Source organism: Shewanella sp. 0m-8 (assembly GCF_052977265.1).
On sequence record NZ_JBRIMB010000025.1, the window covers coordinates 1 to 57,671 of the forward strand.

At 43.4% G+C, this 57,671-nt stretch carries 52 protein-coding genes (1 of these 52 running past the window's edge); 20 read left to right on the forward strand and 32 right to left on the reverse strand.

Going from position 1 to position 57,671, the window contains the following annotated elements; translation table 11 throughout:
• Positions 1–254: 254 nt before the first annotated feature.
• Complete coding sequence (gene ccoG / locus ACVBIO_RS12740; protein WP_447172763.1) at positions 255–1,676, reverse strand: cytochrome c oxidase accessory protein CcoG; 1,422 nt, start codon at positions 1,674–1,676, stop codon at positions 255–257.
• 88 nt (positions 1,677–1,764) lie between these two features.
• Between ccoG and ACVBIO_RS12745 the strand changes: the two genes are divergently transcribed.
• From ACVBIO_RS12745 to ACVBIO_RS12755, 3 genes are all read left to right on the forward strand, one after another.
• Entirely contained in the window at positions 1,765–2,118 is a 354-nt protein-coding gene (locus ACVBIO_RS12745) for a hypothetical protein (RefSeq protein ID WP_447161601.1), read from the forward strand.
• Positions 2,119–2,256: 138 nt separating this feature from the next.
• Positions 2,257–3,159, forward strand: a complete 903-nt coding sequence (locus tag ACVBIO_RS12750) for a 1,4-dihydroxy-2-naphthoyl-CoA synthase (RefSeq protein WP_447161602.1) — start codon at positions 2,257–2,259, stop codon at positions 3,157–3,159.
• 182 nt (positions 3,160–3,341) lie between these two features.
• On the forward strand, positions 3,342–3,539 hold the full coding sequence (locus ACVBIO_RS12755) for a DUF2061 domain-containing protein (protein ID WP_447161603.1): 198 nt from the start codon (positions 3,342–3,344) through the stop codon (positions 3,537–3,539).
• Here the strand turns inward: ACVBIO_RS12755 and ACVBIO_RS12760 are convergent.
• Entirely contained in the window at positions 3,536–4,732 is a 1,197-nt protein-coding gene (locus ACVBIO_RS12760; RefSeq protein WP_447161604.1) for a potassium/proton antiporter, read from the reverse strand. The genes ACVBIO_RS12755 and ACVBIO_RS12760 overlap by 4 nt on opposite strands.
• A 564-nt stretch (positions 4,733–5,296) precedes the next feature.
• Here ACVBIO_RS12760 and ACVBIO_RS12765 point away from each other — a divergent pair.
• The 7 genes from ACVBIO_RS12765 (at position 5,297) to ACVBIO_RS12795 (ending at position 11,660) form a co-directional block, all read left to right on the forward strand.
• Complete coding sequence (locus tag ACVBIO_RS12765; protein WP_447161605.1) at positions 5,297–6,106, forward strand: phosphate ABC transporter substrate-binding protein; 810 nt, start codon at positions 5,297–5,299, stop codon at positions 6,104–6,106.
• A gap of 78 nt (positions 6,107–6,184) precedes the next feature.
• Positions 6,185–7,090 (forward strand): phosphate ABC transporter permease subunit PstC, encoded by a 906-nt coding sequence (gene pstC, locus ACVBIO_RS12770; RefSeq protein ID WP_447161606.1) that lies wholly within the window; start codon positions 6,185–6,187, stop codon positions 7,088–7,090.
• Positions 7,090–7,941, forward strand: a complete 852-nt coding sequence (gene pstA, locus ACVBIO_RS12775) for a phosphate ABC transporter permease PstA (RefSeq protein ID WP_447161607.1) — start codon at positions 7,090–7,092, stop codon at positions 7,939–7,941. The genes pstC and pstA overlap by 1 nt, the downstream gene beginning before the upstream one ends.
• A 10-nt stretch (positions 7,942–7,951) precedes the next feature.
• Positions 7,952–8,701 carry a phosphate ABC transporter ATP-binding protein PstB gene (pstB, locus tag ACVBIO_RS12780; protein ID WP_447161608.1) on the forward strand — a complete coding sequence of 250 codons (750 nt, stop codon included), beginning with the start codon at positions 7,952–7,954 and terminating at the stop codon, positions 8,699–8,701.
• A gap of 262 nt (positions 8,702–8,963) precedes the next feature.
• A complete protein-coding gene (locus tag ACVBIO_RS12785; protein ID WP_447161609.1) occupies positions 8,964–9,257 on the forward strand; it encodes a hypothetical protein in 294 nt (97 codons plus the stop codon).
• Positions 9,258–9,507: 250 nt separating this feature from the next.
• Positions 9,508–10,551, forward strand: coding sequence for a GMP reductase (locus ACVBIO_RS12790; protein ID WP_447161610.1), 1,044 nt, complete (start codon positions 9,508–9,510; stop codon positions 10,549–10,551).
• Positions 10,552–10,868: 317 nt separating this feature from the next.
• Complete coding sequence (locus tag ACVBIO_RS12795) at positions 10,869–11,660, forward strand: helix-turn-helix transcriptional regulator (protein WP_447172764.1); 792 nt, start codon at positions 10,869–10,871, stop codon at positions 11,658–11,660.
• A 74-nt stretch (positions 11,661–11,734) separates the two neighbouring features.
• On the opposite strand, the gene ACVBIO_RS12800 is transcribed toward ACVBIO_RS12795, so the two are convergent.
• From ACVBIO_RS12800 to mioC, 20 genes are all read right to left on the reverse strand, one after another.
• Positions 11,735–13,306, reverse strand: coding sequence for a hypothetical protein (locus tag ACVBIO_RS12800; protein WP_447172765.1), 1,572 nt, complete (start codon positions 13,304–13,306; stop codon positions 11,735–11,737).
• Positions 13,307–13,468: 162 nt separating this feature from the next.
• Entirely contained in the window at positions 13,469–15,298 is a 1,830-nt protein-coding gene (gene glmS / locus ACVBIO_RS12805) for a glutamine--fructose-6-phosphate transaminase (isomerizing) (RefSeq protein ID WP_447164298.1), read from the reverse strand.
• 101 nt (positions 15,299–15,399) lie between these two features.
• Positions 15,400–16,170 (reverse strand): DeoR/GlpR family DNA-binding transcription regulator, encoded by a 771-nt coding sequence (locus ACVBIO_RS12810; RefSeq protein WP_447161614.1) that lies wholly within the window; start codon positions 16,168–16,170, stop codon positions 15,400–15,402.
• A gap of 162 nt (positions 16,171–16,332) precedes the next feature.
• Positions 16,333–18,465: a TonB-dependent siderophore receptor gene (locus tag ACVBIO_RS12815; RefSeq protein WP_447172766.1), complete on the reverse strand. Its 2,133-nt coding sequence runs from the start codon at positions 18,463–18,465 to the stop codon at positions 16,333–16,335.
• Between the two features lie 319 nt (positions 18,466–18,784).
• Positions 18,785–20,146 (reverse strand): bifunctional UDP-N-acetylglucosamine diphosphorylase/glucosamine-1-phosphate N-acetyltransferase GlmU, encoded by a 1,362-nt coding sequence (glmU, locus tag ACVBIO_RS12820; RefSeq protein ID WP_447172767.1) that lies wholly within the window; start codon positions 20,144–20,146, stop codon positions 18,785–18,787.
• Positions 20,147–20,274: 128 nt separating this feature from the next.
• On the reverse strand, positions 20,275–20,649 hold the full coding sequence (locus ACVBIO_RS12825) for a DsrE/DsrF/TusD sulfur relay family protein (protein ID WP_447161617.1): 375 nt from the start codon (positions 20,647–20,649) through the stop codon (positions 20,275–20,277).
• A gap of 580 nt (positions 20,650–21,229) precedes the next feature.
• On the reverse strand, positions 21,230–21,658 hold the full coding sequence (locus ACVBIO_RS12830) for a F0F1 ATP synthase subunit epsilon (protein WP_447161618.1): 429 nt from the start codon (positions 21,656–21,658) through the stop codon (positions 21,230–21,232).
• Between the two features lie 31 nt (positions 21,659–21,689).
• Entirely contained in the window at positions 21,690–23,066 is a 1,377-nt protein-coding gene (gene atpD / locus ACVBIO_RS12835; protein WP_447161619.1) for a F0F1 ATP synthase subunit beta, read from the reverse strand.
• 35 nt (positions 23,067–23,101) lie between these two features.
• Complete coding sequence (gene atpG / locus ACVBIO_RS12840; protein ID WP_447161620.1) at positions 23,102–23,962, reverse strand: F0F1 ATP synthase subunit gamma; 861 nt, start codon at positions 23,960–23,962, stop codon at positions 23,102–23,104.
• A gap of 48 nt (positions 23,963–24,010) precedes the next feature.
• Positions 24,011–25,552 carry a F0F1 ATP synthase subunit alpha gene (atpA, locus tag ACVBIO_RS12845; RefSeq protein WP_220764212.1) on the reverse strand — a complete coding sequence of 514 codons (1,542 nt, stop codon included), beginning with the start codon at positions 25,550–25,552 and terminating at the stop codon, positions 24,011–24,013.
• 14 nt (positions 25,553–25,566) lie between these two features.
• Entirely contained in the window at positions 25,567–26,100 is a 534-nt protein-coding gene (gene atpH / locus ACVBIO_RS12850) for a F0F1 ATP synthase subunit delta (RefSeq protein WP_447161621.1), read from the reverse strand.
• A gap of 16 nt (positions 26,101–26,116) precedes the next feature.
• Positions 26,117–26,587: a F0F1 ATP synthase subunit B gene (atpF, locus tag ACVBIO_RS12855; RefSeq protein WP_110458822.1), complete on the reverse strand. Its 471-nt coding sequence runs from the start codon at positions 26,585–26,587 to the stop codon at positions 26,117–26,119.
• A 27-nt stretch (positions 26,588–26,614) separates the two neighbouring features.
• Positions 26,615–26,872: a F0F1 ATP synthase subunit C gene (gene atpE, locus ACVBIO_RS12860; protein ID WP_012157432.1), complete on the reverse strand. Its 258-nt coding sequence runs from the start codon at positions 26,870–26,872 to the stop codon at positions 26,615–26,617.
• 32 nt (positions 26,873–26,904) lie between these two features.
• A complete protein-coding gene (gene atpB, locus ACVBIO_RS12865) occupies positions 26,905–27,735 on the reverse strand; it encodes a F0F1 ATP synthase subunit A (RefSeq protein ID WP_447161623.1) in 831 nt (276 codons plus the stop codon).
• 12 nt (positions 27,736–27,747) lie between these two features.
• On the reverse strand, positions 27,748–28,131 hold the full coding sequence (locus ACVBIO_RS12870; RefSeq protein WP_447161624.1) for an ATP synthase subunit I: 384 nt from the start codon (positions 28,129–28,131) through the stop codon (positions 27,748–27,750).
• Between the two features lie 223 nt (positions 28,132–28,354).
• A complete protein-coding gene (locus ACVBIO_RS12875; protein ID WP_447161625.1) occupies positions 28,355–29,245 on the reverse strand; it encodes a ParB/RepB/Spo0J family partition protein in 891 nt (296 codons plus the stop codon).
• Between the two features lie 9 nt (positions 29,246–29,254).
• Entirely contained in the window at positions 29,255–30,043 is a 789-nt protein-coding gene (locus tag ACVBIO_RS12880) for a ParA family protein (protein ID WP_447172768.1), read from the reverse strand.
• A 229-nt stretch (positions 30,044–30,272) separates the two neighbouring features.
• Complete coding sequence (gene rsmG, locus ACVBIO_RS12885; protein ID WP_447161627.1) at positions 30,273–30,896, reverse strand: 16S rRNA (guanine(527)-N(7))-methyltransferase RsmG; 624 nt, start codon at positions 30,894–30,896, stop codon at positions 30,273–30,275.
• Positions 30,897–31,015: 119 nt separating this feature from the next.
• Positions 31,016–32,905, reverse strand: a complete 1,890-nt coding sequence (mnmG, locus tag ACVBIO_RS12890) for a tRNA uridine-5-carboxymethylaminomethyl(34) synthesis enzyme MnmG (RefSeq protein WP_447161628.1) — start codon at positions 32,903–32,905, stop codon at positions 31,016–31,018.
• Positions 32,906–33,362: 457 nt separating this feature from the next.
• Entirely contained in the window at positions 33,363–33,803 is a 441-nt protein-coding gene (gene mioC / locus ACVBIO_RS12895; RefSeq protein WP_447161629.1) for an FMN-binding protein MioC, read from the reverse strand.
• Positions 33,804–34,234: 431 nt separating this feature from the next.
• Between mioC and ACVBIO_RS12900 the strand changes: the two genes are divergently transcribed.
• From ACVBIO_RS12900 to ACVBIO_RS12910, 3 genes are all read left to right on the forward strand, one after another.
• On the forward strand, positions 34,235–35,206 hold the full coding sequence (locus ACVBIO_RS12900; RefSeq protein ID WP_447161630.1) for a nucleoside hydrolase: 972 nt from the start codon (positions 34,235–34,237) through the stop codon (positions 35,204–35,206).
• Between the two features lie 270 nt (positions 35,207–35,476).
• Positions 35,477–36,406 carry an SEC-C metal-binding domain-containing protein gene (locus tag ACVBIO_RS12905; RefSeq protein ID WP_447161631.1) on the forward strand — a complete coding sequence of 310 codons (930 nt, stop codon included), beginning with the start codon at positions 35,477–35,479 and terminating at the stop codon, positions 36,404–36,406.
• Positions 36,407–36,444: 38 nt separating this feature from the next.
• Positions 36,445–36,738 (forward strand): SemiSWEET transporter, encoded by a 294-nt coding sequence (locus tag ACVBIO_RS12910; RefSeq protein WP_447161632.1) that lies wholly within the window; start codon positions 36,445–36,447, stop codon positions 36,736–36,738.
• Between the two features lie 136 nt (positions 36,739–36,874).
• On the opposite strand, the gene ACVBIO_RS12915 is transcribed toward ACVBIO_RS12910, so the two are convergent.
• On the reverse strand, positions 36,875–37,519 hold the full coding sequence (locus ACVBIO_RS12915; RefSeq protein ID WP_447161633.1) for a LysE family translocator: 645 nt from the start codon (positions 37,517–37,519) through the stop codon (positions 36,875–36,877).
• A gap of 346 nt (positions 37,520–37,865) precedes the next feature.
• Between ACVBIO_RS12915 and ACVBIO_RS12920 the strand changes: the two genes are divergently transcribed.
• Positions 37,866–38,141, forward strand: coding sequence for a type II secretion system protein (locus ACVBIO_RS12920; protein ID WP_447172769.1), 276 nt, complete (start codon positions 37,866–37,868; stop codon positions 38,139–38,141).
• Positions 38,142–39,187: 1,046 nt separating this feature from the next.
• Here ACVBIO_RS12920 and mnmE read toward each other — a convergent pair.
• From mnmE to rpmH, 5 genes are all read right to left on the reverse strand, one after another.
• Positions 39,188–40,549: a tRNA uridine-5-carboxymethylaminomethyl(34) synthesis GTPase MnmE gene (gene mnmE, locus ACVBIO_RS12925; protein WP_447161635.1), complete on the reverse strand. Its 1,362-nt coding sequence runs from the start codon at positions 40,547–40,549 to the stop codon at positions 39,188–39,190.
• A 118-nt stretch (positions 40,550–40,667) separates the two neighbouring features.
• A complete protein-coding gene (yidC, locus tag ACVBIO_RS12930; protein WP_447161636.1) occupies positions 40,668–42,302 on the reverse strand; it encodes a membrane protein insertase YidC in 1,635 nt (544 codons plus the stop codon).
• Positions 42,303–42,305: 3 nt separating this feature from the next.
• On the reverse strand, positions 42,306–42,560 hold the full coding sequence (gene yidD / locus ACVBIO_RS12935; protein WP_249000586.1) for a membrane protein insertion efficiency factor YidD: 255 nt from the start codon (positions 42,558–42,560) through the stop codon (positions 42,306–42,308).
• Complete coding sequence (gene rnpA / locus ACVBIO_RS12940) at positions 42,527–42,883, reverse strand: ribonuclease P protein component (protein WP_086020069.1); 357 nt, start codon at positions 42,881–42,883, stop codon at positions 42,527–42,529. Before rnpA ends, yidD begins: the two co-directional genes overlap by 34 nt.
• 14 nt (positions 42,884–42,897) lie before the next feature.
• The gene (rpmH, locus tag ACVBIO_RS12945; RefSeq protein ID WP_011867659.1) at positions 42,898–43,035 is read right to left on the reverse strand and encodes a 50S ribosomal protein L34; all 138 of its coding nucleotides are present in this window, start codon (positions 43,033–43,035) and stop codon (positions 42,898–42,900) included.
• A gap of 444 nt (positions 43,036–43,479) precedes the next feature.
• Between rpmH and dnaA the strand changes: the two genes are divergently transcribed.
• The 5 genes from dnaA (at position 43,480) to ACVBIO_RS12970 (ending at position 50,758) form a co-directional block, all read left to right on the forward strand.
• Positions 43,480–44,865, forward strand: a complete 1,386-nt coding sequence (gene dnaA / locus ACVBIO_RS12950) for a chromosomal replication initiator protein DnaA (RefSeq protein WP_447161637.1) — start codon at positions 43,480–43,482, stop codon at positions 44,863–44,865.
• Between the two features lie 19 nt (positions 44,866–44,884).
• Complete coding sequence (gene dnaN / locus ACVBIO_RS12955) at positions 44,885–45,985, forward strand: DNA polymerase III subunit beta (RefSeq protein ID WP_447161638.1); 1,101 nt, start codon at positions 44,885–44,887, stop codon at positions 45,983–45,985.
• A 119-nt stretch (positions 45,986–46,104) separates the two neighbouring features.
• Positions 46,105–47,187, forward strand: coding sequence for a DNA replication/repair protein RecF (gene recF, locus ACVBIO_RS12960; protein ID WP_447161639.1), 1,083 nt, complete (start codon positions 46,105–46,107; stop codon positions 47,185–47,187).
• Between the two features lie 16 nt (positions 47,188–47,203).
• Complete coding sequence (gyrB, locus tag ACVBIO_RS12965) at positions 47,204–49,621, forward strand: DNA topoisomerase (ATP-hydrolyzing) subunit B (RefSeq protein WP_447172770.1); 2,418 nt, start codon at positions 47,204–47,206, stop codon at positions 49,619–49,621.
• A 93-nt stretch (positions 49,622–49,714) separates the two neighbouring features.
• Positions 49,715–50,758 (forward strand): HDOD domain-containing protein, encoded by a 1,044-nt coding sequence (locus tag ACVBIO_RS12970; RefSeq protein ID WP_447172771.1) that lies wholly within the window; start codon positions 49,715–49,717, stop codon positions 50,756–50,758.
• 70 nt (positions 50,759–50,828) lie between these two features.
• Here the strand turns inward: ACVBIO_RS12970 and glyS are convergent, their stop codons facing one another.
• Both glyS and glyQ read right to left on the reverse strand, forming a co-directional pair.
• Positions 50,829–52,898 carry a glycine--tRNA ligase subunit beta gene (gene glyS, locus ACVBIO_RS12975; protein WP_447161642.1) on the reverse strand — a complete coding sequence of 690 codons (2,070 nt, stop codon included), beginning with the start codon at positions 52,896–52,898 and terminating at the stop codon, positions 50,829–50,831.
• Positions 52,899–52,909: 11 nt separating this feature from the next.
• On the reverse strand, positions 52,910–53,815 hold the full coding sequence (gene glyQ / locus ACVBIO_RS12980; protein ID WP_447161643.1) for a glycine--tRNA ligase subunit alpha: 906 nt from the start codon (positions 53,813–53,815) through the stop codon (positions 52,910–52,912).
• A gap of 117 nt (positions 53,816–53,932) precedes the next feature.
• Between glyQ and ACVBIO_RS12985 the strand changes: the two genes are divergently transcribed.
• The gene (locus ACVBIO_RS12985) at positions 53,933–54,493 is read left to right on the forward strand and encodes a DNA-3-methyladenine glycosylase I (protein ID WP_447164289.1); all 561 of its coding nucleotides are present in this window, start codon (positions 53,933–53,935) and stop codon (positions 54,491–54,493) included.
• Between the two features lie 18 nt (positions 54,494–54,511).
• On the opposite strand, the gene ACVBIO_RS12990 is transcribed toward ACVBIO_RS12985, so the two are convergent.
• Entirely contained in the window at positions 54,512–55,177 is a 666-nt protein-coding gene (locus ACVBIO_RS12990; protein WP_447161645.1) for a hypothetical protein, read from the reverse strand.
• A gap of 223 nt (positions 55,178–55,400) precedes the next feature.
• Positions 55,401–57,671, reverse strand: the 3' portion of a protein-coding gene (locus tag ACVBIO_RS12995; protein WP_447164288.1) for an amidohydrolase family protein. Its footprint extends 924 nt past the window's final position; only the last 2,271 of its 3,195 coding nucleotides appear in the window; its start codon lies beyond the right edge, outside the window; its stop codon occupies positions 55,401–55,403.

Here is a 57,671-nt window from a genome sequence, read left to right on the forward strand (position 1 = left end):
GCTCTTAAAGCGTTTGTCACCTGAATCAAATCTCCTAGGAGTTTTAACTCTCTAACACCGCTGCAAGTCCCGTTCTACCTGAGTAGTTGGCCTGCTGTGCCGTGTCAGTGGATGCGCATTATAGGGAAATTTGAGATCAGCGCAAGGGGGGTTTTCAATTAAATTAGAATAATCGAATCAAATGCATAGTTAACAAACGATACGTACAAAAAAGGGGCTAAAAGCCCCCTTTTTACATGTTTCACAGTAAAGGATCAGTTACCAAAGAAGCGAGATTCTTGCTTTGCTTCAATTTCACCATCATCAGTAGTCACTTTAAAGTTGATATGAGTCATTGTTCGGCTCAGGTCTACAGGGTCAACAGCAACACTAATAGGTAAGGTTAAGACTTCCCCTCCTTTAATGCTCACTTGTTGAGGTCCAATCCAATCATAATTGGCTAGCCCTTCAACACCCATATTGTAAAGGTGGGCCTCTTCTGTCTTATTCAAAATCTTCAACGTAAAGGTGTTCTCTATCAAACCGTCATCGGTTTCTCTATAGAGCTGGTTTCTGTCTCTGATAATGTCGATACGAATGGGGGCTATCGTAGCAGTTGCATAAACAAGAACTAAAATCATCACTGACAGTACTACGCCATAACCCACAAGCTTTGGCCTAAGCACTTTTTCCTTTACGCCCTCTAACTTATTTTCAGTGGTGTAGCTAATCAGTCCTTTATCGTAGCCCATACGTGTCATAGTCGTATCGCATGCATCAATACATGCACCACAGTTTATACACTCATATTGCAAGCCATTACGGATATCGATGCCAGTAGGACAAACTTGCACGCATAAGTCGCAGTCTATGCAGTCTCCTAAGCCTAGTGCTTTAGGATCGGCTTTTCTCGACCTTGGCCCTCTGGTTTCACCGCGCTTGGTATCATAACCCACTATATAAGTGTTCTTATCAAACATGGCGGCTTGGAATCGTGCGTAGGGGCACATGTGAAGACACATAATTTCGCGCATCCACCCTGCGTTACCGTAAGTCGCAAAGGTGAAGAAGATAACCCAGAAGTAAACACCGCCACTGGCTGTTAGGGTGAACACTTCTTTATAGACTTCACTGGTCGGCACAAAGTAAGACACGAATGTCATTGCTGTAAGTAAAGAGATTAGCAACCAAGATGCGTGTTTAGCGGTTTTGCGCCACAGTTTGTTGAAACTCCATGGCATCTGGTCGAGCTTAATACGCTTATTACGCGACCCTTCTAGCTTTTCTTCAAACCATATAAAGATAAAAGTCCACACGGTTTGCGGGCATGTGTAGCCACACCACACTCGACCGAGATATGTTGTGATAAAAAACAACCCAAATGCCGCGATCATTAATAATGCTGCGAGTAAGGTAAAATCCTGCGGCCAGATGGTTAAACCAAAGACATGAAACTTTTGCTCGGCAAGATTAAACCACACCGCTTGGCGGTCTCCCCAGGGGATCCAAGGCAGAATTAAAAAGAACAACATTGCCACCCAACCTAGACGGCGACGCAGAGTGCTCCACAAGCCCTCAACAGCACGGACATAAATACGATTACGCGGATTAAAGCGGTCGGCTTTACTGGCATCGGGTTGATGAATTTTGATTCTTTCAGCTTTAGAGAAGTCTTTATTATTTTGTTCTGCGCTCATTTTGCAGCCTTACAGCTTTAATTTTTCTGGAAAACTAGCTTATTATAACGCTTATACTACAAGTTATTCACCTACATAGGACTAAAAGATGAAGGGTTGGATCATATTGGCAATCATCGGTGGCATTCTTTACTACCTTTATACAGAAACCGATACCTTAGACGAGCCAATCGCTGAGATTGAAGGAATATTTCAACAGGCAGAGGACAAGCTTGATAGCATGACAGGCACTCAGATCCAGCGTGTAGATAATACACTCGATTTGTTAAAAACTGATATTGCAGACCGCCTTTCTGCTACGGAGCAACAAGCGTTAACTGTAATTACGCAATCACAGGCCAAACTCAATGAGTTTAAAGCTGATTTCTGTGGTAGTGGCGCCAATAAACATTCAGCTTTTAGTAAGGAAAATCAAACTTACATTTGCGACAAGCTTAATTAAAGGCCTAAAGTCTTTAGTCAAATAACGCAACAGATCTCAGTTAATCGATTAGCATGCAAACTAGATTGACCTGAGATCTGATTAGGCCTAGCCTTTAGCTATTATCGTATTTCTATGAAGAAAAAAGGCTAAAGGCTCATGACACTACCAGTATCTGACATTTTTGATCCCGAATTATGGGATCTTGTTCCAGGATTTGATTTCGAAGATGTTACCTACCACAGAGCCAAAGATCAGGGCACTGTACGTATCGCAATTAACCGCCCTGATTGCTTAAACTCGTTCCGCCCTAAAACCGTTGATGAACTTTACACCGCACTCAATCATGCGCGTCAGTGGTCTGATGTTGGTTGTGTATTACTAACAGGTAATGGCCCTTCAGCTAAAGGTCAATGGTCTTTCAGTGCCGGTGGCGATCAACGTATTCGCGGCAAAGATGGCTACAAGTATGAAGGTGCTGAAGAAGGCACGCCAGATGTGGCTCGTATGGGGCGTTTACATATTTTAGAAGTACAGCGTTTAATCCGCTTTATGCCTAAGGTGGTTATTGCTGTTGTACCAGGCTGGGCTGTTGGCGGTGGCCATAGTCTACATGTGGTATGTGACTTAACCCTTGCTTCAAAAGAGCACGCGGTATTTAAGCAAACTGACCCTGATGTAGGTAGTTTTGACTCAGGTTATGGCAGCGCTTACCTTGCTAAGATGATAGGCCAAAAGCGCGCTCGAGAAATCTTCTTCCTTGGCTTTAATTACTCTGCAGAAGAAGCCTTTGACATGGGAATGGTTAACCGCGCTATCCCTCACCAAGAATTAGAAACAGAAGCATTAAAGTGGGCTAAAGAGATCAACTCTAAGTCTCCTACCGCGATGCGTATGTTGAAATACGGCTTTAACTTACCCGATGACGGCTTAGTTGGTCAGCAGTTATTCGCCGGAGAAGCGACTCGCCTAGCTTATGGCACCGAAGAAGCCAGAGAGGGTCGTGATGCCTTCTTAGAAAAGCGTGATCAGGACTTCTCTTCATTCCCTTGGCACTACTAATTTACAGTTAATCTGTTAATGAAAGCCTAACGTAAACCCATCAGTACACGAACTATATTGATGGGTTTATACCCAAAGTGCATTTCCAATCGACAAAGCCTATCAAACTAATCTATGTAAACCCCTTTTAATTACAAATGATAACCATTACCATTTAGGTAATTCAAATAGAGGCACTCATTATGATTAAAACCATGACATTCGCAATTCTACACTTTGGCGTCGCCTTCACCATTACTTACCTGTTAACAGGAAGCGTTGTCATTGGTGGTGCCGTCGCGTTAATAGAACCTGCTGTTAATACCGTTGTTTTCTACTTTCACGAAAAGGTGTGGAAAAACATCGAGTCTAAAAACGCACTGCAAACTGCGCCAGCTTAATCTTTATCAGTATTATTTAAACCCAGTTTGTTCGCGAGCGGTCCAATAGCCCCCCCTTGAATAAACACTGAGAACAATACGATAAAGAACACCATGTGCACGATATCTAACGATCCCGGTACACCTGCCGCCGCGGGGATCAATGCGAATACAATGGGGGTCGCCCCTTTTAGACCAATAGAGGAAATAAACAGCCGCTTCTTCCAACTCGCCTTAGTAAAAGGCAAGTAACAAAGCTGCACAGCTAAAGGTCTAGCAACAAAGATCAACAGTAGTGCCGGTAGTAATGAGCTAATAAACACGGCAGCTAATGATTGCGGGAATATTTGTAAGCCCAACACGATAAACATTAAGGCCTGTGCTAACCAAGATAAACTATTAAAGAAGTGCAGATTAACAAGCTGGCCTCGCTTAATACCATTACCTATTACCACCCCCGCTATATATGAAGCCAATAAAATATTGCCACCCAGTACGTCGGCACCATAGGTCGCAATCACAAAGCTTGCGAGTACAAATACAGGGATGAGACCAAACTCTGATAGGTGAATTCGATTTAATAACCAGACCGCGATGCTAGCCACCAGCCAACCGACAATCATAGCGACACCAATTTGCGTGACCAATTCTATAGCGATCTCAGATGCCACTACGGTCTTACTGCTTGAAAGCGCCATATCAGTTAAAAAGATAACCAGTAGCATAGCGACGGGATCGTTAGTGGCCGATTCAAACTCTAATACCGTGTCGGTCTGTTCTTTTAGCTTAAGCTTTTTAGATTCAAGAATTGAAAACACTGCTGCAGCATCTGTCGATGACACAATAGCAGCAAACAATAGGCAAGTAATAAAGTTGAAATCCAACAGCCAGTATAAAATAAAGCCAAAAATAAGCGTGGTAAATAACACCCCAAAAGATGCGAGGATCCCGCCTTCTTTATAGGCGACTTTAATTTTGTCCGTTGAGGTATTAATGCCACCAACGAATACAATCATGTTCAACGCCAAGCCACCTATCCATGCGGTTTTATCTAGGTCGTCATAGACAAAGTTAAACTCGCCATTGCCTAGCATCAAGCCAACACCCATAAAAATAAGCAACGACGGAATACCAAGTGTTCTTGAAGGGTGGTGCAGTAATATGCCAACTAAAATTAACGCCGACATACCAATCATGATCATTTCAGTGGTCATTTATGCACCTTTAATGTGGTTATATAATGTAATTACGAAACAAGTGTCGAGTAATGAAGATAGGCTCAATAGAATCACTCGGCATTGCTATTTGCGAACAGGCGCTATTTGGCTATGGTTTTACAGATAAAAATGCGGTTTTGACTGGCTGTCATAAAAGTTTAATAATAAATTTATCTTACTAACTCACAACAGAAACATAGCATAAATCGGCACTCTTATTGTTAAAATAGTCTTAAGACTAAGTTAATTCCGACCGGAGTTTATTGCAACCATTTAACGCCAATCTCTTCAAGCCTCCCCAGCCTCTAGCTTAAGACGTTATATTATCAATTAAGAAAACTCCCCCTTAATTTTTATTCATTTAACAAAAACCGCCATTTTGTTTTCTACGCATTGACCATAACGCTTTGCTTAATCCCATTTAAACCTGTCGCACTAAAGGTGTTGTCACCTAACTGTCATATTCCTCTGTCTTAATGCGCTTGCCTGCAACGAGGCAACTAACTTGGTTTTGTAAAATAACTGGTATCTAAGCGACCAAACAATAGAGTGGAAATCGTAATGAAAAAAGTATTTGGCTTGTTAACCGCAGTAAGTCTAATGGCTGCACCACTAGCTCAAGCAAGCACTGTTACAGTATCAGGTTCGACATCTGTAGCCCATGTAATGGAAGTGCTGGCAGAAAACTATCAAAACAACACCAACAGCAGTGTAGAAGTACAAAGCACAGGCTCATCAGCGGGGATCCGAGCAGCCAAAGATGGCACCAGTATGATAGGTATGTCTTCTCGCAATATAAAAGATAATGAGCTTAGCAGTGACACCAAAGAGATCGTTATTGCTCGTGACGGAATTGCTGCCGCGGTCAATAAAACAAACCCAGTAACAAACTTAACTCAAGAACAGATTTCAAAAATTTATCGAGGCGAAATTAAAAACTGGAACGAAGTCGGCGGTGAATCACGCCCAATCGTTGTCGTCACTCGTGAGAATGGATCCGGTACTCGCGGTGCATTTGAAGAGATAATGAAACTTCAACGCACGATTAACGGCCACAAGGTCACCGCAATTTCTCCGACCGCTCAAGTAGGTAATGGTAACGGTATGATCAAAACCATCGTCGCCAATAACCCTTATGCAATCGGTTACATCTCTTTAGGCAGTGTCGATGCAAGCCTTCGTGCTGTCGACGTCAACGGTGTTGCAGCAACTGATGACAACATCATAGCCGGTGACTATCAAATCGCACGCCCCTTCATTGTATTGATAGATAAAAATGCACCAAGCAATGCTAACAACTTCATTGAATACATCCTGTCTGAAGATGGCCAAAACATAGTGGCTGAAGAAGGCTACATTCCTGTTAAGTAAACGATAACGAACAGAGGAATAAATATTCTTCTGTTCTCATTCAATCATTTTTCATCAGTTCGATGTCGAGGATAAGTGATGACGACAGCCAGTAAAGCTGGGTTGCAAGGGCTTCAGCTCGCCCCAGCAAAATCATACGACTTGAAAGAGATGGGGTTTCACCTTCTTTTCTTATGCAGCGCAATGGTCGGCGTACTTTCAGTTGCGACTATAGGTTGGTTTGTCTTTAGCGAAGGCTTACCTGCTTTTAAAGAAGCCGGTGTTTCACAAATGCTATTAGGTAAAGAGTGGCTGCCACCAGCACTATTTGGCTTGCTACCTATGATGGTTGCATCGCTAATATCAACAGCTGGCGCCGTAATGATTGGTGTACCTATTGCGCTACTTACCGCGGTATTTCTTGCAGAGCTCGCACCAAATTGGTTGGCCAATATTATTCGCCCTGCCGTTGAGCTGCTTGCTGGTATCCCCTCTGTGGTTTATGGCTTCTTTGGCTTGGTGATTATCGTCCCCGCCATAGAAACGATATTTAACATCCCTGCGGGTAACACCATACTCGCGGGCGTCATCGTTTTAGCCATTATGATTTTACCGACCGTCATTACGATTTCAGAAACCTCCCTACGCGCCTTACCACCAATCTATAAAGAGGGAGCGCTCGCACTCGGTGCTTCGCATATCTACAGTATTTTTAAGGTACTAATACCGGCTGCACGAAGCGGTATTTACACTGGTATTGCGCTAGGTGTCGCCCGCGCGATAGGCGAAACCATGGCAATCATTATGGTGATGGGCAATGCCCCAGCAATGCCTGGCTCAATTTTAGAGCCCGCTAGAACCTTAACCGCCAATATCGCGATGGAGATGTCATACGCTACAGGCATTCATGCCAGCGCACTCTACTCTACGGGCATAGTGTTACTGGTATTTATCGTAATACTTAACGGTTCACTGCTTTATCTCAACAGAAAGCGAGCGCACTAATGTTAAAACTTTCACGAGACAACCAAGACAAATTGATGATGCTAGCCATCTGGTCTGCTGCGGCTACAACTCTGCTGTTTTTACTTTGGGTGGTATGGCACATATTAAGTAATGGCCTCGCTCACGTTAGCTGGGAATTCATTACTGGCGCTTACACTCGTATTGGTGAAGCATCTGGAATTTGGGCCATGATAGTATCCACCGTGTATATGGTCGGCCTATCACTCGCCTTTGCCGCCCCGATTGGCATTATGACAGCTATTTACCTAACGGAATATGCCGCTCCAGGCAGCCAAGTGGTTAAGGTGATCCGCTTTTGTACCGAATCATTAGCGGGCATCCCATCGATTGTTTATGGTCTATTTGGTATGACCTTCTTTGTCACCACACTTGGACTAGGCTTTTCTATTTTATCAGGAGCATTAACCCTAGCCATGCTAATTCTCCCCGTGATAATCCGTACAACTGAAGAAGCGCTGCTGTCAGTGCCTATGAGCTATCGTGAAGGCGGCTATGCCTTAGGTAGCTCAAAAATCTACACCATTTTTCGCTTAGTCCTGCCCAGCGCCCTACCAGGTATTGTAACTTCAATAATTTTAAGCACTGGACGAGTGATAGGTGAGTCAGCCCCCGTATTTTTAACCGCTGGTATGGTGACACAAATTCCAGAATCGGTGCTTGAATCAGGCCGCACCTTGACTGTACACCTTTATAAATTAACCCAAGAGCTATTTACCCAACATGAGTGGGATCAAGCTTATGCCACCGCGACGGTTTTGATTGTGCTGGTTCTCATCTTAAATATGGCGACGAAAGTGATTGCCTCACGTTTAAATAAATCATCCAAATAAGGTTATCTCCATGAATAAGCTAGAAGTGAACAACTTAAACCTATTTTACGGCGACAACCACGCGCTCAAAGATATCTCTTTAGCCATTCCAGCTCGCCAAGTAACCGCGTTAATTGGCCCGTCAGGTTGTGGTAAATCAACCTTACTTCGCACGTTAAACCGCATGAATGACTTAGTTGCGGGGGTAAAGATTAACGGTGACGTGATGTTTGAGGGCAGCAATATTTATCAAGATGTGGATGTTAAACACTTAAGAATGCGAGTTGGCATGGTGTTCCAAAAGCCAAATCCCTTTCCAATGAGTATCTACGAAAATGTGGCTTTCGGCCTCAAAGCACAAGGCATTAAAGATAAAAAAGTCTTAGATAATGCGGTGGAGGAGTCGTTGCGGAGTGCAGCGCTATGGGAAGAAGTTAAAGATAGACTTAATACTCCCGCGTTTGGTCTATCTGGCGGCCAGCAACAACGATTATGTATTGCCCGAGCCATAGCCATGAAGCCGGAGGTGATTTTAATGGACGAGCCCACGAGCGCATTAGACCCCATTGCAACCCATAAAATTGAAGAGTTAATGGATGAACTGCGTAAACAATTCACTATCGTCATCGTGACTCACTCTATGAACCAGGCAAAGCGGATCTCAGACAAAACAGCATTTTTCTGGATGGGTGAGCTAGTTGAGCATGGTGACACGAGCCAAATTTTTAACCGTCCATTAGATCAACGGACTCAAGGTTACGTTAGTGGCAAGTTTGGTTAGGTTATACATAGCAATGCGCTCACGCCACAGTTGAGCGCATTGCTATCATTCATAGAAATAGAATTAGTGGTCCAGCGTACTAACATCGTTGAAGTTTTTGTTAATTATTAAGTGAATTTTCACGACAATAAACTAGTACCTAAGATGGAAATAGCTAATAAACCTAAAAAAACAAGGCTAACCAAAAAACGTAAGCTTGTTAAAGGCGCATTATTAAGATAGCTTCGGTATATAGGTATATTGAACAAAGAGGCTATCTTACATGAATATGGAAAGAACTAGAGAAGCTCAAGAACACCTGCAAAGAGAATTCGAAATCTACAACAATGCATGCATCAAGAAATTGCCCCCACTAGATATCGATAGTCCAGAGAATCTCGAGACAATGTTAGAGTTTGTCACTCGCCGAGAATCTTTAAAACAAGCCAAGAACCTCAATTCACCACCAGCTGCAAAACTTAAATCAGCCATCGCAGATACATTGTTACTATTAGATAACTTCGACATAAAGCAGTCTAAAGCGAAAGGCGCAGCAGAAAGACAAGAACAAACATAGGCGCAACACTAATACAGGCAAGAATGTACATATACAACAGCATAGCAACCTTCCTTCATTAGGGAATGATAGTTTTAATTTAAGAACTTGCTAACTGAAAATCTGTTCCTATAATACCTAAAACCGGAGCGCCCCAAAACGCTGCGGTTTTTTTGTGCCTGAAATAAGCTCAGGAATTAATTTAATGCCCGATAAAAAATCTTTTTATCGGCGGTTTTGCTGCGCGCAAAATCCATGAGAGGAATAAACTATGCGTATTGAACAAGATATAAAGTTAGGTTTTAAAGATGTACTTATCCGACCTAAGCGTTCAACGTTAAAGAGTCGTTCTCAAGTAGATCTAAACCGTCAATTTACTTTTAAGCACAGTGGTAAAACTTGGTCTGGTGTACCAATTATTGCCGCGAACATGGATTCTGTAGCCAGCTTTAAGATGGCAGCTAGCCTAGCTACACACAATGTTATGACAGCGGTTCATAAGCATTACACTGTTGAGCAGTGGGGCGAGTTTGTTGCCAGCCAACCTGCTGATGTACTTCAACATGTGATGGTTTCAAGCGGTACCTCAGATGCTGACTTCATTAAGTTAAGTGAAATTTTAGCGCTTTCTGATGCGCTTAACTTTATCTGTATCGACATCGCTAACGGCTATTCAGAACATCTAGTCGATTACGTACGCAAAGTAAGACAAGCTCATCCACAAACTGTCATTAGCGCGGGGAACGTGGTCACTGGTGATATGGTTGAAGAACTGATTATTGCCGGTGCAGATATCGTTAAAGTCGGTATTGGCCCTGGCTCAGTATGCACAACGCGTGTTAAAACTGGCGTTGGCTACCCACAACTTTCAGCCATTATCGAATGTGCTGATGCAGCCCACGGCTTAGGTGGACAGATTATTGGTGATGGCGGCTGTAGTTGTGCTGGTGATGTCGCTAAAGCCTTTGGTGGCGGTGCAGACTTTGTGATGCTTGGCGGTATGTTAGCTGGCCATGAAGAAAGCGGCGGCGAAGTTATTGAGCAAGATGGCAAAACCATGGTTAAGTTCTACGGCATGTCATCACAGTCAGCAATGGATAAACACTCTGGTGGCGTTGCTAAGTACCGCGCAGCAGAAGGTAAAACGGTATTACTGCCATTTAGAGGCAGCGTAGATAACACCATTAATGACATTATGGGTGGCGTACGATCTACTTGTACTTATGTTGGTGCTGCATCACTCAAAGAACTCACTAAACGCACCACGTTTATTCGTGTTCAAGAGCAGGAAAATAACGTTTACGGTAAAGAGTAAACTATAAAACAACTCATTTAATAGGGGCTTTAACAGAGCTCCTATTACGTGGTTAACGCCAAGTTATAAAGATAATGTTCATACTCGATTTTTTGTCATTTGTATTACTTCCTCTAATCCCAACCGCCTTTTATAAATATATTATCTACCCGATTTAAATAAAGCCCTCCCTCTAGTCACAACACTCCAGATAATACATGACGATTAGCGGTGCTTACTTAAGCATATTTTTGATCTATATCAATTCCAAAACAGCTACCTTTGTTAAGTTAAGGTTAATGGCGGCATGTTCGCCCATGTTTTCGCTAGGAGGGCTTGTGAACTGGGACGATTTTTCCAAGTGGCAGTACTTATTAATAGAAAATATGTCGACGAGAGAGATTAAAGGTGAAGACTTTAGCTATCTATCGAATATTTTGCAGGCTGATGCGACGAGCATTACTGTTATCGATACTTGCCTAGAGAGACAACACACCTGGTCACCAGAGATCTCAACAAAAGATATCCCGCTTTACCAACAACACTGGCGGCATGATATTTTCTTTAATACTTACTTACGCAAAGGCCTGATAAATACTTCGCAAATAATGGAGAGCCTACTTGATCCCGAGTTGATTTCGGACCAAATCTACAGTGAAAACTTACTGCCTTATGTTCGCTATCGTTCAAGCCTAATTCTACTTTTAGGCGTCAACCAGCACCTGTACCTGTTATTTACGGCTCACTCGCTTAACAAGGTATTTAGTCGTAGCGCACGACGATTACATGAGAAGCTAGGCCATTCAATGCAACCATGGGTTAGTGCTTTTCACGCTAAACAATTAGCAAGTATGGAGCAAGATAAAGCCCTTTGTCGCTGCCAAGAACATTTTCCACTGACGATCAGGCATAGACCGATCAAGTTAACGCCTGCTGAATACCAGGTGCTGAGCTTATTAATCAGTGGTCATTCGGGCTCTGATATCGCAGATATTCGAAACGTCAGCAAGGAAACCATAAAGAGCCAGATAAAAAGCGTACTACACAAAACGGGCTCTAAGCATCAAAATCAATTGTTGTGGCGCTATAACCATGATGAGCTGGTGGTGACTATCGGCCTTAATAGTTAGGTCTCGTCAATTGGCTATTACAAAAAAAGCCTGCCGATATCTGCAGGCTTTACTCATTAAAGCACTAAAGAGAGTTATGGCTTAACTTGCTTAATTGCAATAGCAAAGGCCGAGAACTCATCAGCCCCATCTTGCCATTGAGATACCACCACCATTAGGTCTTTATCTTGGTTCATAGCCCACTTATCTTCGTCACCAACAAATAACCCATCCACTAGACTCATCTGCATAGATTGGTCAGTTAACGTCTGATTTTCGGACGTTGCCACATGGCTCCATACTGCAAGACCATCAGCATTAATATTCAGTTCGACAATCCAATAGCCAAAACCATCGGTGTTCATGCTGCCATCGTCTGGCATCTGTAAGTTATATAGGCGCCAACTTCCCTCTAGATCCGCAATAGTTGGATTTTCATTGGCACGCAATAGTACCGACATATTCTGTCGAGTTGCTTTAAAGCTATGGCGCAAAATGACATCTTTACCGCGAGAAAGGTAAGTCACCGCAGACTCATCGTCATCTTCGATGGTGATCTTACCCATCTCATTCATAGCAAATTGAACCGTTTCTACCTCATTACTCGCTTGCTGATTACCAACTGTTAGCTCTATAATGTCAGCCTTACCCTGGTCATCAATCACAAGCTTATCGATCCACACACCAAACTCGTTCTGATTAAAGTTAGCGCTAACAGGGGTTTCAACTCCTGTACCCCACCACTGTCCTTCGAGATCGCTAAGCTGTTGGCCACCAGATAACTTTATCGAAAAGCCAAGTTCCTGCTCACCCTCTTCACTAAAGTAATTGGCAATCTTGTCTTTATTACTGCTTAAACCCATATCGAGATTGTCTATCTCAGTAAAGCTCAGCATGCCGCTTTCACTTAAGTTAACTTTAAATGTGTCAGTATCTAGATCCCCAGCACTCTTTACCTTAGCCGCCATAGTGACATTACCCGCGGCGTCGATAGTCCACTCTTCAACCACATAATTAAAGGCATCCGGTGAGTATGTGCCGGCAACGGGGATAGAAAAGAAGACCGTATGCCACTGCCCAGTCAAATCCGTTAATTGATATTCCCGACTCTGACCGAAGTGGGCTAACGCATCATCAGCATCGACCAGATCTTCAGCCTCCAATCCTGATGCGACAAGTGCTTGCCCAGCCTGCTCATCAAAATTATCTGCTGTAGGGTCCACCTGATGGCCCGCTAGCGTTTCATGGATATCATCCGCTAATTGAATTCCTGTATCGGGGTCATTATCTGTATCGAGCGACTGCAGTAAGCGCAAGGTGTTAATCACTCCTGTATTATCAGCCGAATCTGTTTGGTACAAATCCATCGGTGTCACTTCTTCCTGACCCGCGACAATTGGAAAACGCGTAGCGCCTATGTAGAATTCTACAGACTCACCCTCGTTATAATTAAACTGTCCCTGAGCGTTCGTGACACCACTATGATCCGCAGTTTCATAGCCCATTCCCGCTACTGGACTATCCGAAAATATTCCCGTCAATACTGTTGGCTGTGGCTCTGGAGCCGGCGGTTGGGTGGCGTTATCGCTGTCGCTACCGCAGCCAGTAAGGGCTAGTATACTACTCACAGCCAAGGCCGATACGCTAAGCCTTATTAGTTTTTTCATTATTTCTCTCCTTGATATTGGCCTATGGATAGCATGTGATAAGCCTGTCATTACAGCATCCCCCTTTAGGGGGATAACATAGGAGAAAGTAAGATCTCTAAAACAAAGAAACCTCCACAAGGGAGGTTTCTAATCATTAAATGATAAATTTAATTCTATCTGTTACTCAACCGTCACTGACTTAGCCAAATTACGTGGCTGATCGACATCGGTACCTTTAATCAAGGCTACGTGATAAGACAGTAACTGTAGTGGAATGGTGTAGATTAACGGTGCCATAAACTCATCACAGTGTGGAACCGGAATCACCTTCATGGTGTCATCCGACTCGAACTCTGCGTCTTTATCGGCGAATACATACATCAAGCCACCGCGAGCACGTACCTCTTCAACGTTAGACTTTAGTTTCTCTAATAGCTCATTGTTTGGTGCAACTACGATAACCGGCATATCAGCGTCAATCAGTGCTAATGGACCATGCTTAAGCTCACCTGAAGCGTAAGCCTCGGCGTGGATATAAGAGATCTCTTTAAGCTTAAGCGCACCTTCCATTGCGATGGGGTACTGATCACCACGCCCTAAAAATAGTGCATTGTGCTTATCGGCAAAATCTTCAGCAAGTTCGGCAATCGCATCGTCTAAACCTAGTGCTTGCTCTACTTTAGCTGGCATAGAAAGCAAGCTTTGGCTGATCTGAGCTTGCATCTCATCAGACATACCATTGTAACGGCCAATAGCAGATGTCAGCATTAATAGACCCGCTAACTGCACAGTGAAGGCTTTAGTTGACGCTACGCCAATCTCGGCGCCTGCTTTCATCATGTAAGCCATATCAGATTCACGAACAAGTGATGACCCTGGCGCATTACAAATCGTCAATGTTGCCTTATAACCCATCTCTTTAGCCAAGCGCATTGCCGCTAAGGTATCTGCGGTTTCACCAGACTGTGAAATAGTAACGAGTAAGCTGTTAGGGAATAGATGAGATTTACGGTAACGGAACTCAGAAGCGATTTCGACGTTACACGATACACCCGCCCAATCTTCTAACCAGTAACGTGCTGCCATACCGGCATGGTAACTGGTACCACAAGCAATAATCTGTACGTGCTTAATGTCTTTTAGGAATTCAGCTGCGTTGTCACCAAATGCAGTATCTAATACTTTACCACCCGCAATACGGCCTTCAAGTGTACGAGCGATAGCTGTTGGCTGCTCGTAGATCTCTTTTAGCATGTAATGACGGTATTCACCTTTGTCGCCGGCGTCATGAGTTACTTCAGACTCTTTAACTTCACGCTCAACCGCATTGCCATCTACATCATAAATACTCACGGTCCGACGCGTCACTTCAGCCACATCGCCTTCTTCTAAGAAAGCAAAAGAGCGTGTCACAGGTAAAAGTGCTAGCTGATCAGAAGCAACGAAGTTTTCACCTAGGCCATAACCGATAACCAGTGGGCTGCCAGAGCGAGCCACGATCATACGCTCACTGTCACGACGGTCGATAACCACAGTGCCGTAGGCACCTTCTAGTTGCTTAACGCTTGCTTGAACCGCTGCAAGTAGCGTGTCATGTGCCTTTAACTCATGATGCACTAAGTGACAAATCACCTCGGTATCAGTGTCTGATGCAAAGGTATAGCCTAAGCCTTTTAGCATCTCACGCAGTTTATTGTGGTTTTCGATAATACCGTTGTGAACGACTGCTATATCACCTTCAGATAAATGAGGGTGTGCATTACGCTCACTCGGCTCACCATGAGTTGCCCAGCGTGTATGCGCAATACCTGTACCACCAGCAAGTGGTGCAATATCGAGTGCAGCCGATAACTCTTGTACCTTGCCCACACGGCGAGTTCTATTGAGCTCACCATTATTTAATACCGCAACACCCGCAGAGTCATATCCACGGTATTCAAGGCGTCTTAGCCCTTCCACAAGAATTTCAGCTACATCTCTTTGTGCTACAGCACCAACGATTCCACACATATTATTTACCTAGACTCTCTTTGTGAGAGATAAATTTAAAGTTAAAAATTGAATTTTAAAATGGATAACGCGATTAATCAGAGATGATGACTCTGAATACGTTACCCTGCATAAGGTGCTAGAATAACTCGCACACCATGCTTAGAAATGATGTCTAGCGCTTCACTCGGTAACCTATCATCGGTGACTAACACGCTGATTTTGCTCCAGGGTAGTTCAAGGTTTGGAATGCGTCTACCCAGCTTTTCTGACTCGAGCATCACCACCACTTCTCGTGACACTTCCGCCATCACCTTGCTTAAACCAGTCAGTTCATTAAAGGTTGTCGTGCCACGCTCAAGATCGATACCGTCAGCACCGATAAACAGCTGATCAAAGTTATATGAACGCAACACTTGTTCGGCAATCTGTCCTTGGAAAGACTCAGAATGCGGATCCCAAGTACCGCCCGTCATTAATAGCGTCGGCTCATTTTCTAGCTCATGAATCGAATTAGCCAGAGCAAGGGAGTTAGTCATCACTAATAAACCACGCTTAGCATTAAGCTCACCAATCAAACCTGACGTAGTACTGCCGCTATCGATAATAATGCGATTATGGTCGTTAATCAGCTGAGCAGCCGCCTTTGCGATAGATAACTTATTCGGTGCTATTTTAGCTGTAAACTGCTGGGTAACTTCATCAGGCACGGCGACGGCGCCACCATAACGACGCAGTAAAAGTCCGGTTTTTTCTAATGTGGCTAAGTCTTTGCGAATGGTGACTTCAGAAGTTTCAAAACGTAGGGACAACTCTTCAACACTCACCTCTCCTTGCTGGTTAAGCAGGCTAATAATGCTGTGACGTCGTTGTTGAGTGTTTCGTTTGTTCATAAAACCTTTCGCTAAGTTTCGATTCGAAAGGCATATTATAGTGAAACGAAACTTATTTGCCAGTTTTTGATGATAATGAGTGTTTCAGTAAAAAATCATCAATACAAAAAAGCCCCAACCCTAAGGTTGAGGCTTTAGCACTCATTAGACTTGCAGCTTTCGTTAGAACTTAGCTTCTAGCGCTAGGCTAAAGTGACGCCCTTCACCTACAGTCACATCGGTATTAGTACCGCCCGCTAGGTAATCTGCATCGAATAGGTTTTTCACGTTTACACGAACGCTGACATCACTCCCCATTACGTCCATAGTGTATGCAGCGCCCATATCGAAGCGTACATAACCATCTTTACTAATCGTATTGCTGGTATTAGCAAAACGCTCACCCACATAGAGAGCACCAAAGTTTAATGCTAAATCATCGGTCATCTCATAACGCGTCCATACGTTTGCAGACCACTCAGGCGCATCAACAGGAGTCTTACCGTTCAAGCTATCCGTTTCAGGGCGATGATACTCAGCATCGAGATACATCATAGAACCCGTCATAAACCAGCTATCGCTCACTTGACCTTGAGCGCCCACCTCAAAACCTTTATGGCGCTGCTCACCTGACTGAGTCGTAATAGTTTCAGAACTACCTTCAATCTCTTCAGTTACCGTCACATTTGATACTGTGATATCAAATACGGCACCGGTTAACAGTAGGCTACCGTCAAACAGTTCCCACTTAGTGCCCACTTCATACTGCTCGCCGTATTCAGGATCGAGATTCTTACCATCATTAACGTCATCAATGTTGTTTACTATCCCTTGAGGGGTAAAACTCTTAGAGTAGTTAACGTAGATGCTGCCGTTATCCGCAGGTGAGTAGATCACACCAAATTTAGGCGATACCGCATAACTATTATTACCCAAACCTTCTTTCTTCTGTTCGTCGTAACGTACACCAGCAAGCACCTGCCACTCATCGGTAATCGTCACTAAGTCTTGAACATAGAAACCGTAGTGCTTGTATTCACTTTCGTATTTGGTTGCATCACGGTTGTAATCAAGATCTGGCCTAGGGACAGCCTGACCAGGCATGACTAATTGGTTTTTCTCACCCGACTCTTTGAGCTGACCATAGTAGTAATCAAGCATGTTAGCGCCAACAAGCAACTGGTGTTCTATATCACCGGTGTAGATATTACCAGTGAAATCAACAAAGCCGGTTTTGTGCTGCCAGTCGTCATAACGGTCAAATGGACTAATATAATAACCATCTGTAAATGGATCTTCAGAGCCACTGATAAGTGATGGCGAAGAATCTAAACGTTGACGATTAAACTGCTGATCGTTATAACCCGCTTTAACTTGCCAGTCATCGGTTAGGTTATAAAGCAGCTCAGCACCTAAGTTAGAAATCGTGTTATCGGTAAATGCCCATGGCTGATCCCAAATAATGTCACGGCCACCAATCAAGTCACCGCTACTGTTTAACCAACCACCTCGATCGATACCCGTTTTGTCTTGAGTATGATCATATTTAAGTGAGAGTAGTAAGTCATCGGTAATATCAAACTCTAGGTTAAGATAGCCTAACCAGCGATCACGCTCTTGATGACTACCGTCTTGATACTCTCTCCAGTAAGTAGTGTCTTGCTTAACCAATACCGTACGGTAACGAATGGTCTCAGCATCATTTAAGCTACCACCCGCATCAAGTTGGAAACGGGTAGAACCATGCTCATCGGTATCAAAGCCAATATCTAGCATCGTCTCGTAAGCAGGCTTCTTGGTAACCATGTTGATCAAGCCGCCAGGGCCTGACTGGCCATAAAGCATACTTGACGGACCTTTAAGCACTTCAACTTGCTGTAGTGTTTCAATAGGCTGTACGTAGTGAGACCACTGCTGCTGACCATTGATCAAGAAGCCTGAACCAGATGAAAGCTCAAAACCACGAATATTAAATACTTGGCGGTTCCACTTTTCAGATCCGCCTGTCACGCTCGAATCATTAACCAACACTTCAGAAAGGTTGGTTGCTAGCTGTTCATCAGTGACAAAGTCAGGGATAACGGTGACAGATTGAGGCGTGTCTAAGATGTCGATATTGCCGCGCATAGCGCCTGAAGATGAGCCTACGTTGTAATCGTTAAAACTACGACCTGTAACGCTAATACGCTCAATATTGCTATTAGCGACAATGGTATTTTCAGCTGCAGCTTCTTCAGCAAAAACTGATGATGAAGCCAATGCGGTAACGATTGCGAGCCCTAAACGAGAAAACTTAAATGACGTCCCAACAGACATATCCAACCCCAAAATGACACATGAATGTAATAATTGAGTCGCAATATAAATGAGAATCGTTTTTATTTAAGCTTCTTTACACATATTTACAATAGAGAGTGACGCAGTTCAAATATGTCCTCAGTATCGGGCATTTACCAGTCTAAAATGTATGCGCAACAACCCTGTGCAATACATTAATTTAGAGGTAAGACATAGGCAAGCCTCGCGATTAAAGCCGTTACTGGCAGGAGTACTATTTAGTCAAAGATTTAGTCAAAACTAGTCCAGAAAACAAAAAAGCGACCCAAAGGTCGCCTCTTCAATGGCATAAGCCTACTTATTTTTGCTTAACAGGTCGCACCCAGCCCGTTAAATGCCGTTGCTTAACGCGCGTGATCACTAACTCATCGGCTGCAACATCTTTAGTAATGGTAGAACCTGCACCTAAGGTGGCCCCTTTACCAATAGTCACGGGGGCAACAAGCTGGGTATCGCTACCAACAAATACATTGTCTTCAATGATTGTCTGGAACTTATTGGCACCGTCATAGTTACAAGTAATGGTACCTGCACCAATATTAACGCCGCTACCTATGGTTGCATCACCAATATAAGCCAAGTGCCCCGCTTTGGAACCCTTGCCTAATACCGCTTTTTTCATCTCAACAAAGTTGCCAATATGAGCATCTTCTTTAAGTTCAGCGCCGGGACGTAAACGAGCAAAAGGCCCAGCACTTGCAGCGACTCCCACTTTAGCGCTTTCGATAATCGAATAGGGTTTAATTACCGCGTTGTCACTAATCTCGCAATCAATAAGAATCGTGCCAGCACCAATGGTGACGTTATTACCAATCGTCACTTTACCTTCGATAATCACGTTAACATCAATCATCACATCCATGCCGACAGTTACATCGCCACGAATATCAATACGTGCAGGGTCGCGCAGGTTAGCGCCCTCAAGCATCAGCTTTTCTGCCGCACGCGCTTGATAAGCTCGCTCAAGTTGCGCTAGTTGTACGCGGTTATTTGCACCTTCAACTTCCACAGCAGACTCCGGCTGTGCGGTGGTAATAGCAACGCCATCATTGTGCGCCATAGCAACGATGTCGGTAAGGTAATATTCACCTTGAGCATTGTCTGATGACAACTGACTAAGCCAGGCTTTAAGTTGCTTACCCGGTGCAGCCATGATGCCAGTGTTGATCTCATTGATAGCAAGCTGCTCGGCATTAGCATCTTTCTGCTCGATGATACCCACGACGTTACCGTTCTCTCTAACAATACGGCCGTAACCCGTTGGGTTTGGTAGATTAACAGTAAGAATAGCCAAACCATTAGCGTCACGTGCAGCCAATAATCCATCAAGCGTCGATGCCTGAATCAACGGCACGTCACCATAAAGAATAAGCACCGTATCATCGTCGCTAATATTGTCATTCGCCTGCGCTACCGCGTGGCCAGTGCCCAATTGCTCAGCTTGTAGTACCCAATTAAGTTGCTGTTCACCTAAGCTTGCCTGCAGTTTATCAGCGCCATAGCCATAAACTAGCTGGATAGCATCACTGCCCACTTGATGTGCAGTATCGATAACATGCTGAACCATGCTCTTATGAGCGATAGGGTGAAGAACTTTTGGAAGATCTGAGCGCATGCGGGTTCCCTTGCCTGCGGCCAAAATCACTACATTCAGTGCCATTGGTTTATATCCTTGAGCTAATGCTTAAGCTAGTATTTGAGCTAATGTTAGAAAATGAGGTATTTATCAGATTACGATTTTAAGCGATACCAGTATTAAAAGCGACTCGACTTGCTGCAGGATCTAGATTAAAAGCTAATGGTTTTATCTGCCACCAGTACCCATTGAGCAAGATCATCCATAGTAGCTTCCTCGCAACCTTCAATGACTTTCAGATCTGCCAGTCCACGAGCTTGCATGCAAGAACCGCAAAACTTAATTTGTGTTTTTTGTGCGGCAACAATCTCTAGCATCTGTTGAATGTTATAGCCTTCAGTAGGTTTCTGATTAGGTAGAACTGCAGTAACTGCATCAGACAGTAAAAATAGGCTTACTCGAACGGGTGAATAGTCTTGCTCGTTGAGCTGTATAGCCAATCGAAGGGCATTAAACAACTTTTCTGTACCATAGGGGGCATCATTAACAATTATCAGTACGTGCTGCATGGAAGAACTCTCAAGCATAAAATTAATCCATGAGGGTAACACTCAAATTAGCCAAGGGTTCTTACTTAGATCACGTTCTGACGTTATGCCGATTGCGGAAAAGAGTTCTTCAGACAGTTAAATAACCAGCCGCTAGGACGTGAGCTGGTCACGGCTAGAGCGTCACTACGTTCCTGCTAGATCCTATAAGAGCAGCATCGGCAGTCCTAAGGTGGCTAATACCAAAGCTGGTGGGCAAAACAACCTAGAGTAGATTGATGAGAAGGGTCACAGAAGCTCTCGCTAAACTTAGCTTTTATCTTTTCCGTGAGTGAGCTTGCGAACGTTCCGTTATCCGTCAGCGAAGCGTTTGCTTTTCCTATCATCTAGAACCCTCTTTTCCCATATTTTCCGTAAGTGACGTAGTCACGTTCCCTAGGCCGCAGGCCGTTCGTCTTTGTCTTTCCTAGCACCTAGGACCTTTCTTCGCTTTTCCTAGGACCTGCTTTTAGACACAAATACCAAAACTAACCATCCATGGGTTTTGGCATAAGTGTTCCAGACACAAAAAAGGCGCCCATCCGTTAAGAAGGGCGCCTTTTTTCTTCAAACAATAACCTTATCTGGCAATGTTCTTCTTGATGGTCTCGACAACACGCAACTGGGCAATAGCTTGAGCTAACTCAACTGCTGCCGCAGCATAGTTAAAGTCAGCACCAGCATCAGCCATATGAGCTTCTGCACGATGCTTGGCTTCTATAGCTGCCTGCTCATCAATCTCATCGGCACGCATAACGACGTCAGCCAATACTGAAATTGAAGAAGGTTGTACTTCCAGGATACCACCTGAAAGGTAAAACACCTCTTCGCTTCCATCTTGTTTGACGATGCGCGCCATGCCAGGTTTGATACTTGTCAACAGAGCTGCGTGACCAGGCATAATACCTAGTTCACCTTCTGTTCCTGATACTTGTAGCTGAGCTACTCGACCAGAAAAGATATGACTCTCTGCGCTTACCATATCAAGCTGTACTGTCATGGCTGCCATCCGTTCTCCTTAAACTAAGTCAAAGACTTAGTTATTTTTTGTTAGCTTTCTCAACAGCTTCGTCGATTGAACCAACCATGTAGAACGCTTGCTCTGGAAGGTGATCGAACTCACCCTCTAGAATGCCCTTGAAGCCACGGATTGTGTCTTTAAGAGAAACGTACTTACCTGGAGAACCGGTGAATACTTCTGCTACGAAGAAAGGCTGTGAAAGATATTTTTCAATCTTACGAGCACGGAATACAGTTGTCTTATCTTCATCAGATAATTCATCCATACCTAGGATCGCAATGATATCTTTCAGCTCTTTATAGCGCTGAAGTACGGTTTGAACACCGTTAGCAACATCATAATGCTCTTGGCCAACAACCTGTGGATCTAGCTGACGTGAAGTCGAATCCAATGGGTCAACCGCTGGGTAAATACCCAGTGAAGCAATGTTACGTGACAATACAACAGTCGCATCTAAGTGAGCGAAGGTTGTTGCTGGTGATGGATCCGTTAAGTCATCCGCAGGTACGTAAACGGCTTGAACAGAGGTAATAGACCCTGTCTTAGTCGATGTAATACGCTCCTGAAGTACACCCATCTCTTCAGCCAATGTTGGCTGGTAACCTACTGCTGATGGCATACGGCCTAGCAGTGCAGATACTTCAGTACCTGCCAAGGTGTAGCGATAGATGTTATCAACGAAGAAAAGAACATCTTTACCTTCGTCACGGAACTTCTCAGCCATTGTTAGACCAGTCAGTGCCACACGTAGACGGTTTCCTGGAGGCTCGTTCATCTGACCATATACCATGGCCACTTTATCTAGAACGCCAGAATCTTCCATCTCGTAGTAGAAATCGTTACCCTCACGAGTACGCTCACCTACACCGGCAAATACTGATAAACCAGAGTGTGCTTTAGCGATGTTGTTAATAAGTTCCATCATGTTGACGGTCTTACCAACACCAGCACCACCAAACAGACCTACTTTACCACCTTTAGCGAATGGACATACAAGGTCGATAACCTTGATACCCGTCTCTAAAAGCTCAGTAGTGCTTGATTGATCTTCATATGAAGGTGCTTCACGGTGGATCACATAACGATCTTCTTCACCGATAGGGCCCGCTTCATCAATAGGCTCGCCCAATACGTTCATGATACGGCCTAGAGTCGCAGACCCAACCGGAACTGAAATAGGTGAATCTGTGTTTGTCACCTCAAGACCACGACGCAGACCATCTGAAGAACCCATAGCGATGGTACGAACTACACCACCACCTAGTTGCTGCTGAACTTCCAGCACCAAGCCTTCACTTTTGATCTCTAGAGCGTCATATATCTGAGGTACGGCATCATGTGGAAACTCAACGTCCACAACCGCGCCAATTACTTGGACAACAGTACCTGTGCTCATGATTAATCCTCTAAAACTTGTATTCGTTACCTAGCCTAAACAGCAGCAGCACCAGAAACAATTTCCGACAATTCCTGCGTAATCGCAGCCTGACGGGCCTTGTTATAGACTAACTGCAAGTCACCGATAAGTTCACCAGCATTGTCAGTTGCAGCCTTCATAGCAACCATACGGGCCGCTTGCTCAGATGCAATATTTTCAACAACGCCTTGATAAACTTGAGATTCAACAAAACGAACTAGCAAAGTATCTAACAATAACTTTGGATCCGGCTCGTAGATATAATCCCACTGATGAGTAAACTCATCTTCTTCTGACTTAGGCAAAGGTAGCAGCTGCTCGATCACCGGCGTTTGCGTCATAGTATTTACAAACTTGTTGAATACTACGTACAAACGGTCCAGCTTGCCTTCGTTGTATGCTTCTAGCATCACACGTACTGTTCCGATCAGGTCAGCTAGCTTTGGAGCATCGCCTAAACCTGAAGCAGAAGCAGAAACAGATCCGCCAAAGCTATTGAAGAATTGCGCACTACGTGCACCAATTGTACAGAATTCAACTTCTGCACCAGCTTCACGCTGCTTCTTCACGTCTGCGACAACCTTCTTGAAAAGGTTGACGTTCAGACCACCACAAAGACCACGGTCGGTTGACACAACAATGTAACCAACACGCTTAGCTTCTCGCACTTCCAAATAAGGATGCTTATATTCGAGAGAACCTTGCGCCACGTGACCGATCACCTTACGCATATTTTCTGCATATGGACGACTAGCAGCCATGCGATCTTGTGCTCTACGCATTTTGCTCGCGGCAACCATTTCCATTGCAGACGTGATCTTCTGAGTGTTTTGAACACTCGCGATCTTGGTTTTAATCTCTTTAGCGTTGGCCATCTTTACTCTCCAATTCTGGACCTGAGGTGCCAGAGGCACCTCTAAATTTTACCAGGTTTGGGTTTCTACGAACTTGTCCAAGCTAGCCTTCAGCTCACCTTCGATATCAGCGTTATAATCGCCAGTATCGTTGATGGTCTTCATTAGGTCAGCATGTTCACTGTTCATGAAAGAGAGCAGAGACGCTTCGAAGTTACCAACTTTGTTCAGCTCAACGCTCTTCAAGTAACCTTTTTCAGCTGCGAAAATAGACACAGACTGATCAGCGATACTCATTGGAGCATATTGCTTTTGCTTCATAAGTTCGGTAACACGCTCACCATGCTCAAGCTGAGCACGAGTTGCATCATCTAAGTCAGATGCAAACTGTGAGAACGCTGCAAGCTCTCGATACTGTGCAAGAGCGGTACGAATACCACCAGACAGTTTCTTGATGATCTTAGTCTGCGCCGCACCACCAACACGAGAAACTGAGATACCTGGGTTAACCGCTGGACGTAGGCCAGAGTTAAATAGGTCTGTTTCAAGGAAGATCTGACCATCGGTAATCGAAATTACGTTAGTCGGTACGAATGCAGAAACGTCACCCGCTTGAGTTTCAATAATTGGTAGAGCAGTCAAAGAACCAGTTTGGCCTTTAACTTCACCTTTAGTGAACTTCTCAACATACTCGGCGTTAACACGTGAAGCACGTTCCAACAGACGAGAGTGAAGATAGAATACATCACCTGGGTATGCTTCACGTCCTGGAGGACGCTTAAGAAGCAATGAAATTTGACGGTAAGCAACTGCTTGCTTAGACAAATCATCATATACGATTAGTGAGTCTTCACCGCGGTCGCGGAAGTATTCACCCATTGTACAACCAGAGTATGGAGCCAAATATTGCAGTGCAGCAGCTTCAGAAGCTGTAGCAACAACAACAATGGTGTTCGCCAAAGCGCCGTGCTCTTCTAGCTTGCGTACCACGTTAGCGATTGTAGAAGCCTTTTGGCCTACCGCTACGTATACACACTTAATGCCAGAATCTTTTTGGTTGATAATCGCGTCGATCGCAAGAGCGGTTTTACCGATCTGACGGTCACCAATGATCAATTCACGTTGTCCACGACCGATTGGGATCATAGAGTCAACGGCTTTGTAACCAGTTTGCACTGGCTGATCAACTGATTTACGCTCAATTACACCAGGTGCAATTACTTCAACAGGAGAGAAACCATCGCTATCGATAGGTCCTTTACCGTCAATTGGTTCACCTAGAGTGTTGACTACGCGACCTAATAGACCACGGCCAACAGGTACTTCCAAAATACGGCCTGTTGTTTTAACTTTGTCGCCTTCTGCCAACGTGGCATAAGGGCCCATTACTACGGCACCGACAGAATCACGTTCTAAGTTCAACGCGATTGCAAAACGGTTACCAGGCAGCTCGATCATTTCACCCTGCATAACATCGGCTAGGCCGTGGATGCGGATGATGCCGTCACTTACTGCAACGATAGTACCTTCGTTGCGAGCTTCACTAACGACTTCGAACTGCTCGATCCGCTGTTTAATCAGATCGCTGATTTCAGTGGAATTCAGTTGCATGCTCAAACTCCCAATTACGATTGCAGTGCATCAGACAGACGCGAAATTTTTCCGCGGACCGAGCCATCAATGACTAAGTCTCCTGCCGTGATAATTACACCAGCAATAAGGCTGGTATCTATGCTGCAATTTAGCTTAACTTTGCGTGCTAGACGCTTCTCTAAAGAAGCGCTCAGCGCTTGTAGTTGCTCTGAGGTTAGCTCAGTAGCTGAAACAATTTCTGCTTCAACTTCTTTCGCGTACTCACGTTGCATCTCAACATATTGTTGAGCAACAGCTGGTAGCACAACTAAACGACCGTTTTCAGCCATTACCTTTAACAGGTTCTGAACTTGCTCGTTGATTTGCTCACCACAAACTCCAATAAAGAGTTCGGCAAGCTTACCGCTGGCAATAGAGCCAGACAGTAAAGGCTGCATAGTTTCGTTTTCACTCACTAATGCGGCAAAGCTTAGCATTTCAGCCCAACTCTCTACTGCTTTGTGTTCAAGAGCTAATTCAAAAGCTGCCTTTGCGTAAGGACGAGCGATGGTGGTTATTTCAGCCATAACTCAAGCTCCTTATTTAAAGTTCAGCAACAAGTTTATTAACTATGTCACTGTGTGCGGCTTCATCAATCGAACGTTCAAGAATTTTTTCTGCGCCAGCAATTGCTAGTACAGCTACTTGCTTACGCAAGTCTTCTTTTACGCGATTACGTTCGTTTTCAATTTCAGCGTGTCCCTGAGCAATAATTTTCGCTCGCTCAGTATCAGCTTCAACTTTTGCTTCATCAACGATTTGAGCTTTGCGCTTATTAGCTTGCTCAATGATTTCGTTTGCTGTTGCTTTTGCGTCTTTTAGCTGCTCTGTTGCTTTAACCTGAGCCAACTCTAAATCTTTTGCAGCACGTCCTGCATCAGCTAGACCATCAGCAATTTTCTTCTGGCGTTCTTCGATAGCGTTCATCAATGGCGGCCATACAAACTTCATGCAAAACCACACAAAGAGTAGAAAAGAAATCGCTTGGCCTAGCAGGGTAGCGTTAATACTCATAACGACAACTCCTTCTAAGGGGGACGATTAGCCTGCTAATTGACCTAAGAACGGGTTAGCGAATACGAAGAATAATGCAACACCAACTGCAATCATTGAGATCGCATCAAGTAGACCAGCTACAATGAACATTTTAGTTTGAAGTGCAGGGGCAAGTTCTGGCTGACGAGCAGAAGCTTCTAGGAATTTACCACCTAGAATAGCAAAGCCAATACCAGTACCTAGCGCTGCTAAGCCGATCATAATTGCAACAGCTATTGCTGTAAAGCTAATTACAGTTTCCATTTTATCTCCGATAAGTATTTAATTTTAATAAATTAATGGTCTTCATGTGCCATGCTTAGATATACAATCGTAAGCATCATGAAGATAAACGCCTGCAGCACAATTACCAAAATATGGAAAATGGCCCAAGGCACTGATAATGCAAACTGTGCCCACCAAGGCATCAGCGCTATCAGAATAAAGATCAACTCACCTGCATACAGGTTACCAAACAGACGAAGCGATAATGAAATCGGCTTCGCAATCAGGGTAACTGTTTCCAAAACAAAGTTAATTGGAATCAGAGCCCAGTGATTGAAAGGCTGCATAGTCAGTTCTTTAGTGAACCCACCAAACCCTTTAACCTTGATACTGTAAAAAACAATTAACGCGAACACACTTAAAGCTAAGCCCAAAGTTACGTTCAAGTCAGTTGTAGGTACAATCTTTAGGTAAGGAACGCCTAATAATCTGTTTGCGGCCTCAGGTACAAAGTCAACAGGGATCAAGTCCATTAAGTTCATCAGGAAAACCCAGACGAAAATAGTAAGACCTAATGGTGCAATAACCGCGTTCCGCCCATGAAATGAGTCTTTAACGATTTTATCAACACCTTCCACGCACATTTCAACAAAACATTGAAGCTTGCCTGGAACACCAATTGTTGCCTTTTGTCCTACTTTGTAGAAAACCCACAAAAATAGAACCCCTAGACCTACTGAAAACAAAAGTGAGTCAATGTGCCAAGTCCAAAATCCCGCATCTTGACATGCATGGTTAAAAGCAATTCCACTATCCGTAGAACACATTTTCGCATTAGTCAGGTGATGCTGGATATAGTCGGAAGCCGTTATAGTTAACGTATCATCCCCAGTTGTCGCCATGATTAATCTCACTTAATTTTGTTTGAAGTATAAAGGGGCTGTCCAAGGTACGACTAACACTAATAAATAACTGACGAATAACGGCATAAATGACGATTTCATCAAGCCAAATGCAAGCGAAAATAACACAATGGTTAACAGCAACTTTACCGCTTCCCCCAGGAAAAAAGACCGTACGACCTTTCCTGATGCTTGTGCTCCCGCATGGGAGAAAGCTAGGGTTGCGAACACAAAATTAGGGAGTACTGCAATAGCACCACCTGCCAAAGCAGATGCGCCATACGGCCCCCCCCACATAGCAAAAAAGAAAACTGAAACACATCCAGCCATCGCTGCCTGTAGCAAAACTATTTTATAGGCTGACCACCGGCCACGACGCGCTAAAACCTTGCTCAATTTACCTTCTCCGCATTATAACTTCTTGTTTCGATGACCGGATTACAAATATCCGTATAAACCCGAGGTACAAAAAGCTTGCGAAAGTATACCGTTTCAGACATTCAAAGCAAGTTTAAGTAGTAGAAAAAGGAGACTTTTAGCGTGATCTACGCCAAAAGTCTAAAAGTGTAAGATTAACGAATGTCACAAAATTACATAATATCGTGTTAACTTCGTTTTTTTAGCGGATTTTGCTGATAATACCCTCTAATTCAGCCAGATCTTGATAGTTAATTACCATTTTACCTTTCCCTTTCTTGTTATGGGTAAGAGTGACCTTAGCGCCTAACCTTTCAATTAGTTGGGTCTCTAAACGGACTACATCGTGATCTTTAGCTGGTTTTTCAGCGATTTCAGTTTGATTTAAGGTTTTATTCACTAATCGTTCAGTTTCACGAACGGTTAATTCTTTCGCGACGACTAATCGAGCTAGATTTGTTTGCTCATCACCACCGATGGCAAGCAATGCACGACCGTGGCCCATATCGATATCGCCGTACTCAAGCATACGCTTTACAGGCTCGTTTAAACCATTAAGACGCAATAGGTTCGATACCGTTGCACGAGACTTACCAACTGCATCGGCAATTTGTTGGTGGGTCAGATCAAACTCTTCAATGAGGCGATTTAATGCAATGGCTTCTTCCATCGCATTTAGGTCTTCACGCTGAATGTTCTCAATCAAAGCAATAGCAACAGCAGCCTCATCAGCCACCTGCTTTACAATACAAGGAATTTTCGTCAGTCCTGCAAGCTGAGATGCACGCCAGCGACGCTCACCGGCAATAATTTCATAGCTTTCAGGCGAGATTTTACGCACAACGATTGGCTGAATAATACCTTGAGCCCGAATAGACTCTGCAAGCTCTTCTAATGCCTCTGATGACATATCTTTACGCGGTTGATACTTACCAGGTTGTAACCTATCAATATCTAACGTAATTAAATCGTCGTTTTTAATATTTTGTTCAACTTCAGTCGCAGTAATAGGTTCTGCGCGCTTACTTGCTGCTTGGCTTGTGCTTAGTAATGCATCAAGGCCTTTACCCAAGCCTCTTTTTTTCAGTGTCATTTTTTATCCTTAAACTTGCTCAGCCTGGGTGAGTTGCTCTGCTCGACGAATAATTTCGCCAGCGAGAGCTAGGTAAGCTTTAGCCCCTGCGCTCGATTTATCATAATACATCGCTGGAGCGCCAAAACTTGGTGCCTCAGCCAAACGAACATTCCTTGGGATCACTGTACGATAAACTTTGTCACCGAAGTGCTGTTTTAGCTGATCGGAAACATCATTAGAAAGTCGGTTACGGGGATCGTACATAGTACGCAAGATCCCTTCTATATGCAGACCCGAGTTAACCATAGCACCAAGTTTACTAATGGTATCCATTAGTGCCGTAAGGCCTTCCAGCGCGTAATATTCGCATTGCATAGGGACTAAAACAGAATCGGCTGCTGACATGGCATTAACCGTTAACATGTTTAGTGAAGGCGGGCAGTCAATAAAAATGAAGTCATAATCACCTTTGATAGGGGCAAGAGCATTACGTAAACGAACCTCACGGGCATAGAACTCCATGAGCTTAATTTCCGCAGCAGTAACGTCACCATTACCAGCAATGAGATCATATTTACCGTTAGTATCTCGGCAAACAACATCTGCAAAGGGTTTTTCTTCAACCAATAACTCATAAGCGGTGTTTTCGACAGTATATTTATCGATGCCACTCCCCATGGTCGCATTACCTTGAGGATCGAGATCGATCAACAAAACACGACGTTTAGTCGCCGCAAGAGAGGCCGCTAAATTTACACAAGTTGTTGTTTTTCCGACGCCACCTTTCTGGTTGGCCACGGCAATCACTTTACCCACAATATCACCCTGTAAGTCACTTTTATTAGATTCCAGTGTGTTGTTTAACCCTGGAAATTAGCGCACTAATCTAATGGTTATTAGTAACAAATTGCTTGAAGCGCCGAAAGATTGCAACTCTTCTGTTCGCATTATCTGCAACTACTGGCTTCACCTAGTCCATTTCTATAGCGACTTAGATAAAATAAGCTAACGGTCATCAAAAGGTGACAACCGCATTAAAAATTAATCAGCCTTGCTTGATGACACGCAATAAATGACGCTGTTCATCCAGTTTTGGCACTTTAAGTTCAAAGACATCGGTTACCACAAACCCAGCTGGCAATTGTGACATTTCTTCTTCACTCAATTGCCCCTTAAGCGCATAGAAACAACCATCCACTTTGGGTAAATGGTGGCACCAGTGCAGCATATCTTGGATTGAAGCGAACGCACGGCTTAATACGCCATCAAATAGCTCTTCAGGTTGGTAAGCCTCAACACGGCTTTCTATTGAAGAGATATTATTGATACCTAACTCAAACTGTACCTGTTTTTGGAAACGGATCCGCTTACCCAAGCTATCGAGTAAGACAAATTCTTTATCTGGGTTTAAGATCGCGAGCGGGATCCCTGGTAAACCAGGACCTGTGCCGACGTCAATAAAACGCGATCCCTTAAGGTGAGGCGATACCACTAAACTATCCATGATATGACGGATTAACATCTGCTCTGGGTCACGTACAGATGTCAGGTTAAATGCCTTATTCCACTTGTTAAGCATGCCGACAAAGTCTACAAGCTGCTTCTTTTGCTGCTCAGTAGCAGTCAGGCCAACTTCGGCCATATAATCATTTAATTGGGCAGATAACACAGTTTGTGTCCTCAAAATAAAGCGAATCAAAAATCAATCAGTATTATGAATCGCAGAAAAGATGAAAGGAAGCCTCAAAGCTTCCTTTTATCATCCAAAACGACCGAATATGTGGAGAATTAAGCGCTTTTACGTAATAGACCACGTTTTTTCAGATGAACCAATAGGATTGAGATTGCCGCAGGGGTCATTCCAGAGATCCGTGAAGCTTGGCCAATCGTTTCAGGCTTGTGCTCATTCATCTTAGCAATCACCTCATTCGACAAACCCGGTACTTCTTGGTAATCCAAATCTAGCGGTAGCAGGGTGGTTTCATGACGAATAGCTTTATCGATTTCACCTTGCTGACGTTGGATATAACCTGAATACTTTACCTGGATCTGCACTTGCTCTGCAGCGCGTTGATCTTCGAGTCCTGGACCGAAACCATCGATAGACATCAACTTTGGATAATCCATTTCTGGACGACGCAGCAGATCTTCAAACGTTGCTTCACGAGTGATCGGTGTATTCAAATTCGGGTTAAGCGCTTCAACTAGCGGTGAGTTTGGATGGATCCACTGACCACGTAAACGCTGTAGTTCAGTTTCGATCGATTCCATTTTCTCACTAAACAATGCCCATCGCTTATCGTCAACCAAGCCTAGCTCACGGCCTTTTTCGGTTAATCGTAAGTCAGCATTATCTTCACGAAGCAGCAAACGGTATTCAGCACGACTGGTAAACATACGGTACGGTTCTTTGGTACCTAATGTCGACAAGTCGTCTACCAAAACACCTAGGTAGGCTTGATCTCGTCGTGGCGCCCAAGATTCTTTACCTTGAACCTGTAGCGATGCATTCATGCCCGCTAACAAGCCTTGTGCCCCAGCTTCTTCATAACCGGTAGTACCATTAATTTGTCCCGCAAAGAACAAACCACTAATGGTTTTAGTTTCTAATGAGTTTTTAAGATCGCGAGGATCAAAATAATCATATTCAATCGCATAACCAGGACGCATGATCTGTGCGTTTTCCATACCTTTGATTGAACGTACTAAGTTCAACTGCACGTCAAAAGGCAAACTGGTAGAAATACCGTTTGGATAGATCTCGGTGGTATTTAATCCCTCTGGTTCAATAAAGATCTGATGCGATGTTTTGTCTGCAAAGCGATTGATCTTATCTTCGATAGAAGGGCAATAGCGTGGACCAATACCTTCGATAATCCCTGAGTACATTGGGCTTCTGTCTAAACCACCACGAATAATATCGTGAGTGCGCTCATTGGTATGAGTGATATGACAAGAAACCTGCTCAGGATGATCATTTACATCGCCGATAAATGACATCACAGGCAATGGATCATCGCCTTTTTGCTCTGTCATTAGAGAAAAATCTATGGTGTTAGCGTCAATGCGTGGCGGGGTACCCGTTTTTAAACGTCCCACACGAATTGGTAATTCTCTTAACCTATTGGCTAACGCAATTGCAGGTGGATCACCTGCTCGGCCGCCGCTGTAATTTTCAAGACCAATATGGATTTTACCACCTAGGAATGTACCAGCAGTAAGAACGACTGCAGGTGCTTCAAAGGCTAAACCCATTTGAGTGACGGCACCAATGACTTTGCCATTTTCGACTACAAGATCGTCTACCGCTTGCTGGAAAATACGTAAGTTTGGTTGGTGCTGTAAAATTTCTTGGATCTTGTGTCGGTAAAGTGCTCTGTCTGCTTGTGCACGAGTTGCACGAACAGCTGGCCCTTTACTCGAGTTCAATGTTCGAAATTGAATACCTGCAAAATCGGTAGCAACGGCCATTGCTCCACCTAACGCATCAATTTCTTTGACTAAGTGTCCTTTACCTATGCCGCCGATAGCAGGGTTACAGGACATCTGTCCTAAAGTATCTATGTTATGGGTCAGTAAAAGTGTTTTGGAGCCCATTCTTGCAGAAGCTAACGCCGCTTCTGTACCAGCATGACCACCACCAACAACGATTACATCAAACCGTTCATGAAATTGCATTCGACAGCCTTCGATTTGTAAAAGGATAAATTGTTTCTGAGGGGATCATTTTAGCATTTGCTTCGCTTAAGGTGAACGATCTATTTTGCTTGTTTTGATCAAGGTGGATCGCCTTAATAGATCTTAAGATCTTTATATAGATCTCTTATTATGTTTACTATTAGGATCGCACTTTTCGGTGGATAACTCTAATTCCTCTTTAGATTTAGTAGTTTACAGCAAAACGATCCTGTGATCTGATCGCGATCTAACTGGCTTAAGCTTGGGGATAGATCGCCTACTTATCCACAAGGTGGATCATTGAGCAGATCGGGTGTGAATTAATACAGACGTTGATCAGATCAAAATAATAGCTTATCCACATATTTATTAAATAAAAGAGTTATATGTGGATAAGTTAGATCTAATCTGTGCGTTACTAAAAAGATAACCCGTAAAGCTGAGATGAAAGTCGATCTTAAAGTTGATCTTGCCAGCCGCTAACCCATGATAATGCTGGATCTTCTGGGATTGGATCGTATTGCACATCGATCTGGATCTTATCCACATAGACTTGTGCACCGCATAGGTTAAGCTGATCGACTAATTTTTCTGGGCCCTGACAAAAAGTATCGTAGCTAGAATCGCCGATGGCACATAAGGCGAATTTTATTGCGCTAAGATCGGGCTTTTTGGCTTGGATCTCGTCGAAAAATGGCACTATATTGTCGGGCAGATCACCCGCTCCATGAGTTGAAGAAACAATTAACCAGAGTGAATCCTGGCTAAGATCGCTCAAATTTGGTGTTAAATGCACGATAGTTTCATGGCCTAAATCGCCTAATTGATCGGATATTTCATCCGCTACATATTCAGCGCTGCCTAGTGTGGTGCCGACTAAAATGTCTACTTTTGCCATTATTTGTCCTAATTGTTACTGTCGAAAGAGCGCTAAGTTTGCCAATACCCTTGTTTTATTAAGAGCAATATTAAGGGCAAATTATAGATTATTGGCGCTTATTATTTGCGTGCATCATAAGTTAAATTCAATTTTGAATCTTGTAGCTTGACGTGATTTACGCTGAATTGAGCCAGTTAAATGGCAATTTTTGGGTCCAATAAAGCCCAAAGCAGCCATTAGAAACGCGAGTTAAAGCTGAAGATAAGCCAATTATTAGGTTTATTCGGTGTAAAAATAGAACTGTGATGATGATTGAATCCAAAAATATAGCCTGTTGCTGTTGTTATGTTGTTGCTCTAGCGCTTAGATCACGTTTGTTAAAAGCGGATAAAGGTATCTTGATCGGCTACCTAGGTTAATAAAATTATAATTATTAGGATCTGAATAAAATGATAAATAAAATAATTCTCGATACTGATCCGGGGATTGATGATGCAATGGCTATCTTGTTTGCTGAAGCTCACCCAGCTATTGAACTTATGGCCATTACCACTGTTTATGGTAATGCCACTATTGAGAATGGAACTAATAATGCGCTGTTTTTAAAAAGAAAGTATGGTTTTAAGGCTGATGTAGCACAAGGGGCAAGTCAACCCATCGTGCGCGATCCGGTTGGGCCAACTGTTGTTGTGCATGGTGAAACAGGCTTTGGTGATGTGCATGCCCCAAAAGAGTTGGGTGTGACTGCCGATCCTCGTCCTGCCTACCAATACATTATTGATAGCGTTAAAGCGGAACCTGGTGAAATAACCTTAGTTGCGGTTGGGCCATTAACTAACTTGGCGTTAGCACTCGATGCGGCGCCTGAGATCGCAGGCTTAGTAAAAGAAGTTGTCGTGATGGGTGGCGCCTTCGGTGAGAATAATCATCGTGGCAATGTTACTCCTTATGCTGAAGCAAATATCCATGATGATCCGCATGCGGCTGATATCGTCTTTACCGCACCTTGGCCAGTCGTTGTTATCGGTTTAGATGTAACAGAGGAGAGCTTCTTTACTAAGGACTTTCTTGATCAACTTAGAGATGACGCCGCTGAAGTGGGTCAGTTTATTTGGGATATTAGTCGTTATTATCTTAAGTTTTACTCTGAAAAAGTCGGTTTAGAAGGTTGTCATGTACATGATCCATCAGCCATTGCTTATGTTATTAATCCTTCTTTATTTACCTTAAGAAAAGGACCTATTCGCGTTGTGACCGATGGGCCGGCAGAAGGGCTGACAATTCAGAAGTTTGATGGACGTGTCTATCCACATGATGATTGGGAGCTAAAACCTGTCCAGCAAGTCGGGGTAGCCGTAAAGGATGAGGCATTACTGCAGCTTTATCGTGAAACCATTATTGAATATGGTCATAGAAGCTAATTGAAGTTGCTATTAATGCTTGATGAGTTTCATATTATCGGTAATGCGCAAATAACCTAACTAAGCGGGAAACTCCCCGCTTTTTTATTACCCATTTCTGCTTATATCTATTGATATTTCATCGCGACATTCAATATTTCGCTCAGTATCGACGACTGTTCGATAGTTACCTTGTATTCAAGATAATCGTTACCACTGTATTGAGTGGGGCTTTAGCTTTCTTTTTGAGTGTTCTAGAATGCTAAATCACTTATGAACCTTGAATGTAATATGAAGTTAGATGAGATAGTAACGACGCTAAGTCGTGGCGACTTAACAGAGCTCCCGGTTGACGCTATACAAGCCGCTAGGCTGCAGTGGCCAGAATTACTGCCCGTTATTGATGAGTTAATGCAGGCATTTATTGCTAAAGAAGCATTGACTGATCCAGAGGCTAACCTGTTGTTCTTCGGTATTTGTCTTATTATCGATCGTAAGCAATTTAGCTGTTTTGATTCTCTGATCAATTTAACCAATAAAGACGACTGTAATAGTCCTTTAGATGCACTACTGGGTGACTTTATTGGTTCTGAGCTTTCTACTGCTTATTATATCTTGGCTCAAGGGAAACCTGAGCAACTTTGCCTTCTGGTTAACTCTGAATGCGCTGGAGAAATAGTTAAAATGGCTGCTTTAGGGGCACTATTTTCACAGCTTAATAGTGGCCAAATCGATAAAGAGACACTTAATCAAAGTATTCCTGACTTTATCGATAACCTTGTTGCCTATGAACATTCTATAGCCCTGTTTGAGCTGACTAATTTATTGATTTCTAATCAGTTCAATCAATATCATACCCAAATGGTAGAGTTAGTCGTACGTAAAGTGATAGATGAAGGGGTCCTTGAAAATCAATGTATTATTGATTGGGACAACAACAGTATTGGCTACTCTGAATGGGAAAGTGGCCTGATAAGTGGTGAATTCGATATTATTGACTCGCTGAGTCAGTGGGCTGGTTTCAATAATGAATCAGAGATGAGTGATGAAGCTTTAATGGCGGTATTCGATGATCTTATGAATTCGCCGAATGAATTTGACGAAAGCTACTTTGAGAATATTGCTCCTCAGCAACCATTCATCAAAGATACTTTAGCTGGCCGCAATGATCCTTGCCCTTGCGGCAGTGGAAAAAAATATAAAAAGTGTTGTTTGAATTAAATATTGGCGCGATATAACAACAATAAAGAGGTGATAGTATGTCAATCATTGAACGAGTAGGCAAAGCACTAGAGCCTTTAATGTTAGCCATGGGACTGATTAGCCCACTTGCCACTTTGCCGCAATTGTACAAGCTTTTTTTCTCTCACAGTGAGCATGCCGCAGGTTTGTCACTTATTACTTGGGTGCTTTATGCCTTTATCGCATTGTTGTGGACGACATATGGTTTATATCATAAAAATCCAACAATTTGGGTGGGTAATAGCCTTGGTTTTATTATGTATATGGGAATGGTGGTTGGGATTATTATCCTAACGGGAGGCACGTTTTAATTTATATCTGCTTTTCGCTAAATATGGCGTTTTTTCTTTGCCAAAAAGCTGAAGATAGCTTCAAATGTTGACCGAATGCATCATGTACATAAAAAGCGGGATATACCCGCTTTTTTTGATCTCAATTTTGCTTATATCAACTGATATTTTGTACTTGAGAAGCCAGTAACCAAATGGCTAAAACAAAGAAGATCACACCCATAAACTTATTTTGATAAGTTCGGAACTTCTCATTCTTGAGTAATGGCTTGCCTACGCTACCAACTAAGGCCACCAGTAGTAGATTAAAGGCCAATCCCATCACGTTAAGCAGTAACCCAAGTGCTAGCATTTGTTCGCCTGAACTGGCAGTTAATTGAGTTGAAACGAATTGAGGCAAAAATAAAACGAAAAATATTAATGCTTTAGGGTTGAGTAGATTACTGACGACTGCACGGCGATATAAGAGCTTGGCAAGATTGTTCTGCTGCTCAATTTCAGGTGCCTGTGCAGCAGAGCTACGCATACAATCCCACCCCATTTTTAATAGATAGGCTGCACCTAGCACTCGCAGCACTTCGAGTGCCATTGGATTCATCGCTATTACTGCCGACACACCCATAGCGGCCAATAACGTTAAGACAAGTCCTGATGTTGCATTACCAAAGCTCGCGTAAACCCCTACTTTTTTACCGTAGCTAAGGCTAGAACTCGCTATCAATAGCATGTCTGGACCTGGGATGAGTAGGAGGGCGACAACGGTTGTTAAATATAGTGGTAGTAAAGCCAAATCGATCATCATAAATGCGCTGTATAAAAGTAAGCAATCAAAACAAGGCGCGGATTCTACAGTGATCGTATTGGAATGAAAGTGATACAGCTTGTAAAAGCGCTCACTAGCTTGGCAGACTTTGTTTACGCATGAGTTATAGGGGGGAGTTATAGGTTGGTGTAATAAGCGATATTGTGTTTTATTTAGCTTTATAGGGCACAATTATGCGCTGTGCTTGTGAAAAGGGGATCTTTAATAAGAGTGAGCAGTATTTATTTCAAATTGTTTGTTAATTCAATATAATACTGTTCTCTTCTTGTTAATTAAAACGATGAACTTCATGCAGAAAAGTGGCTTTACACTAATAGAGTTAGTAGTGGTTATTGTTATTCTAGGTTTACTCGCTGTGACAGCTGCTCCTCGTTTTATTGATCTTCAACCTGATGCCAGGATTTCATCTTTAAAAGGTTTAAAAGCTGAAATGCACGGTGTTATGAATGTGCTTTACTCTAAATCAGTGTTGCAGGGGTTACAGAATAAGCCGCCAGAAGATAAGGATGATGCTACCGATGATGAAAATGTCATTATCATCGATGGCCAAAAAATACATTTAGCCTACGGTTACCCTGCTGCTGACTCCAAGAAAGCCTAGAGTATATTAATTATGGCGACTTTTACTGATTCTGTTTTCAATGCTGATGAGTACGGGGATTGGTATTTTCATAATAACGGCGGCGATAATTCCATTCGCTTTATGACCCAATCAAAAAAGTATAGTGGTGATAGTTGCTACCTAAAATATACAGAGGCCACAAGTCCCACTACCCCGCCTGTTTTTGAAATCGTTGATTCTGGTTGCTAATCAATTAGTTAGTAAAATCATTTGGTTTGAATCTGGATTTTAATATTACTTTAAATAAGTAAAGACTTAAGCTGCATAAGGTTTCACGTGGAACTATTCGCAAATAGTAAAAGATGAGACCGCTCTGCGGTAGTGTATCGCTTCTGAGGCAAGGTCATTAATTGTTCCTCTGTTCTACCTCATACCTCATTATAGTCGTGTATTCATGACATTCGACCTCCATGGTCTTAAGTATTCCTATTCCATACGCCTTAAAGACATTTCCCATATATCCCTGTGGAGGACATATTTTACGTATGTCAGGTAAATACAAGACAATGCTGATCTCAACAAGTTAAGCGTATAGTTGAGCCTAGCTTTATAGAGGGGATTTTGCGCGTTTTAAAATTGGCGGAGTGTCAAAATAGGAGTTTAGATCAGCTATCTTATCAATCGGCCATACTTGCTGATTTTTGTCTGTGATAACTTTTAAATTGAGTGCAATTCCTAGCGCGATCATAGGCTGCTTTTTCTGAGTATAACTTATCTAAGAAGATCAAATAATTCCAAAAATCAATATATTATGATCTTAGGTTTAATTATATAAAACCCATCTAAATCATTAACTTAAAAAGATGTCTAACTGTTGATTTAGATCTATCCACAGATCAATACAGCTTGTTGATATCTCTGTTGATACTTATCTCAGCTTTGATGATCTCGATCATTGTTTTTCTGCTTTTGATCATAATGGATCTTATCTGCAACATGATCGCTATTTAGATAAACAAAAAGCCACAGTAGTTAAGGCTACTGTGGCTTTATATTTTGTGGAATTATTCTTAATTCGAACTGTTTTACTTACCGATACAGAATGAACTAAAGATTTTGCCGAGCAGATCATCTGAGGTAAATTTACCCGTTATCTCAGATAGTGCCATTTGACACATGCGTAGCTCTTCGGCGAGTAGCTCACCTGCTTGATAGACCTCTAATTGCTCTTTACCCAGTAGTAGATGGCTACTTGCCAAGTCGAGTGCTTCTAAATGACGTCGACGAGCGATAAAGCCACCCTCAAGGTTACTTTGGTAACCCATCAATGATTTTAGGTGTTGCTTTAGATCGTCAACCCCTAGGCCTGTTTTAGCTGAGATCCGGTAAACGCTGTGGCCTGACTCGTGAGTTACCGCAAGATCTTCGCCGGTAAGATCGGCTTTGTTACGCACAACAGTTACGCCTAAATTACTTGGTAGGCGATCGATAAAGTCTGGCCAGATTTCGTGCGGGTCAACTGCGGGGGTTGTGGTGCCATCTACCATAAACAAAACGCGATCGGCTGTTTTTATCTCATCCCACGCACGTTCAATACCAATTTTTTCAACGGTATCGACAGTATCACGTAGGCCTGCAGTGTCGATAATATGCAGTGGCATACCATCTAAATGGATATGTTCACGTAATACATCGCGTGTGGTGCCAGCAATTTCGGTCACAATCGCTGACTCTTTTCCTGCAAGTGCATTCAATAGGCTTGATTTACCTGCATTAGGTCGGCCAGCTATCACTACTTTCATACCTTCACGTATGATAGAGCCTTGTTTTGCGCTGGCTTGAACACCATCAAGCTTGCCAATAATGCCATTTAAAGATGCGGCAATTTTACCATCTGATAGGAAGTCTACCTCTTCATCGGGGAAATCAATTGCAGCCTCGACGTATAGGCGTAGGTTGGTGACCTTTTCTACTAGATCATGTACCTGAGTAGAGAATTCACCCTGAAGTGAGTTTAGAGCGCTTTTAGCGGCTTGTTCGCTAGTGGCATCAATTAAGTCGGCAATGGCTTCGGCTTGAGTGAGGTCAAGCTTGTCGTTCATAAAGGCTTGTTCGCTGAATTCACCGGGTTTGGCAATTCGCAGCCCGTCAACTTCCATCACTCGTTTAATCAGCATATCGAGAACGATTTGGCCGCCATGGCCTTGAAGCTCTAGTACATCTTCACCGGTAAAGGAGTTTGGACCTTTAAAGAATAGCGCAATACCTTGGTCGATAACTTCGCCGCTATCATCTTTAAAATCACAGTAGTCTGCGTAACGGGTTTTAGGGATATGTCCTAAAACGGCCATAGCAACATTACTCGCTAAGTCGCCAGATACGCGAATAATACCTACGCCACCACGCCCTGGAGCGGTCGCTTGTGCCACGATAGTATCTGTTGTCATTACTGTGTTTCCTAATCTGATTTTCAGAGTGAAGTTAAAAAATATTGTTTCTACATAGATAGCAAAAAAGCGGTCAATACTCAGTATTAGACCGCTTTTTGTTAGTCGGAGCTAAAGGTTATTTTAACCCTTTCTTCTCCAGACCAGCATAGATAATTTTCTGCTGGGTAATCGCTACTAAGTTACCTACCAACCAGTATAGAACCAGACCAGCTGGGAACCATAGGAAGAATACGGTAAAGATTACTGGCATCCACTGCATCATCTTAACTTGCATTGGGTCCATAGTCGGTGCCATTGGCTGCATCTTCTGCATAATGAACATCGAGATACCCATTAGGATTGGTAACACGTAGTAAGGATCTTGTACTGACAAGTCAGTAATCCATAGCATGAATGGCGCGTGACGCAATTCAACACTTTCTAGTAGTACCCAGTATAGTGCGATGAAGATAGGCATCTGTAACAAGATTGGTAGACAGCCACCCATAGGGTTCACTTTCTCTTTCTTGTACAGTTCCATCATAGCTTGACCCATCTTCTGACGGTCATCACCAAAACGCTCTTTCAGTTCAGCAAGCTTAGGCTGTAGATTACGCATTTTCGCCATAGAGGTGTATTGCGCTTTCGTTAGCGGGTACAGCAAACCACGAACTGTTAGGGTAATTAAGATGATAGCAAAACCCCAGTTACCAACGATTGAATGGAAGAACATCAATAGTTTGTAGATAGGTACAGCTAACCACCATAGGAAGCCATAGTCGACAACTAGGTTTAGTGATGGAGAAAGTGCTGATAGTGATTTTTGATCTTTAGGACCAACATAGAACTCAGCTGTAATGGTTTGTTCAGCGCCAGGTGCGATATCATGTAGCTCACCACGGAAACCAATATTAGCAAGGCCATTTCGTACACTAGAGAAGATAATATTCTTCTCAGTAGCAGGTGGTACCCATGCAGATACGAAGTAATGCTGCAGCATTGCAACCCAGCCACCTAGTGTAGAATCATCTAGGTTTTTATCAGCCATGTCGTCGAAGCTGTACTTTTCATAGCGAATGTCAGCAGTTGAGAATGCTGCGCCACGATAAGTAGGCATCATCATGCTGCTTTCGCTCTCCTTGATGCTGTGCTTAATCTGTCCATACATTTGAACTTGAAGCTGTGCATCTGAAGTGTTGTTAATTTTGTAATCAACAGCGATGTTGTACTTACCGCGAGTGAAGATAAATAATTTGGTATAAGTTACGCCTTTGTCACTAACATAAGTCAGTGGCACGCTAAGAGTATCTTGGCCATCAGCCAACTTGTACTCACGTGAAGCGCTATCAAAGTGAGCTCGACCTTTTACACTGCTGTCGATACCGTCACGACCAATAAGGCCACTTTGAGCGATATAATAGATATCGTTTGTTTGCTCTAGAAGAACGAATGGCTCGTCGCCGTTTTCCTCAAGGTTATGAGCAAGTAGGGCTGAGTAAACAATATCACCACCAATAGGATCAATTTTGATTTCTAGTTGGTCAGTAAATACGGTGATCAGTTCTTTAGATGCTGTTATCGCTTCAGGTACGGCTGAATCGGCATCAGGCACATCTGAACTATGGGCGTCAGCAACTGTAGAAGCTGGAATTGAAGACTGTGTTTGAGCTGCTGCCACCGGTTGAGGTGCTTTATCTGCTTGCCACTGTTGCCACAGTAGGAAGCTGACAAACAGCAAACCGATCAGCAATATATTGCGTTGAGATTCCATAACCTATTTATCGCACCTATGTTTTTTGTTAGGGACGGGGTCTTCTCCGCCCGGATGTAAAGGGTGACATCTTAATATGCGTTTCGCTGCGAACCAACACCCTTTCACTACTCCATGCAATCGAATCGCTTCGATTGCATAATGTGAACACGTTGGATTGAACCTACAACGAGGCCCCAGCATGGGGCTTATGAGTAGTTGGTAACCACGAATAATCGTAGTTGCTAGCCATTGTAACGGCGAGAGAGTTTTCGCCATAGCTTTTCTACTAAGTTTTTGAGTTCTGCGTTTTCCATATCAAGCACGCCATTTCTGACAAGCACAACGATATCCACAGCGGGTAGATCATGCTGGTGTAAACGAAAATTATCTCTAATTATGCGTTTAATACGGTTACGTTGGTTTGCTTTTTTGACATAACGCTTGGCAACAGTTAGTCCTAAACGAGGGTGTTGTTCAGAATTAGGAATTGCAAGTAAGGTTATTTCAGCGGAGGACGCTTTGATAGGTTTGGTAAATACAGATTTAAATTGCGCGGGAGTTAACAAACGTAACTCCCGCGTAAAGGTATAGCTAGTCACTTGCATTTCTACGGTTACGCAGAAAGACGAGCGCGACCTTTAGCACGGCGACGTGCGATGACCTTACGGCCACCTACAGTAGCCATACGAGCGCGGAAGCCGTGAGAACGCTTGCGCTTCAGGTTGCTAGGTTGAAAAGTACGTTTACTCATTATGGCAATCCGTCTTTGTTAGGTTAATAAACCTTAAACTCCAAAAAAGAGCTAAGGGCAAAAAAGAGGCCGAATTGTAATCACTTTAGTTATGCACGTCAACCATGAATGAGTGCAAGTGATTAAATATTGCCATCTCTGAATATATTCCGAAGCTTTAGAGCCACTAGAATATGTGGATAACTCTGTGAGTTACCACAACATCTTGTGGTTTCATAGATCTAAAAGCTGATCGAAAGCTTTCTATTATAGATCGATCTGGATCGCTTTATAAAGCTGGATTTGCAGCAGGAGCAATATTTTTTGATCGCAAGGGATCTTTTAAGATCGTGATCTTAATGATTAGTTGATCTATCTGGGGATAAATATATTTAAAGGATAGCGATCAGCGTGATCTCACTATAGAATAGGCCTCTTTTGTATGATCTTTTGGGGATAACTACAGTGGCGGTTTCACTTTGGCAACAATGTATCGCAAGGCTGCAAGATGAGCTACCTGCTCAGCAATTCAGTATGTGGATAAGACCGTTACAAGCAGAAATGGAAGGCGACACACTCGTCATCTATGCGCCTAATCGTTTTGTGTTGGATTGGGTTAGGGACAAATACCTAAATATCATCAACCAATTTTTTACTGAACAAATGGGTAGCGATGCGCCAAATTTGCGCTTTGATATCGGTAGCCGCCCGTCGGCTAAGCCAGTTGTTCAAGCCACTGCAGCAATAAGAACTAGCAGACCTGCTAGTAGAGAAGTTGTTAAGCCTTCTTTTAATACTCCGCATGCAGAGCCAATGGCGAATGCTAATCACCGCAGTAATATTAATCCTACTTACCAGTTTGATAACTTCGTAGAAGGTAAATCAAACCAATTAGGTAAAGCGGCTGCTTTGCAGGTGGCTGAAAATCCTGGTGGTGCTTATAACCCATTGTTCCTTTATGGTGGCACTGGTTTAGGTAAGACTCACCTATTGCACGCTGTTGGTAATGGCATAATTAAAAATAACCCGAATGCAAAAGTGGTTTACATGCATTCTGAGCGTTTCGTGCAAGACATGGTTAAAGCGTTACAAAATAACGCGATTGAAGAATTTAAGCGTTACTACCGTAGCGTGGATGCATTGTTTATCGATGACATTCAATTCTTTGCTAACAAAGATCGATCTCAAGAAGAGTTTTTCCACACCTTTAATGCATTGCTAGAAGGTAATCATCAGATCATTCTTACATCGGATAAATACCCGAAAGAGATCGACGGTGTTGAAGATCGTCTTAAATCTCGTTTTGGTTGGGGCCTAACGGTTGCTATTGAGCCACCAGAGTTAGAAACCCGTGTGGCGATCTTAATGCGTAAAGCGCAAGAGAGTGGCATTAACTTACCTGATGAAGTGGCGTTCTTTATTGCTAAGCGTTTACGTTCAAATGTACGCGAGCTTGAAGGCGCGCTAAACCGTGTTATTGCTAACGCTAACTTTACCGGCCGTCCGATTACTATCGATTTTGTGCGTGAAGCATTGCGCGATTTGCTGGCTCTACAAGAGAAGCTAGTCACTATCGATAATATCCAAAAGACGGTAGCGGAATACTACAAGATTAAGATGGCTGACATGTTATCTAAGCGTCGTTCACGTAGCGTGGCGCGACCAAGACAGATGGCAATGGCGTTATCAAAAGAATTAACCAACCAAAGTTTGCCTGAAATTGGCGATGCATTTGGTGGTCGTGACCATACAACTGTTTTACACGCATGCCGTAAAATTGCCCAGTTGCGTGAAGAAAGTCATGACATTAAAGAAGATTATGCTAACTTGATAAGAACTTTATCTTCTTAATATCAGGGATATTGAATCAATGAAATTTTCAATTGATAGGGACGCCTTGTTAAAACCGCTTCAATTAGTCAGTGGTGCGGTTGAAAGACGTCACAACTTGCCAATTCTGGCAAACCTTCTAGTCGAAGTGAGTAATCACTCACTTAAGTTGACTGGTACCGATTTAGAAGTCGAATTAGTCGGTGAAGTTCAGCTCGAAGGTGAGGTTGTAGAAGGTCGTACTACCGTCCCTGCAAAGAAGTTTTTGGATATCGTTAAGTCTCTGCCTGAACAGGTAGAACTTAAGTTAGAGCAGCAAGACAATCGTTTACTATTACGTTCGGGTCGCAGTCGATTTACGTTGGCTACTTTGCCAGCTGAAGAGTATCCAAATGTCGATGCTTTTGAGGCTGAGATTGAGTTTACCCTGAAGCAGGGCACAATGAAGTCGCTGATTGATGCGACGCAGTTCTCTATGGCTAACCAAGATGTACGTTATTACCTCAACGGTTTGCTACTTGAAACCGAAGGTAACGTGCTGCGCGCTATTGCTACAGACGGACATCGTTTGGCGCTAAGCCATCGTATGATCGAAGCCTCGTTACCTGAAAAGCAAGTGATTGTACCGCGTAAAGGTGTATTGGAGCTGATGCGTTCGTTTGAAGCTGACGATCTCGATGTCACTATTGCGATTGGCGACAATGCGATTAGAGCGACCACGGCAACAGCCACGTTTACCAGTAAGTTAGTTGATGGACGTTTTCCTGATTATCGTCGCGTACTGCCAAAGGGTGGCGACAAAATCGTTATTGCTAGTCGTCTTCAGCTAAAACAAGCGCTACTGCGTGCATCTATTCTGTCGAATGAAAAGTTCCGTGGTGTGCGGGTACAGCTTGAAAATAACTTAATTAAGATCACAGCTAATAATCCTGAACAGGAAGAGGCAGAAGAGATCTTAGATGTTGAATATGACAATACACCGCTAGAGATAGGCTTTAACGTCAGTTACTTACTCGATGTCTTAAATAACCTGCCTTCTGATGATGTACGTATTACCTTGATAGACGGCAACTCAAGTGCGCTTATCGACAACCATATAGAGCAAGACTCTATGTATGTTGTTATGCCAATGCGTTTGTAGTCTACAGCTCTCTCTTCTATAGCTATCAATGACTAACCTGATAAAGGCCTAACGGGTTTTTATCAGGTTAACTTCATAATGAGCCATAGAGCTCTCCTTCGTTGTTATAAAGGTCATCAATGAGTCTTAGCCGTCTTCATATTGAAGCTTTTCGAAATATAACCTCTGCACAATTGCTGCCGGGTGACGGACTTAACTTAATTTACGGTCAGAATGGTAGCGGTAAAACCAGCATTCTTGAGGCGATTTATTTCCTTGGAATGGGGCGGTCTTTTCGTAGTCATCTCTCACAACGTGTGATTAAGAATGACGATGATGCTTTGACCCTGTTTGCCAATATGGAGAACGGTGACGAGCAGAGTAAGATAGGTTTACGCCGATTTAGAAGTGGCGATATTGAAGTTAAAATTAATGGTGATAAAGTAAAGCGTTTATCGACGTTAGCTGAAACCTTACCGATCCAAGTGATCACGCCTGAGAGCTTTTCATTACTGTTCGAAGGGCCAAAATCCAGACGTCAGTTCATTGATTGGGGCGCATTTCATTCTGACCCTCGTTTTTATGCTGCATGGGTCAATGTTCGTCGAATTTTAAAACAGCGAAATCAGTTGCTCAGAGATGGTTCACCCTATAGTTCGATACAATTTTGGGATAAAGAATTTATTCGTTATGCTGAACTGGTAACCGACATAAGAAAGCAATATGTAGACTCGTTAAATGAGCTACTTAAGGGTATAATCGGAGAGTTTTTACCTCAGGTAGATGTTAAGGTTTCTTTCACCCGAGGATGGGATGCGAAAACTGAGTATGCACAGCTACTCGAGACGCAATATCCTAGAGATTTAGCCACAGGCTATACCGTCAGCGGGCCTCATAAAGCGGACTTAAGATTACGAGTAGGAACCCTACCCGCTCAAGACGCTTTATCTCGTGGCCAGTTGAAACTGTTAGTCTGTGCGTTACGCATTGCACAGGGAAAGTTGCTCAAACAACAAATAGATAAAAAAAGTATTTATCTGGTGGATGATCTTCCATCGGAATTGGATGCACAGCATAGAAAACTATTGTTACAGCAATTAGCTGATACCGGGGCACAAGTTTTTGTCACGGCTATTGAGCCTGCAGCAATAGTGGATTCGTTAATCACGCCGCCAAGTAAGATGTTCCATGTGGAACACGGTTGTGTAACGGTAATTGAATAACCGACGAGAGAATAATATGTCAGAGAATAGTTATGATTCTTCGAGTATTAAGGTTCTAAAAGGCCTTGATGCGGTACGTAAGAGACCAGGAATGTACATCGGTGATACCGATGATGGTACAGGTCTACATCACATGGTATTCGAAGTGGTCGATAACTCTATCGATGAAGCGTTAGCGGGCCACTGTAACGACGTCATTATTACCATTCATGCCGATGGTTCGGTATCAGTGCGAGATGACGGCCGTGGTATCCCGGTATCGATCCACGAAGAGGAAGGTATCTCTGCTGCTGAAGTTATTATGACCGTACTTCACGCTGGTGGTAAATTCGATGATAACTCTTATAAAGTATCGGGTGGTTTGCACGGTGTTGGTGTATCTGTTGTAAACGCGCTCTCTTCTAAATTGCAAATGACCATTCGTCGTGAAGGCAAGGTATACGAGCAGTTTTATACTCACGGTGTACCTGATGCACCAATTAAGCCTATCGGTGAAGCGACTAAGACAGGTACAGAAATCCGCTTTTGGCCAAGTACAGAGACATTCACTGATGTCCTGTTCCATTTCGATATCTTAGCTAAGCGTGTTCGTGAACTGTCATTCTTGAACTCAGGTGTGGGTATTCGTCTTGTTGATGAGCGTGATAACCGTGATGAATTCTTCAAATACGAAGGCGGTATCAGTGCATTTGTTGACTACTTAAACGTTAACAAAACACCGGTAAACAAAGAAGTATTCCACTTCTGCCAAGAGCGTGAAGACGGTATCACCGTTGAAGTTGCAATGCAGTGGAACGATGGTTTCCAAGAGAATATCTTCTGTTTTACCAACAATATTCCACAGCGCGATGGCGGTACTCACTTAGCGGGCTTCCGTGGTGCGTTGACACGTAACTTGAATAACTACATGGAACGTGAAGGATATAACAAGAAAGGTAAAACTGCAGCTACGGGTGACGATGCTCGTGAAGGTTTAACTGCTGTTATCTCTGTTAAAGTACCCGATCCTAAGTTCAGCTCACAGACTAAAGACAAGCTTGTTTCAAGTGAAGTTAAGTCAGCTGTTGAGCAAACAATGGGTGAGCAGTTAGGTGATTACCTAATGGAGCATCCAAACGAAGCGAAATTGATCGTCGGTAAGATTATCGATGCTGCACGTGCTCGTGAAGCGGCGCGTAAAGCTCGTGAAATGACTCGTCGTAAAGGCGCATTAGATTTAGGTGGTTTGCCAGGTAAGCTTGCTGACTGCCAAGAGAAAGATCCTGGTCTTTCTGAAATTTACATAGTGGAGGGTGATTCTGCGGGCGGTAGTGCTAAGCAGGGTCGTAACCGTAAGAACCAAGCGATTCTTCCACTTAAAGGTAAGATTCTAAACGTAGAAAAAGCCCGTTTTGACAAGATGTTATCTTCTCAAGAAGTGGCAACACTGATTACTGCACTAGGTTGTGGTATTGGTCGTGATGAATATAACCCTGATAAAACACGTTATCATAACATCGTTATCATGACCGATGCTGACGTCGACGGCTCGCACATTCGTACACTGCTGTTGACCTTCTTCTTCCGTCAAATGCCTGAGCTGATTGAGCGTGGTTATGTTTATATCGCGCAGCCACCTTTGTACAAGGTGAAGAAAGGTAAACAAGAGCAGTATCTGAAAGATGATCCTGCATTGACAGAATACTTAACAACGCAAGCATTAGATAATGCCAATATCTATCCGTCTCAAGGTGCACCAGGCATGTCTGGTCAACCGCTAGAGCGTTTAGTTAATCAGTATCGTGAAGTTGAAGCTATCATTGCTCGTTTAGAGCAACGTTACCCAACTAATATCACTGATCTAATGCTATATCACCCAGCAATCACTAATGACATGTTGAGTGACGAAGCACAAGTTAAAGCCTGGGCTGATGCATTTGTCGCTGATCTTATTGATAAAGAAACTGGCGGTATCTTATATAGCGCTGAGCCAGTACTTGATCCTGAGCGTCAGGTTTATTTGCCAAAGATTACCATCCGTAAGCACGGTATCGATACACACTATATGTTCTCGTATGACTTCTTCCAGTCTACTGATTACCAACGCATCGTTAAGATGGGTAGCGAAATCAACGGCCTAGTTGAAGACGGCGGTTATGTACAACGTGGCGAGCGTACTAAAGATGTTGTCAGCTTTGTTGAAGCGCTAGAGTGGTTGATGAGCGAATCGAAGCGTGGCTTATACATTCAGCGTTATAAGGGATTGGGTGAAATGAACCCTGAGCAGTTGTGGGAAACTACAATGGATCCTGAGTCACGTCGTATGTTGCAAGTAACCATTGAGGATGCGATTGGTGCTGATCAACTATTTACTTGTTTGATGGGTGATCAAGTTGAGCCTCGTCGTGAGTTTATTGAAGCAAACGCGCTTAATGTGGCAAACCTCGACGTTTAAGTTTAGTTTTATCGGTAAACTTAAATATTGAGTAAAGTCGGTGCTATATGCACCGATTTTTTTTGTTAAAAACCCCGTACTGGTCATAATAAATTGTTTAGTAAAGCGCTAAAAAAACTGTTTAATATCAGAGAGCAGGTTGTTATTGAGCAACCAAAGAGCTTTAGTGGCTCCATGGAACACTTTCAATCCACACTCAGTGAGCCTAAGCCAATAAAAGCGCAGGCAGCAACAGATGTTGCTGATGTGACGATAGACCTTTCTGCATTGTTCTATAGCCTGTTATTCCCAAGCACCCAGCTAAATGGCACAGCAAACGAGCTTGAAAAAAGTGTATTTAGACGTGTTGAAGCCGCTCTCACATCACCCAAGGCAATTGCTGATCGGGTATTAAAATTGCCGACGCAAATAGCGGCATTAGACCAGCAGCTCGCCGATGAGAATAGCGATACTAAAGCACTGTTAGCCCTAATCGAGCGAGATCCTGTTTTGAGTGTTGAGGTATTAAAGCTATGTAACTCGCCACTGTTTAGACGCAGCGATAAAGAGATCACTAGTTTACAGCTGGCTTTAGTGCAGCTTGGACGTGAGCAGATGCGACGTTTTGTTACTACTGCGATGATGCGTAAAGTTATTGATATTAAACCTATTTATTTTCGTCGTTTCGGCAGTCAAGTATGGCGCCACTCTATGCAAGTGGCTTACTTGTCGAGTGAGCTTGCTCAAGAGGAAGCTGATAGTGCATTTTTATTAGGCTTATTGCATGACGTGGGTAAGATTGCGATTTTTAAGCTGTTATTAGAAGCATTTAAACAAGCAGAACCCGGTGAACAACCTTGCTCTAGTTTATTTCGGCAGGTAATGACAACCAAGTCTTTGAGTCTCAGCGCGCTACTGGCTCGCTATTGGGAGTTACCGTCATTATTTGAGGCAGAGCTCAGCCGTTTAGCTGTCATTGATTCTAAGCCTGCTGGTGGGCTTGCTGAGGTGGTTTGGCGCGCTAATCTTATCAGTGAATGCTCTATGCTATTTGAAGCGGGTAAGTTACAGCCGGAGCAATTAGAACGCTTGTTATTTGAAGCGAGCATAGACCGTGAAACGTTTGAGCAGCTGCATTTGAAACTTGTGCAGTTTTAAGTTTGTTCCTAAAAAGTCCCAATAAAAAACGCGCCAAAGGGCGCGTTTTTATTATTCAGCTACTCAGTGTTTACTGAAGGAGTGAAATATCAGCGGCATGTAAGAACTGCTCACGTAGGCTAGAAAGTAGCGCTAAGCGGTTATTCTTAAGTGCTTCGTCGTCAGCCATAACCATGACATCTTCGAAGAATGTATCAACACTCTCACGCAGGCTCGCAAGCAGTGCTAGCGCTTCTTGATAGTTAGCAGCCGCAAAAAGCGGTGCTAGCTGTGGCTGAAGCTCTGCAAGTTTAGCTGCAAGCGCCTTTTCAGCATTTTCGACAAGTAGTGTGTCATCGATAGCTGCTGGTAGTTCACCTTCAACTTTAGCCAAGATGTTTGATACACGCTTGTTGGCTGCTGCCAGTGCTGATGCTTGCTCTAGTGTTCTAAAGTGAGCAACGGCTTTAATGCGGCTTTCAAAATCAGCTGGTGCAGTAGGGCGACGAGCGAGTACCGCTAGAATAACGTCGACACTCACACCTTGATCTTGATACCAAGCACGGAAACGACCCATGAAGAACTCAAGTACTTGCTCTGCAACGTTTTCGTTAGTGAGGTTCTCGCCGTGTAGTTCTTGTGCTTTAGCAATTAAATCAACAAGATCTAGTGGCAAGTTGTTCTCTAAACAGATACGTAGCACACCAATTGCTGCGCGGCGCAGTGCAAATGGATCTGCAGCGCCTTTAGGCGCTTGGCCAATACCAAAAATACCCACTAGCGTGTCGAGCTTTTCTGCCAGTGCAACACAAATAGAGATAGGTGCTGTCGGTACGGTATCGCCAGAGAATTTCGGCTTATATTGCTCAGATAGAGCAACCGCAACGGCTTCAGTTTCACCGTTAAGGCGTGCGTAATGCATACCCATGGTGCCTTGAAGATCGGTAAACTCCATCACCATGTTAGTCATTAAGTCTGACTTAGACAGTAGACCCGCACGCGCAGCTTCTTCGCTGTTAGCATTAATGCTGCTAGCAATATAACCCGCTAAAGCAGATATACGTTCAACACGCTGTTTAATGGTGCCAAGCTGCTTTTGGAATACAACGGTTTCTAAGCTGGCAAGGCGTGCTTCAAGCGACTCTTTCTTATCAGTTTCAAAGAAGAACTCAGCATCGGCAAGACGTGGGCGAACCACTTTTTCGTTACCAGAAATAATCTGCTGTGGATCTTTTGACTCAATGTTAGTCACAAAGATAAAGTTTGGTAGCAACTGACCGGCATTATCAAATACAGGGAAGTATTTTTGATCGCCTTTCATGGTGTATACCAAGGCTTCTGCTGGTACGTCTAAGAACTTTTCTTCGAAGCTGGCCGTTAATACAACTGGCCACTCTACGAGAGAAGTCACTTCTTCTAGTAAGTCATCTTCAAGATCGGCTACGCCGCCAATCTTAGCTGCAGCAGCCTCAGCACCAGCTTTAATAATCGCTTTACGCGCTTCATAATCCGCTAATACTTTACCTTTCTCTTTAAGAGCAATAAGGTAGTTGTCAGCATGATCTAGCTCGAAGCTAGACTCACCCATAAAGCGGTGACCACGAATCACGCGATCAGATTTAATACCTAATAATTCACCATCAACCACTTCGCTACCTAGTAGCATAGTCACCGTATGGACCGGGCGGATAAATTGAGTCGTGTTGCTACCCCAGCGCATAGGCTTAGGAATAGGTAACTTATCTAAAGAGCGCTGCGCCATATCGGCAATCAGGCTTTTAGTTTCAACACCAACAACACGCGCTTGGTGCAGTAACCATTCACCTTTGTCAGTCTTAAGACGCTCAGCTTGCTCAACAGTAATACCGTTACCACGAGCCCAGCCCATAGCGGCTTTTGTTGGGTTACCGTCAGCATCAAAAGCTTGAGCAACAGCAGGGCCGCGCTTTTCAACAACTTTGTCTGCTTGTGCCTGTGCAAGTTGGTTGATGCTAATAGCTAGGCGACGCGGCGCTGCATGCCATACCGCAGACTCAAAGCTTAATTCTGCTTTAGCTAGCTCTTCGGTAAAGTTGGCTAAAAAAGATTCGGCTAGCTTACGCAGTGACTTTGGTGGTAACTCTTCTGTGCCTACTTCAATAAGTAAGTTTTCAAAATTCATCTGTTATTCCTCTACTTACACATTGGGAAGCCAAGCGCTTCACGGGCCTGATAGTAAGACTCAGCTACGCCTTTAGCCATGGTACGAACGCGTAAGATATAACGCTGGCGCTCAGTAACAGAGATAGCGTGGCGAGCATCTAGCAAGTTAAATGCATGAGAGGCTTTCATTACTTGCTCATAAGCAGGTAGTGGAAGTGGCTTTTCTAGCGTCAATAAACGCTCACAAGCTTGCTCACAGTCGTCGAACATCTTGAACAGTACTTCAACATTGGCATGTTCGAAGTTATAAGTTGATTGCTCAACCTCGTTCTGATGGAAAATATCGCCGTACATGATCTTGCCCATTGGGCCATCGGTCCATACAAGGTCGTAGACGCTGTCTACTTCTTGAATGTACATCGCTAGGCGCTCAAGACCGTAAGTAATTTCACCTGTTACGGGCTTACACTCTAGACCACCCACTTGCTGGAAGTAAGTAAATTGAGACACTTCCATGCCGTTCAGCCAAACTTCCCAACCTAGGCCCCAAGCACCAAGAGTCGGAGATTCCCAGTTATCTTCTACGAAGCGCACGTCATGAACATTCATATCAACACCAAGGGCTTCTAATGAGCCTAGGTATAGTTCTTGAATGTTACTTGGCGATGGCTTTAGTACTACTTGGAATTGGTAGTAGTGCTGAAGACGGTTAGGGTTTTCACCGTAACGGCCATCAGTCGGGCGACGACATGGCTGAACATAGGCACTGCTCATTGGCTCTGGGCCTAATGAACGTAAGAATGTCATCGGGTGGAATGTACCGGCTCCGACTTCCATATCTAATGGTTGAACGATTGCGCAACCTTGCTGCGCCCAGTATTCCTGCAGGGTCATAATGAAGCCCTGGAATGTTTTTACGTCGTGTTTCGTCGTCATATCCGCTTGTCTACTGCCTGGAAGCTTTAATAGAAAATGGTTTCGATTATACCTTGTAGAATAACGCTTATGTAGGTTATTTTTTATCTTACTGACGATAAATTTAGGATTAAGGTTATGGAAGTAACGCGTTGCGGTTGGGTTAGCGCTGAACCCATCTATCAAGAATACCACGACAAGGTATGGGGAAGGCCGGTTTTTGATAGTAGAGAGCTGTTTGAAAAGCTGTGTTTAGATGGTCAGCAAGCGGGTTTATCTTGGATTACTATTCTCAAGAAACAGCAAAATTATGAGGCGGCATTTGCCAATTTCGACCCTAAAATAATCGCAACATTCGATGCCAAAAAAGTCGAAGAGTTATTGCTTAATCCTGGAATTGTACGCAATCGTTTAAAGGTAAACTCGATCATCAGAAACGCAAAAGCCTACCTTGAATTTGTTGAACAGGGTAATGATTTCTCAGCATTTTTGTGGGGTTTTGTTGATGGTTCACCCAAGGTCAACCACTTTACATCTATGAGTGAATTGCCGGCACAAACTCCAGCATCTGAAGCCCTGTCTAAGGCATTAAAAAAGATGGGGTTCAACTTTGTCGGCCCGACAATTTGCTACGCCTTTATGCAGGCTGTGGGCATGGTCAATGACCACACTACGGACTGTTTTTGTTATAAAAAATAACACTCATATCTTAAACGTTTAAGGCTGTGTCATCAGAAGTTGTGATGGGTCTTCTGAGTGCAAATAGATAGCTTTAAACTCGACTTCACCCGTTGTACTTTCAGAGGTATTTACAAAGCTAATATTGCTATCAAACTCCTGTATCAATTTTTTGTTTTTTGCAGTCAATTCGTTAGTGATAAGAGACAGGGCGCAGATTCGTCCAGAACAGACAGTATGCTGTTCATAGATAGCTAAGTCTTTTAGGGCGATTAATTGCTGATTGAGTTTTTCTTGTCGATTAATCGCAAGCTCACTATTTGTGTTTGCGCTAGAAGTTTGCTCGATAAAATCTGCCATACCGACTGTTAATACATGGGTCAAGGCCGCGCCATCAAGAGTACCTTGTTCATTTACAAAGAATGCATTTATCGAAGCCTCATCGACGAGTTTGGTGTATTGATTGTTGAGGCTATCAGGCTGCTGTGTAGAAAGTTGTTGTTTTTGCGTGATTGCCTCTTGTTTCAATCGGTTGCTATCGGCATTTGTTTCCGGTTCTTTTTGGCTCTCTAGAGTTAATGTCTTTTCAGTCGTAAATTGTGGGGTTTGAGTTGTTGTATCTGCTGAGTTTATAAACTGTATTGTGACAATGATAGATAGTGCAGCGCTAACTATAGCTAAAGCAATTACTCTATATGTACTCATGTTTTTATTCCCTAATGTGTAAAGAGTTCCATTCCCTAAGTTTTAATATAATGTATTAGCTAAAGTTAATGAAGGCATTTGAATAAAGGATGTTCCACGTGGAACATCCTTTTTTATTGTTAGCTTTTGGGCTAATAATGCAATTTTTGAATCAAAAAATAATTTCCCTCAAATTTAAAAAACCACAGCTAAGTTACTCAGATTTTAAATTAAAAATTGAAATTTATTCTTCAAAAAAGAACGCTTCTCTCTGCTTACCTCTATTTTTCGAACCACCATTTAATTGGTCCATTGTTTCTGCATTAAACAGTTTACCGTTAACCATGGTGTAAGTTACTCGATCGGTTACGCGAATATCTTCTAGCGGATTACCATCGATAACGATTAAGTCGGCTAGCTTACCTTGCTTGATTGAACCAATTTGGTGATCCATTGCAAAGTGTTTCGCTGGGTTGATGGTGGCCGTTTTTAGAACCTCAAGATTACTCATCCCGCCTTGAGCAAACATCCACATCTCCCAATGAGCGGCCAAACCTTCACGTTGACCATGGGCACCGATATTCGCTTTGATGCCGACTTCATTTAACTCGTTAGCAACGCGAGCCACATTGAAGTGGTTGTAATGCTCATCGGGTGCAGTAGGGCGACGCATGGAGCGGGCGTCTAAAATATCCGACGGTACATACATAGAAAGACGTGGGTGAGCCCAAACATCTGTCTTATCGTACCAATAGTTCTCACCTGAAATTCCGCCATAAGCGACAACGAGTGTTGGCGTATAGCCCACATCGGTTTGTCCCCAGAATTGTTTTATATCGCTATAAACATTGGCTGCTGGTAGCGAGTGTTCAATACCTGTATGACCATCGGCGATCATGGTGAGGTTGTGTTGCAGCAAGCTTCCGCCTTCAGGTACAACCATCATCTCTAGCTCGCGTGCTGCAGCAATAACTTGTTGGCGTTGATTACGACGAGGCTGGTTATAACTCTTTACACTGAAAGCCCCGACTTTCTTGAGGCGCTCTAGGTGGAATTTTGCATCATCTAGCGAGTCGATGTGCGAAGTGTAACCGGGCGCATTAGCACCATATAAAATGGTACCGGTTGAGAATATACGCGGACCTGCAATATTACCGGCTTTCTGTTGCTCTGAAGCGGCAAAGATTTCGGTAGTATCATTTGATGGATCATGAATCGCCGTCACACCTAATGATAGGTTTGAATACAACTCCCAGTTTTGTTGAGGGATGATTTCATTTTCCCCTTGAGCACCGTGGGCGTGAGCATCGAATAAACCAGGCATCAGAGTTTTGCCTTTAATATCGATAACTTTAGCACCGTCTGGAATATCAATTACAGAGGCAGGGCCAACGCTAACAATATGGTTATCTTTGACGATAACCGTACCATTTTCGATGACTTGATCGTTTTCCATGGTGATGATGTTGCCGCCAACGAAGGCGATTGTTCCACGTGGAACATCGGCCTTTTGAGTGAAACCAAGATCGGTAATCGTTGGCTTAACTTTGTTATCTTCAGCCTGTTCATTATATTGAGTATCTACATTCACCTGATACAACTCAGGACCAAGGGTCCAATACAGTTGATCGCTGTCGTTGTTCCAACTAATACTTTCACCCGCACGAACACTTAACTGCTCAACAGGAAGGTTGCTCGCCTTGGGACCAATCTGAACTGTTTCGCCGTGTTTGGCAAAGGGGGTAACGAACACTTTAAAGCGTTCGGCAAAAGCTAACTGTTTACCATCAGGTGATACTCTAAACTCAGTTGCATGCTTACTGGTGTAATGCACGCGTTTCTCGAAACCGTTTAAGCCAATTGAAGCTAGCTGTGGTGTTTCACCGCTTTCCATAAAATAGACGCGGTCGTTATCGGCACCAAACTGTGGTTGGTATCCTTCGGCTGTAATCTTAGTATTGTTATCACCATCAATATCGACTTGGTAAAGGCCCGTTTCTTGAGACCAGGTGCGCGGGGTGATGTAACCGCCTTTGGCTTTACGGTAAACCACGGTCTCACCATCAGGAGAGAAGGTGGGTTCGACATATTTCCCCGGCTCTTCGGTGAGTACCTTTACGCGCTTATTACGTACGCTTGCTAGGCTCACTGTACCTTGCTCTTGGTCATCCCAAGTGGTGAAAACAACACTCTTGCCATCACGAGACCATTGTGGAAATAGTTCTCGCAGTTCACTATCGAGCTTAGTGAGTCGTGACATTTTGCCATCGGGTAAACTCTTAACCCAAATCTTACCTAGTGCTTCAAATGCCACCTTGCTTCCATCTGGTGATACTTGAACCATGCGCAGCATCTTCACATCGAACACATCTTTATCGAGATCCTGTTGGAAACGTACCGCTGGTTGAACTGCGCGCTCAGTTTTTACCGTAAATGGAATTTGCGCTACCGACTTAGACTCAACCTTAAGCTTGTTGATTTTACCCTTGGCCCAAAACACAATCTCTTCGTTATC

Coding starts and splice junctions, on each gene's coding strand:
- ccoG (WP_447172763.1), bottom strand. CDS start 1,676: ATGAGCGCAGAACAAAATAATAAAGACTTCTCTAAAGCTGAAAGAATC.
- ACVBIO_RS12745 (WP_447161601.1), top strand. CDS start 1,765: ATGAAGGGTTGGATCATATTGGCAATCATCGGTGGCATTCTTTACTAC.
- ACVBIO_RS12750 (WP_447161602.1), top strand. CDS start 2,257: ATGACACTACCAGTATCTGACATTTTTGATCCCGAATTATGGGATCTT.
- ACVBIO_RS12755 (WP_447161603.1), top strand. CDS start 3,342: ATGATTAAAACCATGACATTCGCAATTCTACACTTTGGCGTCGCCTTC.
- ACVBIO_RS12760 (WP_447161604.1), bottom strand. CDS start 4,732: ATGACCACTGAAATGATCATGATTGGTATGTCGGCGTTAATTTTAGTT.
- ACVBIO_RS12765 (WP_447161605.1), top strand. CDS start 5,297: ATGAAAAAAGTATTTGGCTTGTTAACCGCAGTAAGTCTAATGGCTGCA.
- pstC (WP_447161606.1), top strand. CDS start 6,185: ATGACGACAGCCAGTAAAGCTGGGTTGCAAGGGCTTCAGCTCGCCCCA.
- pstA (WP_447161607.1), top strand. CDS start 7,090: ATGTTAAAACTTTCACGAGACAACCAAGACAAATTGATGATGCTAGCC.
- pstB (WP_447161608.1), top strand. CDS start 7,952: ATGAATAAGCTAGAAGTGAACAACTTAAACCTATTTTACGGCGACAAC.
- ACVBIO_RS12785 (WP_447161609.1), top strand. CDS start 8,964: ATGAATATGGAAAGAACTAGAGAAGCTCAAGAACACCTGCAAAGAGAA.
- ACVBIO_RS12790 (WP_447161610.1), top strand. CDS start 9,508: ATGCGTATTGAACAAGATATAAAGTTAGGTTTTAAAGATGTACTTATC.
- ACVBIO_RS12800 (WP_447172765.1), bottom strand. CDS start 13,306: ATGAAAAAACTAATAAGGCTTAGCGTATCGGCCTTGGCTGTGAGTAGT.
- glmS (WP_447164298.1), bottom strand. CDS start 15,298: ATGTGTGGAATCGTTGGTGCTGTAGCACAAAGAGATGTAGCTGAAATT.
- ACVBIO_RS12810 (WP_447161614.1), bottom strand. CDS start 16,170: ATGAACAAACGAAACACTCAACAACGACGTCACAGCATTATTAGCCTG.
- ACVBIO_RS12815 (WP_447172766.1), bottom strand. CDS start 18,465: ATGTCTGTTGGGACGTCATTTAAGTTTTCTCGTTTAGGGCTCGCAATC.
- glmU (WP_447172767.1), bottom strand. CDS start 20,146: ATGGCACTGAATGTAGTGATTTTGGCCGCAGGCAAGGGAACCCGCATG.
- ACVBIO_RS12825 (WP_447161617.1), bottom strand. CDS start 20,649: ATGCTTGAGAGTTCTTCCATGCAGCACGTACTGATAATTGTTAATGAT.
- ACVBIO_RS12830 (WP_447161618.1), bottom strand. CDS start 21,658: ATGGCAGCCATGACAGTACAGCTTGATATGGTAAGCGCAGAGAGTCAT.
- atpD (WP_447161619.1), bottom strand. CDS start 23,066: ATGAGCACAGGTACTGTTGTCCAAGTAATTGGCGCGGTTGTGGACGTT.
- atpG (WP_447161620.1), bottom strand. CDS start 23,962: ATGGCCAACGCTAAAGAGATTAAAACCAAGATCGCGAGTGTTCAAAAC.
- atpA (WP_220764212.1), bottom strand. CDS start 25,552: ATGCAACTGAATTCCACTGAAATCAGCGATCTGATTAAACAGCGGATC.
- atpH (WP_447161621.1), bottom strand. CDS start 26,100: ATGGCTGAAATAACCACCATCGCTCGTCCTTACGCAAAGGCAGCTTTT.
- atpF (WP_110458822.1), bottom strand. CDS start 26,587: ATGAGTATTAACGCTACCCTGCTAGGCCAAGCGATTTCTTTTCTACTC.
- atpE (WP_012157432.1), bottom strand. CDS start 26,872: ATGGAAACTGTAATTAGCTTTACAGCAATAGCTGTTGCAATTATGATC.
- atpB (WP_447161623.1), bottom strand. CDS start 27,735: ATGGCGACAACTGGGGATGATACGTTAACTATAACGGCTTCCGACTAT.
- ACVBIO_RS12875 (WP_447161625.1), bottom strand. CDS start 29,245: ATGACACTGAAAAAAAGAGGCTTGGGTAAAGGCCTTGATGCATTACTA.
- mnmG (WP_447161628.1), bottom strand. CDS start 32,905: ATGCAATTTCATGAACGGTTTGATGTAATCGTTGTTGGTGGTGGTCAT.
- mioC (WP_447161629.1), bottom strand. CDS start 33,803: ATGGCAAAAGTAGACATTTTAGTCGGCACCACACTAGGCAGCGCTGAA.
- ACVBIO_RS12900 (WP_447161630.1), top strand. CDS start 34,235: ATGATAAATAAAATAATTCTCGATACTGATCCGGGGATTGATGATGCA.
- ACVBIO_RS12905 (WP_447161631.1), top strand. CDS start 35,477: ATGAAGTTAGATGAGATAGTAACGACGCTAAGTCGTGGCGACTTAACA.
- ACVBIO_RS12910 (WP_447161632.1), top strand. CDS start 36,445: ATGTCAATCATTGAACGAGTAGGCAAAGCACTAGAGCCTTTAATGTTA.
- ACVBIO_RS12915 (WP_447161633.1), bottom strand. CDS start 37,519: ATGATGATCGATTTGGCTTTACTACCACTATATTTAACAACCGTTGTC.
- mnmE (WP_447161635.1), bottom strand. CDS start 40,549: ATGACAACAGATACTATCGTGGCACAAGCGACCGCTCCAGGGCGTGGT.
- yidC (WP_447161636.1), bottom strand. CDS start 42,302: ATGGAATCTCAACGCAATATATTGCTGATCGGTTTGCTGTTTGTCAGC.
- yidD (WP_249000586.1), bottom strand. CDS start 42,560: ATGGCGAAAACTCTCTCGCCGTTACAATGGCTAGCAACTACGATTATT.
- rpmH (WP_011867659.1), bottom strand. CDS start 43,035: ATGAGTAAACGTACTTTTCAACCTAGCAACCTGAAGCGCAAGCGTTCT.
- dnaN (WP_447161638.1), top strand. CDS start 44,885: ATGAAATTTTCAATTGATAGGGACGCCTTGTTAAAACCGCTTCAATTA.
- recF (WP_447161639.1), top strand. CDS start 46,105: ATGAGTCTTAGCCGTCTTCATATTGAAGCTTTTCGAAATATAACCTCT.
- gyrB (WP_447172770.1), top strand. CDS start 47,204: ATGTCAGAGAATAGTTATGATTCTTCGAGTATTAAGGTTCTAAAAGGC.
- glyS (WP_447161642.1), bottom strand. CDS start 52,898: ATGAATTTTGAAAACTTACTTATTGAAGTAGGCACAGAAGAGTTACCA.
- glyQ (WP_447161643.1), bottom strand. CDS start 53,815: ATGACGACGAAACACGACGTAAAAACATTCCAGGGCTTCATTATGACC.
- ACVBIO_RS12985 (WP_447164289.1), top strand. CDS start 53,933: ATGGAAGTAACGCGTTGCGGTTGGGTTAGCGCTGAACCCATCTATCAA.
- ACVBIO_RS12990 (WP_447161645.1), bottom strand. CDS start 55,177: ATGAGTACATATAGAGTAATTGCTTTAGCTATAGTTAGCGCTGCACTA.